The 55,507-nt window shown below is 64.7% G+C and carries 61 protein-coding genes (2 of these 61 cut by a window edge); 27 read left to right on the plus strand and 34 right to left on the minus strand.

Features of this window, described 5'->3' with window-relative positions; translation table 11 throughout:
• The 13 genes from D1012_RS02730 to D1012_RS02795 all read left to right on the plus strand — a co-directional run.
• Positions 1–1,360, plus strand: partial view of a hypothetical protein gene (locus D1012_RS02730; RefSeq protein WP_118149770.1) — the 3' portion only. The gene continues 833 nt to the left of window position 1, outside the view; 1,360 of the gene's 2,193 nt are visible here — the last part of the coding sequence; its start codon lies beyond the left edge, outside the window; it ends in the stop codon at positions 1,358–1,360.
• Entirely contained in the window at positions 1,299–2,024 is a 726-nt protein-coding gene (locus D1012_RS02735) for a hypothetical protein (protein WP_118149771.1), read from the plus strand. Before D1012_RS02730 ends, D1012_RS02735 begins: the two co-directional genes overlap by 62 nt.
• Before the next feature lie 202 nt (positions 2,025–2,226).
• Positions 2,227–2,595, plus strand: a complete 369-nt coding sequence (locus D1012_RS02745) for a tail fiber assembly protein (protein ID WP_118149773.1) — start codon at positions 2,227–2,229, stop codon at positions 2,593–2,595.
• Position 2,596: 1 nt separating this feature from the next.
• A complete protein-coding gene (locus D1012_RS02750; protein ID WP_118149774.1) occupies positions 2,597–3,307 on the plus strand; it encodes a hypothetical protein in 711 nt (236 codons plus the stop codon).
• Positions 3,255–3,749 (plus strand): hypothetical protein, encoded by a 495-nt coding sequence (locus D1012_RS02755; protein ID WP_147335615.1) that lies wholly within the window; start codon positions 3,255–3,257, stop codon positions 3,747–3,749. The genes D1012_RS02750 and D1012_RS02755 overlap by 53 nt, the downstream gene beginning before the upstream one ends.
• A 17-nt stretch (positions 3,750–3,766) precedes the next feature.
• Positions 3,767–4,093: a hypothetical protein gene (locus D1012_RS02760; RefSeq protein ID WP_118150044.1), complete on the plus strand. Its 327-nt coding sequence runs from the start codon at positions 3,767–3,769 to the stop codon at positions 4,091–4,093.
• A 302-nt stretch (positions 4,094–4,395) separates the two neighbouring features.
• Positions 4,396–4,842, plus strand: a complete 447-nt coding sequence (locus D1012_RS02765; RefSeq protein WP_118149776.1) for a hypothetical protein — start codon at positions 4,396–4,398, stop codon at positions 4,840–4,842.
• Positions 4,843–4,916: 74 nt separating this feature from the next.
• Positions 4,917–5,777, plus strand: a complete 861-nt coding sequence (locus D1012_RS02770) for a hypothetical protein (protein ID WP_118149777.1) — start codon at positions 4,917–4,919, stop codon at positions 5,775–5,777.
• A gap of 295 nt (positions 5,778–6,072) precedes the next feature.
• The gene (locus D1012_RS02775) at positions 6,073–6,576 is read left to right on the plus strand and encodes a type III secretion system chaperone family protein (RefSeq protein ID WP_118149778.1); all 504 of its coding nucleotides are present in this window, start codon (positions 6,073–6,075) and stop codon (positions 6,574–6,576) included.
• Positions 6,577–6,603: 27 nt separating this feature from the next.
• Positions 6,604–7,425 carry a pyrroline-5-carboxylate reductase gene (proC, locus tag D1012_RS02780; protein WP_118149779.1) on the plus strand — a complete coding sequence of 274 codons (822 nt, stop codon included), beginning with the start codon at positions 6,604–6,606 and terminating at the stop codon, positions 7,423–7,425.
• Positions 7,422–7,754 carry a tRNA-binding protein gene (locus D1012_RS02785; RefSeq protein WP_118149780.1) on the plus strand — a complete coding sequence of 111 codons (333 nt, stop codon included), beginning with the start codon at positions 7,422–7,424 and terminating at the stop codon, positions 7,752–7,754. The genes proC and D1012_RS02785 overlap by 4 nt, the downstream gene beginning before the upstream one ends.
• Entirely contained in the window at positions 7,754–8,701 is a 948-nt protein-coding gene (locus tag D1012_RS02790) for a 2-hydroxyacid dehydrogenase (protein ID WP_118149781.1), read from the plus strand. Before D1012_RS02785 ends, D1012_RS02790 begins: the two co-directional genes overlap by 1 nt.
• 274 nt (positions 8,702–8,975) lie before the next feature.
• Complete coding sequence (locus D1012_RS02795) at positions 8,976–9,596, plus strand: Hint domain-containing protein (RefSeq protein ID WP_158569173.1); 621 nt, start codon at positions 8,976–8,978, stop codon at positions 9,594–9,596.
• Here the strand turns inward: D1012_RS02795 and D1012_RS02800 are convergent.
• The 8 genes from D1012_RS02800 to D1012_RS02835 all read right to left on the minus strand — a co-directional run bounded on the left by D1012_RS02800 (position 9,593) and on the right by D1012_RS02835 (position 17,439).
• Entirely contained in the window at positions 9,593–11,779 is a 2,187-nt protein-coding gene (locus tag D1012_RS02800) for a 3-hydroxyacyl-CoA dehydrogenase NAD-binding domain-containing protein (protein WP_118149783.1), read from the minus strand. The genes D1012_RS02795 and D1012_RS02800 overlap by 4 nt on opposite strands.
• Complete coding sequence (locus tag D1012_RS02805; protein ID WP_147335616.1) at positions 11,776–12,225, minus strand: hypothetical protein; 450 nt, start codon at positions 12,223–12,225, stop codon at positions 11,776–11,778. Before D1012_RS02805 ends, D1012_RS02800 begins: the two co-directional genes overlap by 4 nt.
• Before the next feature lie 2 nt (positions 12,226–12,227).
• The gene (locus D1012_RS02810) at positions 12,228–13,439 is read right to left on the minus strand and encodes an acetyl-CoA C-acetyltransferase (RefSeq protein ID WP_118149785.1); all 1,212 of its coding nucleotides are present in this window, start codon (positions 13,437–13,439) and stop codon (positions 12,228–12,230) included.
• Between the two features lie 12 nt (positions 13,440–13,451).
• A complete protein-coding gene (locus D1012_RS02815; RefSeq protein WP_118150045.1) occupies positions 13,452–14,081 on the minus strand; it encodes a glutathione S-transferase family protein in 630 nt (209 codons plus the stop codon).
• Positions 14,082–14,449: 368 nt separating this feature from the next.
• On the minus strand, positions 14,450–14,662 hold the full coding sequence (locus D1012_RS02820) for a hypothetical protein (RefSeq protein ID WP_118149786.1): 213 nt from the start codon (positions 14,660–14,662) through the stop codon (positions 14,450–14,452).
• A gap of 71 nt (positions 14,663–14,733) precedes the next feature.
• Entirely contained in the window at positions 14,734–16,509 is a 1,776-nt protein-coding gene (locus D1012_RS02825; RefSeq protein ID WP_118149787.1) for an acyl-CoA dehydrogenase C-terminal domain-containing protein, read from the minus strand.
• 31 nt (positions 16,510–16,540) lie between these two features.
• On the minus strand, positions 16,541–16,933 hold the full coding sequence (locus D1012_RS02830; protein ID WP_118149788.1) for a MerR family transcriptional regulator: 393 nt from the start codon (positions 16,931–16,933) through the stop codon (positions 16,541–16,543).
• Between the two features lie 125 nt (positions 16,934–17,058).
• A complete protein-coding gene (locus tag D1012_RS02835) occupies positions 17,059–17,439 on the minus strand; it encodes a MerR family transcriptional regulator (protein WP_118149789.1) in 381 nt (126 codons plus the stop codon).
• 117 nt (positions 17,440–17,556) lie between these two features.
• On the opposite strand from D1012_RS02835, the gene D1012_RS02840 reads away from it, so the two are divergent.
• Together D1012_RS02840 and D1012_RS02845 are read left to right on the plus strand one after the other, a co-directional pair.
• A complete protein-coding gene (locus D1012_RS02840; RefSeq protein WP_118149790.1) occupies positions 17,557–17,991 on the plus strand; it encodes a PaaI family thioesterase in 435 nt (144 codons plus the stop codon).
• Positions 17,988–18,503 carry a PaaI family thioesterase gene (locus D1012_RS02845; protein ID WP_118149791.1) on the plus strand — a complete coding sequence of 172 codons (516 nt, stop codon included), beginning with the start codon at positions 17,988–17,990 and terminating at the stop codon, positions 18,501–18,503. The genes D1012_RS02840 and D1012_RS02845 overlap by 4 nt, the downstream gene beginning before the upstream one ends.
• Positions 18,504–18,510: 7 nt before the next feature.
• Here the strand turns inward: D1012_RS02845 and D1012_RS02850 are convergent, their stop codons facing one another.
• From D1012_RS02850 to trpS, 16 genes are all read right to left on the minus strand, one after another.
• Positions 18,511–19,269, minus strand: coding sequence for a TIGR02186 family protein (locus tag D1012_RS02850; protein ID WP_118149792.1), 759 nt, complete (start codon positions 19,267–19,269; stop codon positions 18,511–18,513).
• Entirely contained in the window at positions 19,266–20,186 is a 921-nt protein-coding gene (locus D1012_RS02855; RefSeq protein ID WP_118149793.1) for a sulfite exporter TauE/SafE family protein, read from the minus strand. Before D1012_RS02855 ends, D1012_RS02850 begins: the two co-directional genes overlap by 4 nt.
• 79 nt (positions 20,187–20,265) lie before the next feature.
• A complete protein-coding gene (locus D1012_RS02860) occupies positions 20,266–21,069 on the minus strand; it encodes a purine-nucleoside phosphorylase (protein ID WP_118149794.1) in 804 nt (267 codons plus the stop codon).
• 161 nt (positions 21,070–21,230) lie between these two features.
• The gene (locus D1012_RS02865) at positions 21,231–22,199 is read right to left on the minus strand and encodes an ABC transporter permease (protein ID WP_118149795.1); all 969 of its coding nucleotides are present in this window, start codon (positions 22,197–22,199) and stop codon (positions 21,231–21,233) included.
• Positions 22,199–23,302 (minus strand): ABC transporter permease, encoded by a 1,104-nt coding sequence (locus D1012_RS02870; RefSeq protein WP_118149796.1) that lies wholly within the window; start codon positions 23,300–23,302, stop codon positions 22,199–22,201. Before D1012_RS02870 ends, D1012_RS02865 begins: the two co-directional genes overlap by 1 nt.
• A complete protein-coding gene (locus D1012_RS02875) occupies positions 23,302–24,885 on the minus strand; it encodes an ABC transporter ATP-binding protein (protein ID WP_118149797.1) in 1,584 nt (527 codons plus the stop codon). Before D1012_RS02875 ends, D1012_RS02870 begins: the two co-directional genes overlap by 1 nt.
• The gene (locus tag D1012_RS02880) at positions 24,885–25,889 is read right to left on the minus strand and encodes a BMP family lipoprotein (protein ID WP_118149798.1); all 1,005 of its coding nucleotides are present in this window, start codon (positions 25,887–25,889) and stop codon (positions 24,885–24,887) included. Before D1012_RS02880 ends, D1012_RS02875 begins: the two co-directional genes overlap by 1 nt.
• Positions 25,890–26,080: 191 nt before the next feature.
• Complete coding sequence (locus tag D1012_RS02885) at positions 26,081–26,494, minus strand: GNAT family N-acetyltransferase (RefSeq protein ID WP_118149799.1); 414 nt, start codon at positions 26,492–26,494, stop codon at positions 26,081–26,083.
• On the minus strand, positions 26,487–27,116 hold the full coding sequence (gene tsaB, locus D1012_RS02890; RefSeq protein WP_118149800.1) for a tRNA (adenosine(37)-N6)-threonylcarbamoyltransferase complex dimerization subunit type 1 TsaB: 630 nt from the start codon (positions 27,114–27,116) through the stop codon (positions 26,487–26,489). The genes D1012_RS02885 and tsaB overlap by 8 nt, the downstream gene beginning before the upstream one ends.
• Positions 27,106–27,669 (minus strand): NifU family protein, encoded by a 564-nt coding sequence (locus tag D1012_RS02895; RefSeq protein WP_118149801.1) that lies wholly within the window; start codon positions 27,667–27,669, stop codon positions 27,106–27,108. Before D1012_RS02895 ends, tsaB begins: the two co-directional genes overlap by 11 nt.
• Positions 27,670–27,756: 87 nt before the next feature.
• Positions 27,757–27,948, minus strand: coding sequence for a hypothetical protein (locus D1012_RS02900; RefSeq protein ID WP_118149802.1), 192 nt, complete (start codon positions 27,946–27,948; stop codon positions 27,757–27,759).
• A gap of 104 nt (positions 27,949–28,052) precedes the next feature.
• Entirely contained in the window at positions 28,053–28,508 is a 456-nt protein-coding gene (locus D1012_RS02905; protein ID WP_118149803.1) for a universal stress protein, read from the minus strand.
• Between the two features lie 85 nt (positions 28,509–28,593).
• Positions 28,594–29,850, minus strand: a complete 1,257-nt coding sequence (locus D1012_RS02910) for an Hsp70 family protein (protein ID WP_118149804.1) — start codon at positions 29,848–29,850, stop codon at positions 28,594–28,596.
• A gap of 170 nt (positions 29,851–30,020) precedes the next feature.
• Positions 30,021–30,503, minus strand: coding sequence for a VOC family protein (locus D1012_RS02915; RefSeq protein WP_118149805.1), 483 nt, complete (start codon positions 30,501–30,503; stop codon positions 30,021–30,023).
• A 229-nt stretch (positions 30,504–30,732) separates the two neighbouring features.
• The gene (locus D1012_RS02920) at positions 30,733–31,791 is read right to left on the minus strand and encodes a hypothetical protein (protein ID WP_118149806.1); all 1,059 of its coding nucleotides are present in this window, start codon (positions 31,789–31,791) and stop codon (positions 30,733–30,735) included.
• Between the two features lie 96 nt (positions 31,792–31,887).
• Positions 31,888–32,934, minus strand: coding sequence for a tryptophan--tRNA ligase (gene trpS / locus D1012_RS02925; RefSeq protein WP_118150046.1), 1,047 nt, complete (start codon positions 32,932–32,934; stop codon positions 31,888–31,890).
• A gap of 87 nt (positions 32,935–33,021) precedes the next feature.
• Here trpS and D1012_RS02930 point away from each other — a divergent pair, with 87 nt between their 5' ends.
• Entirely contained in the window at positions 33,022–33,708 is a 687-nt protein-coding gene (locus tag D1012_RS02930) for a rhomboid family intramembrane serine protease (RefSeq protein WP_118150047.1), read from the plus strand.
• Positions 33,709–33,980: 272 nt separating this feature from the next.
• On the opposite strand, the gene murJ is transcribed toward D1012_RS02930, so the two are convergent.
• Genes murJ through D1012_RS02945 form a run of 3 tightly spaced genes read right to left on the minus strand, consistent with a single transcriptional unit; the run spans position 33,981 to position 39,526 of the window.
• Positions 33,981–35,528, minus strand: coding sequence for a murein biosynthesis integral membrane protein MurJ (gene murJ / locus D1012_RS02935; RefSeq protein ID WP_118149807.1), 1,548 nt, complete (start codon positions 35,526–35,528; stop codon positions 33,981–33,983).
• Positions 35,525–38,338: a [protein-PII] uridylyltransferase gene (locus D1012_RS02940; RefSeq protein ID WP_435530893.1), complete on the minus strand. Its 2,814-nt coding sequence runs from the start codon at positions 38,336–38,338 to the stop codon at positions 35,525–35,527. The genes murJ and D1012_RS02940 overlap by 4 nt, the downstream gene beginning before the upstream one ends.
• Positions 38,339–38,347: 9 nt before the next feature.
• Positions 38,348–39,526, minus strand: a complete 1,179-nt coding sequence (locus D1012_RS02945; RefSeq protein WP_118149808.1) for a penicillin-binding protein activator — start codon at positions 39,524–39,526, stop codon at positions 38,348–38,350.
• Between the two features lie 86 nt (positions 39,527–39,612).
• On the opposite strand from D1012_RS02945, the gene rsmI reads away from it, so the two are divergent.
• The 3 genes from rsmI to gshB are packed head-to-tail and all read left to right on the plus strand — an operon-like array spanning position 39,613 to position 41,880.
• A complete protein-coding gene (rsmI, locus tag D1012_RS02950) occupies positions 39,613–40,506 on the plus strand; it encodes a 16S rRNA (cytidine(1402)-2'-O)-methyltransferase (RefSeq protein ID WP_118149809.1) in 894 nt (297 codons plus the stop codon).
• An 18-nt stretch (positions 40,507–40,524) separates the two neighbouring features.
• The gene (locus D1012_RS02955; protein ID WP_118149810.1) at positions 40,525–40,878 is read left to right on the plus strand and encodes a YraN family protein; all 354 of its coding nucleotides are present in this window, start codon (positions 40,525–40,527) and stop codon (positions 40,876–40,878) included.
• Positions 40,879–40,935: 57 nt separating this feature from the next.
• Positions 40,936–41,880, plus strand: coding sequence for a glutathione synthase (gshB, locus tag D1012_RS02960; RefSeq protein WP_118149811.1), 945 nt, complete (start codon positions 40,936–40,938; stop codon positions 41,878–41,880).
• Positions 41,881–41,983: 103 nt separating this feature from the next.
• Here the strand turns inward: gshB and D1012_RS02965 are convergent, their stop codons facing one another.
• The 4 genes from D1012_RS02965 to cobU form a co-directional block, all read right to left on the minus strand.
• Positions 41,984–43,498, minus strand: coding sequence for a YifB family Mg chelatase-like AAA ATPase (locus tag D1012_RS02965; protein WP_118150049.1), 1,515 nt, complete (start codon positions 43,496–43,498; stop codon positions 41,984–41,986).
• 79 nt (positions 43,499–43,577) lie between these two features.
• Entirely contained in the window at positions 43,578–44,441 is an 864-nt protein-coding gene (locus tag D1012_RS02970; RefSeq protein ID WP_118150050.1) for a glutathione S-transferase, read from the minus strand.
• 87 nt (positions 44,442–44,528) lie between these two features.
• Positions 44,529–45,095, minus strand: a complete 567-nt coding sequence (locus D1012_RS02975; protein WP_118149812.1) for a histidine phosphatase family protein — start codon at positions 45,093–45,095, stop codon at positions 44,529–44,531.
• On the minus strand, positions 45,092–45,661 hold the full coding sequence (gene cobU / locus D1012_RS02980) for a bifunctional adenosylcobinamide kinase/adenosylcobinamide-phosphate guanylyltransferase (protein WP_118149813.1): 570 nt from the start codon (positions 45,659–45,661) through the stop codon (positions 45,092–45,094). The genes D1012_RS02975 and cobU overlap by 4 nt, the downstream gene beginning before the upstream one ends.
• A gap of 93 nt (positions 45,662–45,754) precedes the next feature.
• Between cobU and D1012_RS02985 the strand changes: the two genes are divergently transcribed.
• The 6 genes from D1012_RS02985 to D1012_RS03010 all read left to right on the plus strand — a co-directional run bounded on the left by D1012_RS02985 (position 45,755) and on the right by D1012_RS03010 (position 50,922).
• Positions 45,755–46,633 carry an RNA polymerase factor sigma-32 gene (locus tag D1012_RS02985; protein WP_118149814.1) on the plus strand — a complete coding sequence of 293 codons (879 nt, stop codon included), beginning with the start codon at positions 45,755–45,757 and terminating at the stop codon, positions 46,631–46,633.
• On the plus strand, positions 46,630–47,445 hold the full coding sequence (locus D1012_RS02990) for a ChaN family lipoprotein (protein ID WP_118149815.1): 816 nt from the start codon (positions 46,630–46,632) through the stop codon (positions 47,443–47,445). The genes D1012_RS02985 and D1012_RS02990 overlap by 4 nt, the downstream gene beginning before the upstream one ends.
• An 82-nt stretch (positions 47,446–47,527) precedes the next feature.
• On the plus strand, positions 47,528–48,136 hold the full coding sequence (locus D1012_RS02995) for a DJ-1/PfpI family protein (protein ID WP_118149816.1): 609 nt from the start codon (positions 47,528–47,530) through the stop codon (positions 48,134–48,136).
• 86 nt (positions 48,137–48,222) lie between these two features.
• The gene (coaBC, locus tag D1012_RS03000; RefSeq protein WP_118149817.1) at positions 48,223–49,416 is read left to right on the plus strand and encodes a bifunctional phosphopantothenoylcysteine decarboxylase/phosphopantothenate--cysteine ligase CoaBC; all 1,194 of its coding nucleotides are present in this window, start codon (positions 48,223–48,225) and stop codon (positions 49,414–49,416) included.
• The gene (gene dut, locus D1012_RS03005) at positions 49,413–49,880 is read left to right on the plus strand and encodes a dUTP diphosphatase (RefSeq protein WP_118149818.1); all 468 of its coding nucleotides are present in this window, start codon (positions 49,413–49,415) and stop codon (positions 49,878–49,880) included. The genes coaBC and dut overlap by 4 nt, the downstream gene beginning before the upstream one ends.
• A gap of 13 nt (positions 49,881–49,893) precedes the next feature.
• Positions 49,894–50,922 carry a HesA/MoeB/ThiF family protein gene (locus D1012_RS03010; RefSeq protein ID WP_118149819.1) on the plus strand — a complete coding sequence of 343 codons (1,029 nt, stop codon included), beginning with the start codon at positions 49,894–49,896 and terminating at the stop codon, positions 50,920–50,922.
• Positions 50,923–50,945: 23 nt separating this feature from the next.
• On the opposite strand, the gene D1012_RS03015 is transcribed toward D1012_RS03010, so the two are convergent.
• From D1012_RS03015 to D1012_RS03025, 3 genes are all read right to left on the minus strand, one after another.
• Entirely contained in the window at positions 50,946–51,431 is a 486-nt protein-coding gene (locus D1012_RS03015; protein WP_199489428.1) for a GNAT family N-acetyltransferase, read from the minus strand.
• 239 nt (positions 51,432–51,670) lie between these two features.
• Positions 51,671–52,666, minus strand: coding sequence for a YcjF family protein (locus D1012_RS03020; RefSeq protein ID WP_118149821.1), 996 nt, complete (start codon positions 52,664–52,666; stop codon positions 51,671–51,673).
• On the minus strand, positions 52,663–54,072 hold the full coding sequence (locus D1012_RS03025) for a YcjX family GTP-binding protein (RefSeq protein WP_199489429.1): 1,410 nt from the start codon (positions 54,070–54,072) through the stop codon (positions 52,663–52,665). The genes D1012_RS03020 and D1012_RS03025 overlap by 4 nt, the downstream gene beginning before the upstream one ends.
• Positions 54,073–54,259: 187 nt before the next feature.
• Here D1012_RS03025 and truA point away from each other — a divergent pair, with 187 nt between their 5' ends.
• Both truA and D1012_RS03035 read left to right on the plus strand, forming a co-directional pair.
• Complete coding sequence (gene truA, locus D1012_RS03030; RefSeq protein WP_118149823.1) at positions 54,260–55,030, plus strand: tRNA pseudouridine(38-40) synthase TruA; 771 nt, start codon at positions 54,260–54,262, stop codon at positions 55,028–55,030.
• Between the two features lie 48 nt (positions 55,031–55,078).
• Positions 55,079–55,507, plus strand: partial view of a 2-hydroxyacid dehydrogenase gene (locus D1012_RS03035; protein ID WP_118149824.1) — the beginning only. It continues 534 nt past the right edge of the window; the window shows 429 of its 963 coding nt (coding positions 1–429); its start codon is at positions 55,079–55,081; its stop codon lies beyond the right edge, outside the window.

Consider the following 55,507-nt stretch of genomic DNA (forward strand, 5'->3'; position numbering starts at 1 on the left):
CCGCGACCGGCAGGTGGCGCAGGCCGATGTGGCCTCTGCCCGTCAGGATCTGACCGCGCTGGTGACCGAGGACCGCGAGGCGATTGCCACGCTGCGCACCGATCTGGGGGCTGCGGTGGCTGGCTCGGCCGCATTGGTCACCGCCGAGCGAAGCGCCCGCGCGACCGAGACCGGCGCTCTGGCGCAGGCGATTGACGATGTGTCGGTCAGCGTGTCGGGCCTGTCTGGGGCGATCACCGAGATCAACCGGATTGAGGCCGACAGTGCCAGCGCCGCCGCCCGCGCCCTGCGCCAGCTGCAGCTGGATCTGGGGCTGGTCAGCGATGACATTGCGGCGCAGGCCGGAGTGGTCACCGCGCTGACAGGCCGGGTCGAGGACACCGAAGACGGGCTGGAGGCCGAGGTACGCGACAGCTCGGTCATGCGGGTTGCCATCGGCGAAGCCGAGGACGAACAGGCCTCGGGCGATCTGCGCGCACTGCTGGCCGACATCGACGGGCGCGGTGCCCTGAACCGGGGTCTGGCCGATTTGCGCACCGATGCCTGGGTGCTGATCGAAGAGGGGCGCCAGGCGGTGGCCGGGGTGCGGCAGGAGATCACCGTCGCCCTCGGCAGTGCCACAGCCCTGATCGACGCCGAGCGGGTGGCGCGGACGGCGGCAGATCAGGCCGAGGCCGCAGACCGGCTGGCCCTGCGCGCCGATCTCGGCACAACGGCGGCGGCACTGGTGGCCGAGCAGCTGGTGCGGGCCGGGGCAGATGAGGCGCTGGCCACGCGCGCCGCCTCACTGGAAACGGCGGTCAATGACCCGGATACGGGATTGGCCGCGACGCTGGCCAAGGCCAACATTGTGGAAGAGGCGATCACCACGCCGACCACAGGCCTTGCTGCGCGGACGACCACGCTGGAAACGGCGGTTAATGATCCGGCGACGGGACTGGCTGCAACGCTGGCCAAGGCAAACACTGCCGAAGAAGCGATCGTCACGCCGACCACAGGCCTTGCCGCGCGGACGACCACGCTGGAGACGGCGGTCAATGATCCGGAAACGGGATTGGCCGCAACGCAGGCCACGGCCAGCACTGTTGAACTGGCCTTGACGCACCCGACCACCGGGCTTGCCGCGACGCAGACCAAGGTATCCAATGTCGAGCAGGCGATCACGAACCCGACCACGGGGCTTGCGACTCGCACCAACACGTTGGAAGCGACCGTCAATTACCCGGAGACGGGACTGGCCGCAACGCAGACCAAGGCCAGCACTGTGGAAGAGGCGATCACCACGCCGGGGACCGGGCTTGCCGCGCGCACCAACCGGCCTTGCGGCGCGCACCACCACGCTGGAAACGGCGGTCAATGATCCGGCGACCGGGCTGGCTGCAACGCTGGCCAAGGCATCCACCGTCGAAGAGGCGATCACCACGCCGACCACAGGTCTCGCTGCCCGGACGACCACGCTGGAAACAGCTGTGAGGAATCCGGCAACCGGTCTGGCGGCAACCCTTGCCGCTATCGAGGCAGAGGCCGTGACGCGGTCTGACGCGGTCGGTGCTCTGGCTGGTCAGATCGAAACTGTAAGCACTTCGGTTGGCGATCTGTCTGCGGACGTGTCGACGCAGGCGACAGCGATTGCCACCATTGACGGGCGGCGGGCCGCAACCCTTGCGTGGCGCGCCCGTGCCGGTGGCGCTGTTGGCGAGATCGAGCTTGTCGCGGCAGACAATCCGGGCGGTGATGCGGCATCGGAGACCATTGTCCGCTCGGACAGGCTCAAGTTTCTGGGCAACTTCGCCCAGTTCTTTTCTGATGTGACGATCAATGGCGATCTGATCGTCACCGGCTCTGTCACCACGCCGCGTCTGGCTGGCAATGCAGTGTCCGTCTTCCGGGGTGTATCCGGTGGCGGGGCATCACCGCCTACGGGTTCCGTACCGGGGTCAGGCCCGTTGGTGACAGTCTTTGCGCTTACCTTTGAACCCGCCGACCCAAACGGGATGCTGATGATCCTGATGGGGGGGGCATAGCCGCGCACTCATCTTTCAGCCGCATGCGCATCAAGTGGCGCGGCGTTTTGCTCGCAGAGTATGGCTTGCCAGCAGGCGGGAACTTTCCCGTGACGGCTATTCTCACAAGTCTGGCTGGCGCAGGGGTCGGCACCCTGATTGTCGAGGTTGAGTTCGGGATGAGCCTTGGTGGGGCCACGATGCTTGTCGGGGAGTTCAAGCGATGATCGAGGCTACAATCTACAACCCGGAAACGGGCCGGATCCTGCGCACGATCACGGTGCTGGATCTGAATGAGCTCGTGCTGAATGTCAGCGAGGGAGAGGCAGCTTTGCCAGGCCGCGCTGACGTGGAGCGTCAGATGGTGGTGGATGGCGCATTTGTGCCCCGCCCGCCTGACCCGGAGGCCGTCTGGGCCGCGCTGCGGGCCGAGCGTGACCGGCGTTTGGCCGCCTGTGACTGGACCCAGCTGCCCGACGCCACCGTCAACCGCGAAGCATGGGCCGCATACCGCGCCGCGCTGCGCGACCTGCCATCCCTCACAACCGACCCGCTGTCGCCGATCTGGCCAGCGCCGCCACAGGAGATCTGACATGCAGTATTCAACGGGCACTCTCACCCTGACCAATGGCTCTGCCGCCGTCACCGGCACCGGCACCGCATGGGTGGGCGGGCTGCGGGCGGGGTGGATCCTCCTGATCCCCGGCGAAGGGCCGCTGCTGATCCAGAGCGTGGCTTCTGACACCGCCCTGACGCTGGCGCGACCCTATCAGGGCAGCACCCGGTCAGGCGCGGTCTATAACGCGCTGGCCACCCGTGGCGAGATGACCACGTTCCTGACCCAGCTGCAGACCGTTCTGACCGCCATGCAGGGCACCATCGACGGGGCCGGGGCGGGCAAGTTTGCCGATGGCACGGTGGCCATTCCGGGGCTGCGGTTTGCCTCTGATGAAGACACCGGCATGCGGCGCTCGGCGGCCAATGCGCTGGCACTGGTCACAGGCGGGGCCGACCGGCTGGTGGTCACCAATTCCGGGGCCGCCCTGACCGGCCTGCTGACCGGCACAGCCGTGACCCAGAGCGTCACCGATGCCACGGCGGGGCGGCTCATGAAGGTGGCGGATTTTGGTCTGGGCGGAACCGGGGCCTCTCCTGCCATCACCCTCAACAGCGCCACGGCGCAGGGCTTGTTTCCAATACTCGGGCACCGATCCGAACTCGCCCTCGGGTGCGAATGGCGGCGTTGTGTTGGTGCAGCGTCATGCCACCACCTTCATCATCCAGACCGCACACCGGGCGAATGATTTCCAGGAGTTCGCCCGGTTCTCGCAGGACAATGGCGCAACCTGGTCGGCATGGTCGCGGACGGTCAGCCAGCGCAGCCTGCTCGGCACCGTCAGCCAGTCATCGGGGGTGCCGACAGGTGCTGTGATCGAGCGCGGCAGCAACGCCAATGGCGAATATGTGCGCTTCGCCGATGGCCATCAGGTCTGCCGCACGGTTGCACAAACCATTGATATAGCCACTGCCGTGGGTTCGGTTTTCCGGGGTCTGGGGAGTGGCGTCAGCTGGCCTGCCGCCTTCTCGGCGGTGCCGTTCGTCGTGCATATGCCGACCGACTCCGCGAACCTGTGGGGCGGCAATCAGCTGTCCAGCAGCGCCACCAATGCCGTTTTGCGCCTGATGGCCCCGACCTCTGTGACCGGCGTACAGGGCTGGTCGCTCGGCATTGGCCGCTGGTTCTGATTTTCAAGGAGATGACCATGAAGCTTATCCTGTCCCCCGTCCGCATGGACACCGCCCTGACCGCCTCGGTGGCGGGCACCACGCTCACCCTCAACGGTGATGCCCTGGACTTCGGCCCGCTGCCCAACGGGGCGGTCCTGCCCCGCGAGGCCATCGACAGCCCATGGATCGCAGGCGATGTCAGCCGCGATATGGCGGGCATCCTGACCGTGCCGCTGATCCTGCCGCATGGGGCCAATGCGCCGGAGGAAACGCTGTTCCCCGAGCCGCTGACCGTCACCAGCGGCCCGGTGGCCCTGCCGCCCTATCAGGCCCCAGAAGAGGAGATCGCCGATGCAGAGTGACCGCACTGATTATCTTCCAGATGTCAGTACAACGCCCCCCATACCGCAACCCGAACTCAGCGCGATTCTAGGCCGCATTCAAGCTGCAGACGATCCGTGGACGGAGCTCATGCTATGGCTGAGGGAGCGCGCGGCCTTCAATCAAAGCCTTGGAGGCGATGACGAGACACTGGTCAACCTTATCGTTGTCTGGGTGACACAGCTCAGTCTGCCGGTGATGCAAGGAGGTCGTAATCAGGCACCGGCTGGGGCTGGTAACGCTCGCGGGTGCTGCCACCGTAACACTCTTCAGGAGAGCGCCAATGCCCAAGATTGATTTTGCCCAAGCCGTGACTGCACAGACCCGCGCGGCCTCGGCGCTGGCCGCTGCACAGGCGCAGGCGCATGCCCGCGTCATCACCCTGATCGAGGCCGCAACCGCCACCATCACCGGCCCGGTGCCTTTGGCGGAGATGCTGTCATGGACGTCAAAAGAGGAAGCGGCGCGACGGCTGCTGACCTTGCCCGCCGGGGAAACGGATCCGGGGATCGAGGCTATCCTCGGTGGCGAAGCGGCGCAGACTGGCGAGACGCTCGACGTGCTGGCTGAAAAGATCATCGCTAACGCTGATGCCTACCGCAGCATCATCGCCGTGCTGGCTGGCCTGCGCCGGATGACCTGTACCGCCATCGACACCGCAGCGACCCCGGAGGCGGTGCAGACTGCAATGGACGCGCTGGCGGCCGAGCTGGCGCAGGTGGTGGTGTGAGAGAATGGCGGGAGCCAGCGTCGCGACAACGCGGGAACCAAGCTGGTATCGAATCGCCCGAAAGGACCATAACGATGTGGCACCCGAACCAGATCGTGAGCTTAAAGAAAATGCTGCAGCTTCCGCCCGATACCATCCACGCGCTGGGTTTCATTTCGGGCTGCCGTGCGGAGTGGAGATTATGGGTGCAGTTGCTTCAGGGCCGGGCAAATCTGCAGATTGCGCCACTAGTCATACCCAAGCAAACCTGCGCTCACTTTCTTAAAAGTTGCGAGGTTTTGGAAAAGGCGGCAAAGGTTCTGCGTTTGAAGGCGAGCGAGGCCGCCGCGCGTCGTGCCTTTGATGAGAGTTTAGACTTGCTAGCTCTGCCAATCGGATACGACGCGCATCGGCTTTCCAGAGTGGTCAATCTCGCGGAGCAGCTGCTTCAGGTTTTCAGCGATGAGATCCTGGGCGGGCATCTGTTGTCACTCGATTCCCGACACGCGGCGTTCTTTGATATGGCCGCGCCATTTGGCCAGTCGGTCGAGGATTCGTTCCCGTCGGCAGAGTTCGATATCTCAGAGGCCGCGAAATGCCGTGCGGTCGGACGGTGGACAGCCTGCGTGATGCATCTGATGCGGGTGCTGGAGGTGGGCTTGGCGGCACTTGCGCGTCATTACGACGTTGCTGTGGACAGCAACTGGAACAAAACCCTCAACGAGATCGAGACCAGAACTCGCGAAGTCGGCAAGCGGAGCCATGGAGCAGAGGCAGAACAATGGGCGGCTGAAGCTGCAACCCACCTGCGGTTCATAAAGAACGCATGGCGGAATCAGGCGATGCACCCGCGTCAGACATATGACGAGGAACGGGCCGTCGCGATTTTCGAGAGTGCTCGTTCCTTCATGCAGCACCTGTCAGAGAAACTCAGTGAGGATGATCTGCTGGTCTGATGCGATCTGTCTTCACGACCTTGACGCACCGTTCAATCCCCCCTTTAAGCCCCGTGCAACCAAAAGGGCTCTGCTGCAGGTTATGAAGTAAAACTCTGCAAACTACGGCGTCGCGCTACAGAGCCACAACAACCACAGTTGTCCACAGAAGATTTGCCAAGAAATCGCTTTACAGGGTTTCGCTTCTGCAACACCATATCTAGTATGGGCGTTGTCGGGCATACGCAGCGCCTTGCCAGACACCCAGCATTTCGTGGGTCACGCCTCGCGAAAGGCATCATGAAGAGGCCGGGCAATGTCACTATCTGAAGATTTCCTGTCAAACGACGATATGCACCCTATCGACATCGTCGAAACCCTGGCCGAGCACCGTGAGTGGGAGTTTGACCGGGTCACTGATGATCAGATCGCCATGGCGGTCGAAGGGCAGTGGCGCACCTATTCGCTGACCCTCGCCTGGTCGGCGCAGGATGAAACCCTGCGGCTGATCTGCACCTTCGAGATGGAGCCGCCCGAGGGCAAGCTGCCGGGGCTGCTTGATGTGCTCAACCGCTGCAATGATATGGTCTGGACCGGCGCGTTCACCTATTGGGCCGAGCAAAAGCTGATGGTCTGGCGTTACGGGCTGGTGCTGGCGGGCGGGCAGGTGGCCGGGCCGGAGCAGATCGACCGGCTGATTTCCAGCGCGGTGATGGCGGCGGAGCGGTTCTATCCGGCGTTTCAGCTGGTGGGTTGGGGCGACAAGACCCCTGCCGACGCGATGAAGGTTGCCATTGCCGAGGCCTACGGTCGCGCCTAACCTTGCCCCGTCAAGACGGGGAATGCGATGAACTTGGATATGATCAACCGCAGGGGCCTTGTGCTGCTGGGATGCGGAAAAATGGGATCGGCCATGCTGGAAGGCTGGTTGGGGCAGGGGCTGCGGCCCGAGGCGACATGGGTGATTGACCCGCACCCTTCGGACTGGCTGAAGGGAGTGGCCGCAAACGGCCTGACTCTGAATGACGGCATGCCGGACGCGCCGGCCGTTGTGCTGATCGCGGTCAAACCGCAGATGATGGGGGCCGCCCTGCCGCAGATCGCCGGATTTGGCGGCGGCGACACGCTGATCGTGACCGTGGCGGCCGGGACGACGATTGCCACCTATGAGGCGGCGTTTGGCGCGGGCACGCATATCGTGCGCGCCATGCCCAACACCCCCGCCGCCGTCGGGCGCGGGATCACCGCCATCACCGGCAATGCCGTGACCACGCCCGCCGATCTGGATCTTGCCGAGGCGCTGCTGTCGGCGGTGGGGCAGGTGGTGCGGCTGGAGGGCGAGCATCAGATGGATGCGGTCACTGCCGTTTCCGGCTCTGGCCCGGCCTATGTGTTTCACCTGATCGAAGCCTTGGCGGCGGCGGGCGAGGCCGAGGGGCTGCCTGCGGAACTGGCGATGCAACTTGCCCGCGCCACCGTGACCGGGGCAGGGGAGCTGGCGCACCGCGCGCCGGAAACTGCGGAACAGTTGCGCATCAACGTGACCTCTCCCGGCGGCACCACGGCGGCGGCGTTGTCGGTGCTGATGGAGCCGGACACCGGCTTTCCGGCCTTGCTGCGCCGGGCGGTCAAGGCGGCGGCGGACCGTGGGCGGAGCTTGGGCAAATGATCAGCTATGACGATTTCCAGCGGGTCGATATCCGCGTCGGGCGCATCACCCGCGCCGAACCCTTCCCCGAAGCGCGCAAGCCTGCGATCAAACTCTGGGTGGATTTTGGCGGCGAGATTGGCGAAAAGCGCTCCAGCGCGCAGTTGACCCGGCACTACACGCCCGAAACCCTGATCGGGCGGCAGGTGATGGCGGTGGTCAACTTTCCGCCGCGCCAGATCGGCAAGGTCTTGTCCGAAGTGCTGGTGCTGGGCGTGCCGGATGATGAGGGTGAGGTGGTGCTGCTGTCGCCCGACCAAAACGTGCCTTTAGGCGGAAGGATGTTCTGATGAAACTGCTGATCACACGACCCTTGCCAACCGAAGTGACTGAGGCTGCCAGCGCCCGCTTCGACGTAACCCAGCGTGAAAGCACGCTGCCATTGACCGGGGATGAGCTGCGCGCCAGCTTGCGTGACTTTGACCTGATCCTGCCGACGCTGGGCGACCGCTATCAGGCCGATGTCTTTGCCGATGTGCCAGAGCCGCGCGCGCGGATGCTGGCGAATTTCGGTGTGGGTTACAATCACATCGACGTTGCCGCCGCGCGTGCTGCCGGTCTGGTGGTCTCCAACACCCCCGGCGCGGTGACCGATGCCACCGCCGATATCGCCCTGACGCTGATGCTGATGACCGCGCGCCGCGCTGGTGAGGGCGAGCGGATGGTGCGTGCCGGTCGGTGGGAGGGCTGGCACCCGACCCAGATGCTGGGGATGCACGTGTCTGGCAAGCACATCGGCATCATCGGCATGGGCCGGATCGGCAAGGCGATAGCCCGTCGCGCTCAGGCTGGTTTTGGCATGGAGGTGGTGTTCTTCAACCGCTCCCCCGTCGCCGAAGTGGGCGTGCCCGCGCGGCAGGTCAGCCTGTCCGAGGCGATGGCCGCCGATGTCGTCGTGCTGGCCGTGCCGGGTGGCAAGGACACCCATCACCTGATCAACGCCGAAACGCTGGACCATATGCGGCCCCATGCGATTCTGGTGAACATCAGCCGGGGCGATGTTGTGGATGAGTCCGCCCTTGCGGCGGCTCTGGTTGGTGGTCGTCTGGCCGGGGCGGGTCTGGATGTCTACGAGTTCGAGCCGCAGATCAATCCGGCGCTGATGGCGCTGGAGAATGTCACCCTGCTGCCGCACCTGGGCACCGCCGCGCTGGAGGTGCGCGAGAGCATGGGGATGATGGCGGTCGACAACCTGATCGCCTTTGCCGAAGGGCGCGCGCTGCCCAACGCGGTGTAACGGCCCCGGCTTTCACCTTGCCCAAACCTCCCCGCGGAGCGACCGGCGGCTGGCGTCGGTCGCTCCGCGGGGAGTATTTGGAAAGCAGCAATGAACAAGCTGGGTCTGTTTTTCAAATCTTGCGTGCGTTGCGCGGTCTGTCCGATTTGTGGACATTCGCTGGATCTGCCTTGGTTTTGCCGGTGGCTTGCCATGCGCAGGCCCTGTCTTTGGGGCAGGGCTGGAGTGATAGTCCTGACCCTTCCGGGCCATGGGCGCGGAAGAGGAGCGGGGAATGGTCTGGCCGGAGCCGGAACAGGCGGAACAGGGCGGACCGTCGGTGGTGGCCGAGGGGATCTTTGCCACGACCCCGATTGCCACGCCCGGCGGCTGGCGCGCGGCAGGCGAGCTGACGCCCGGCGCGCAGGTCATGACCTTTGATGCGGGCTGTCAGCCGGTGATGCGGGCGCTGGTTCTGGCCTTTGAGAATGCACCGCGCGGGCTCTGGCCCCTTTTGGTGCCAGCCTGGGCGATGGACAATCGGGAAGAGCTGGTGCTGCTGCCCGAGCAGAAGGTGTTGATCGAGGCGGATGTCGCCGAAGATCTGTACGGCGACCCGTTTGCGCTGATCCCGGCACGGGCCCTGGAGGGGCTGCGTGGCATTGCGCGGTGCAGGCCGCCACCGCTGGCGGTGGCGGTTCAGCTGCAGTTTGCGCAGCATCAGGTGATCTATGCCAGTCGGGGGGTGTTGTTGTCGTGTGGCGGTGACCCGCTGGCCGATGCCGGGTGGCGCGCCCGTGCCTACAGCAGTTATTCGCTGGCTCAGGCGCAGCATCTGATTGCCTGCCTGATGGCGGAAGAGACCGGTGTTGCCCTGCGCATGGCAGAGCAGCACCGGCCGGGATCGCGGGCCTAGGCCGCCTTGCGGGCGGTCTTGCCGTAAAAGGTGGCGCCCGATGCCGCCATGTCGCGCAACAGGTCTGGCACGGCAAAGCGCACGCCTTCGCTGGCGGTCAGCGCCTCGCAGATCTCCACCGCGCGGGCCGCGCCGATGATGTCGAGCCAGCCGAACGGGCCGCCCGACCATGGCGCAAAACCCCAGCCGAGGATCGCGCCGACATCGCCTTCGCGGATGTCGGTCAGCACGCCGTCTTCCAGCGCGCGCACCGCTTCCAGCACCTGCGCCATCAGCAGGCGGTGCTGCACCTGTGTCAGCTCCGGCTGGTCATCGGCGACCGGATACTGCGCCGCCAACCCCTCCCACAACCCGCCGCGTTTGCCTGCGTCGTCATAGGTGTAAAAGCCCGCATTGGCCTTTTTGCCGATGCGGCCCTGATCCACCATCCCGAACAAGACCTCATCGACCGCACTGTCAGGATAGGCCTCGCCCATGGCCAGCTTTGTCGCTTTGGCGATCTTTACGCCCAGATCAAGCGAGGTTTCGTCCACCAGTTGCAATGGCCCCAGTGGCATGCCGACCAGTTTGGCGGCATTTTCGACCAGAGCCGGTTCCACCCCCTCGGCCACCATGCGGATGCCTTCGTTGATGTATGGAATGATGCAGCGGTTGGCGTAAAAGAACCGCGCGTCATTGACCACGATCGGCGTCTTGCGGATCTGGCGCGCGAAATCCAATGCCTTGGCCACCGCCACATCGCCGGTCTGTTTGCCGCGGATGATCTCCACCAGCATCATCTTGTCGACCGGCGAGAAGAAATGGATGCCGATGAACTGCTCTGGCCGTTGGCTAGCCTTGGCCAGATCGGAAATCGGCAGGGTCGAGGTGTTGGTGGCAAAGATGCAGTCCGCACCAACCACCGCCTCGACCTTTGCGGTCACATCGGCCTTTACCTTCATATCCTCGAACACCGCCTCGACGATCAGATCGCAGCCGGACAGGGCGGCATAATCGGTGGTGGCGGTGATGCGGGCCAGCACCTCGGCCTTTTTCTCCGCCGTTACTTTCCGGCGCTGGATGCCTTTGTCGAGGATGCCTTCGGAATAGGCCTTGCCACGATCCGCCGCATCCTGTGCGGCGTCGATCAGCACAACCTCGATCCCCGCATTGGCAGAGACATAGGCGATGCCCGCGCCCATCATGCCCGCGCCGATGATGCCGACCTTTTTCACGGTCTGATCCGGGGCGTCTGGCCGGTTTGCGCCTTTTTCCAGCGCTTCTTTGTTGATGAACAGGCTGCGGATCATCGCCGACGAAGACGGGTTCATCAGAACGCCGGTAAAGTTGCGCGCCTCAATCTTCAGGGCGGTGTCAAATGGCACCATTGCGCCCTCGTACACCGCGCTCAGCAGCGCCTTGGCGGCTGGGTAGACGCCCATGGTTTTGCCATGCACCATGGCAGAGGCGCCGACAAAGGTCATGAAACCCGCCGGGTGATAGGGCGCGCCGCCGGGCATCTTGTAGCCCTTGGCATCCCAGGGCTTGACCAGATCCGCCTCTTTCGCCGACAGCACCCAGTCCTTGGCGCGCGCGAGAAGGTCTTCGGGTGCGACCACCTCGTCAATCAGGCCGCCCGCCTTTGCGCCCTTGGGGTCAGACAGTTTGCCCTCCAGCAGATAGGGCGCGGCCATCATCGCGCCCATTTTGCGCACCAGCCGGGTGGTGCCGCCCGCACCGGGGAAGATTCCGACCATGATCTCGGGCAGGCCGATCTTTGCCTTCGGGTTGTCTGCCGCGATGATGCGGTGGCAGGCCAGCGGCACCTCCAGCCCGATGCCAAGCGCTGTGCCCGGCAGCGCGGCCACAATCGGCTTGCCGCCCTTGAGCGTCTTCGGGTCCATCCCGGCGCGTTCGATCTTGCGCAGGATGGCATGCATTTCCATCACACCATCGAAGATCCCCCCGGCCCCGCCCTCGTCGCGCATCTTGGCGATCACGTTCAGATCCATCCCGCCGGCAAAATCCTTTTTGCAAGAGGTGATGATGACGCCCTTGACCGCAGGATCGGCAAGCGCAGAGTCAATATGGCCGTTCAGTTCCGCAAATCCGGCCAGTGACATCACATTCATCGACTTGCCCGGCACATCCCAGGTCAGTGTGGCGACGCCCTCGGCGTCAACGACATAGGTAAAATCGCTCATTCTTCCGGTCCTTTCTGAAGGTCGGGTTTGGCAGGGCTGGCCCCCAGAAGCGGCCAGCGGGCTTTGGCAACAGCGTTGGAGATCGAGGCCGCTTTCCAGCGGTCCTCAATCCGGCGCAGCGTGGTCTGCGACGGAAACGGATCAAACACCCGCATGCCACCCGAGATGATATGGGAGATGTAGCGCCCGGTGATCAGGTTGGGGTCCAGCGCCTGCGCGCTTTCGACAAGACGAATATAATCCGTCACCCGTTGCGATCTGAGCATTGCGCAAAAGCTTTCAAAGCCCTCGCGCAAGTCATCATCCGTGGTGAATGTCAGGTTTTCGGTATGGGTCACCAGATGGAACGGCAGCACCACCCCGGCCCGATAGGCCGCAAAATCGCCTGTCATGACAGCAACAGAGATTTCGTCCAGATAGGCTTGGAGGATGGCGGCGGCGGGCACCACTATACCCGTTCGATGATGGTGGCGGCCCCCATGCCCGAGGCGATGCACAGTGTGGCCAGACCCACGCTCTTGCCGGTCCGTTCCAACTCATCCAGCAGGGTGCCGATGATGATGGCCCCGGTCGCGCCCAGCGGATGGCCCATGGCGATGGAGCCGCCATTCGGGTTCACGCGGGCAGGGTCGACATCAAACGCCTGCATGAAACGCAGAACCACGCTGGCAAAGGCCTCGTTCACCTCGAACAGGTCAATGTCGCTGATGCTCATGCCTGCATCGCGCAGGATCTTTTCGGTCACCGGAACCGGGCCAGTCAGCATGATGGTGGGGTCGGTGCCGATTTTGGCGGTCGCCCGGATGCGCGCGCGGGGTTTCAGCCCATGGGCGCGACCGAATTCGGCATTGCCGATCAGCACAGCCGCTGCCCCATCCACGATGCCTGACGAATTGCCCGCGTGGTGAATGTGGTTGATCCGCTCCAGATGCGGGTATTTCATCAGGGCGATCTTGTCGAAGCCCGGCATCACCTCGCCCATATCCTTGAAGGCGGGTTTCAGCGCGCCAAGCGCCTGCATGTCGGTGCCGGGGCGCATGTATTCGTCATGATCCAGGATCGGCAGACCGTTCTGGTCGCGGATGGTGACGACCGACTTTGCAAACCGCTTGTCCTGCCACGCCGCCGCCGCCCGGCGCTGCGACTCCATCGCCAAGGCATCGGCCATGTCGCGGGTAAAGCCGTATTCTGTGGCGATGATATCGGCGGAAATCCCCTGCGGCACGAAATAGGTCTTCATCGCCAGTGACGGATCGACGGCAATCGCCGCCCCGTCACTGCCCATGGCCACCCGGCCCATCATCTCGACCCCGCCGGCAATATAGGCCTGACCCGCGCCACCCTTGACCTGATTGGCGGCAAGGTTCACCGCCTCCATACCAGAGGCGCAAAAGCGGTTGATGGCCAGACCGGGGATGCTCTCATCCAGATCCGACAGCAGCACGGCCGAGCGCGCCAGACAGCCGCCCTGCTCGCCCACCTGGGTCACGTTGCCCCAGATCACATCCTCGACCGCATGGCCTTCCAGCCCGTTGCGCTCTTTGACCGCATTCAGGATTTTGGCCGACAGGGCGACCGAGGTCAGTTCGTGCAGGCTGCCATCGGGGCGGCCCTTGCCGCGCGGACTGCGAACAGCATCATAGATAAAGGCGTCTGACATATGGTCCTCTCCTTATGCCCGGTCTGATGGGTTGCCGGGCATCAAATCATAGGGATGTTTCCAGCCCGGCAGCGCCGCGATACGGTCAAGCCAGGCGTCGATATGGGGCCAGTCCTTGCGGTCAAATCCGAAGGGTTCGGGGTAATAAAGATAGCCGCAACAGGACAGATCGGCGATGGTCACGCCATCCCCCACCATCCAGTCGCGCCGCGCCAGATGCGCGTCAAGCACGGCATAGGATGCTTTCAGCCGGCCTTGCAGAAACGGCACAACACCTTCGGGCCGCTTGTCCACGGGCGCAAAATTCATCAGGAACCGCACCGTGCCGATCTGGGTCGACAACTTGTGATTGTCCCACAGCAGCCAGCGCACCACCTCATTCCTGGCTTTGAGCGTGGCCCCGCCCAAAGCCCCGGTCCTTGCCGCGATATGCAGCAAGATCGCACCCGATTGCGTCAGCACGGCCTCACCATCGACCAGCACAGGCACTTCGCCCATTTCGTTGACTTCGCGAAACTCCGCCGTGCGGGTCTCGCCGTTGAAGAAATCCACATAGCGGGGCAGCCAAGGCGTTCCGGTCAGGGCGAGGGCAAGCGCGCATTTATAGGCATTGACGCTTTCGCCAAAACAATACAGCTCCATCATCGCCGCCGCGTCCTGATCCGTCGTCACATCTTCCATCGCCATCGGCCCTCCCAGACCTGCCGGAGCAACCGGGGGTTTTCCCCCGGCGCGGTGGTTCCCCGGACCAATGGCGACACCACTGGCAACCCGTGGAGTGGTTTTGCCAAGATGAAGCAAGGAATGGTTAACCTTGTCATCCTAACCTCGTCAGCGCGGGACAGGCTGGAGAGCCGATGACCGCCCAAGGTGAAGCCCCGTCCCGAAGCCCCGGCCCGAAGCCCCGGATAGCCAAAACGGACAGTCGGGGCGGGGTGGGCCCAGGCCTTTTCATCTTGGCCCAAATACTCCCCCGCCGGAGGCGTCCGCCGCATCAGATCGCGCACCAGTCAGTGTTTCCGCGCCTCCAGTTCCGAATTGAACAGCCGCAGTCGGTGGGTCAGATTGTCCTTGTTGGTGACGCTGTCGAAATGCTCGAACAGAAACGACAGCGCCTCGCCCTCGTCCAGCCCGGCCTCGGTGGCAAAGCGCTTCAACCGTCGATAGCCATCTTCGGTCATGGCAACGGGAAAGCGGCGGGTCAGGCGGAAGCGTTTCGGCATCGGGTCTCTCCGGCTTGGGGCGGGGGGATTTTTCGCAGAAAAATCGTGATCCCCCCGACGTTTTGCGCAGCTTAGAATGCCTCGGCCGACAAGGCCATCACCGTGTCCGCCCCGGTTTCGATCCGGGCCAGGTGCATGGTGCAGGCGGGCAGCTGGCGGGCCATGTAGAACCGTCCGGTGGCGATCTTGGCCTCCAGATAATCGCGGTCGGCGTGGCCCGCATCCAGCGCCTCATAGGCGGCTTTTGCCATCCGGGTCCACATCAGGCCCAGGCAGACATGGCCCATCAGGTGCATGAAGTCATACGACCCGGCCAGCGCGGCATTCGGGTTCTTCATGCCCGCTTGCATGAAGAACATGCCCGCTTGCTGCAGCTGCTTGGACGCCACCTTCAGCGGTTCGGCAAAGCCCTTCATCCGGTCATCGCCGTCGTGTGCTTTGCACTCATCTTTGACCATCTCGAAAAACGCCATCACGTGCTTGCCGCCATCCTGCGCCAGCTTGCGGCCCACCAGATCCAGCGCCTGCACGCCGTTGGCACCTTCATAGATCATGGCGATCCGGGCATCGCGGGCGAACTGGCTCATGCCCCATTCTTCGATATAGCCATGCCCGCCAAACACCTGCTGGGCCTGCACCGCCATGTCAAAGCCCTTGTCGGTCTGGAACCCCTTGATCACCGGGATCATCAGGCTGACCAGCCCCTCGGCCGCGGCATCCCCTTGCCGCACCGAGCGGTCGATCAGATGTGCCGCCCAGAACGTCAGGGCGCGCGCACCTTCGACGAAAGACTTCTGCTCCATCAGATTGCGGCGGATGTCGGGGTGCACGATCAGCGGATCGGCGGGGCCGGAGGGGTTTTCTGCCCCGGTCACGGCGCGGCCCTGCAGGCGGTCCTTTGCATAGGCCAGCGCATTTTCATAGGCCGCCGCAGCCTGGGCATAGCCTTGCAGGCCAACACCCAGCCGCGCCTCGTTCATCATGGTGAACATCGCCCGCATGCCCTTGTGCAGGTCGCCCAGCAGCCAGCCCTTTGCCCCGTCATAGTTCATGACGCAGGTGGCATTGCCGTGGATGCCCATTTTCTCTTCGATCTTGCCGCAGGACAGGGCGTTGCGCTCGCCGAGCGAGCCATCCTCCTTCACCAGAACCTTCGGCACGATGAACAGCGAAATCCCCTTGGTGCCGTCGCCGCCGCCGGGGGCTTTGGCCAGCACCAGATGGATGATGTTTTCGCCCAGATCATGCTCGCCCGCCGAGATGAAGATCTTTTGTCCGGTGATCAGATAGCTGCCATCATCCTGCGGTTCGGCCTTGGTGCGCATCAACCCCAGATCGGTGCCGCAATGCGGTTCGGTCAGGTTCATGGTGCCGGTCCAGTCGCAGGACACCAGCTTTGGCAGATAGGTCGCTTTCTGGGCGGCGGTGCCATGGGTGTGGATCGCGGAATAGGCCCCATGCGTCAGGCCCTGATACATGTTGAAGGCCATATTGGCCGACACGAAAATCTCACCCACCGCAGAGCCCATGAGGTAAGGCAGACCCTGACCGCCATACTCCGGGTCGCAATCCAGCGCAGTCCAGCCGCCGTCTTTCATCGCCTTGAACGCGGCGTCAAAGCCCTTGGGCGTGCGCACCACGCCGTTTTCCAGCACACAGCCTTCGCGGTCGCCTACCGCATTCAGCGGAGCCAGCAGGTCGGACGCCACCTTGCCCGCCTCTTCCAACACCGCACCAGTGAACCCTTCGTCCAAATCGGCATAGCCGGGGGTGTCGGCGGCGGTGACCTTGAGGACATTGTGCAGCAGGAACTGCATGTCCTTTACAGGGGCGGTATAGGTTGGCATCGGTGCTCTCTCCCTTAGACGGTCTTTGCGTTTATTCTGCCGCGCGGCGCAGGCCGGCGATCATTGCGCCGCCCGCGTCAAGTTCGGCTTTCAACTCGGTAATCGCCACGTCCAGTTCGGCGCGCTGCGCCTCCATCTGGGCGAGTCGGTGCTGGGCCAGTTCATAGGTCCGGATGGTCTGGGCGTGGTTGGACCCGTCACGATCGTACAGATCCAGAATCTGGCGGATATCTTCCAGGCTGAATCCAAACCGTTTGCCGCGCAAAATCAGCTTCAACCGGGCACGGTCGTGCCGGGTGAACAGGCGACGGGTGCCGTCGCGCTGTGGAAACAGCAGTTCTTTCGCCTCATAAAACCGCAGGGTGCGGGGGGTGACGTCAAAAGCGTCACACATCTGGCGAATGGTCATCAGGTCATTTGTCATTGTCATGCACTCACGAACACATACATCTGACCAGCAGATGTGTGCTTTGCGATAACCATACTAGAGTGCTTGACGTTAACGTAAATGTAACGTCACGTCAGAAAACAAGGTGACGTGATGTCAGGTCAGTCCAGCTTCGACAGCGCGTCCACCGTCGTTGCCCGTAGGGCGCGCAGATCGTCTATTGTGGCATCCAGTTCGGCCTTTTGGCGTTCCAACTCGCCCAGCTGGCGGTCGGCGAGGCCAAGAAAGGTTTCATACTGCGGGCGCGTGCCCTGCTGGACATACATCAGCAGCCATTGCCGGATCTCTTCAAGACTGAAGCCAAACCGCCGCCCACGCAGGATCAGCGTCATCCGCGCCAGCTCGCGCGGGCCGTAAAACCGGGCGCGGCCCTCTTTTTCGGGGGACAGCAATTCGATGTATTCATAATAGCGCAGGGTGCGCGGGGTGACATCGAACCGGGCGCACATTTCCTTGAAGCTGAGGCGGCTGGTATCGGTCATCGCGGTCCTCCGTTTCCTCAACCTATGCGGGGATGAGGGCGCGTGCAATGTCCGCGCGTGCAATTCGCGTCTTGCAGCGGGGCGTGAAGCCGGGATTATAGAGGGCAAGGAGCGCCCATGACCGATATCATCCGCATTGCGCGACAGTTCATCGAAGCCATTCCGCATGCCCGCGCGCTGGGGATGGCGTTTGACAGTCTCGGCGATGGCAAGGCTGTGATTTCCATGCCTTACGACCCGCGCTTTGTCGGCGACCCGGCGACCGGGGTGATCCATGGCGGCGCTGTGTCGGCGTTGATGGACACCGCATCAGGGGCTGCGGTGATGTGTCATCCCACTGGGCCCGCGTCCACGGCGACGCTGGATTTGCGGATCGACTACTTCCGCGCGGCGACGCCGGGGCAAAAGATCACGGCGCGGGCCGAGTGTTACCATGTGACCCGTTCGGTCGCCTTTGTCCGCGTGACTGCGACGGATGAGGATGAAAGCCGCCCGGTTGCCGCCGCCACCGGGGCTTTCACGCTGGATCGCCCGAAAGGAGCCGCGCCATGACATCATCTCGTCCCGAACCCGTGCAGGTGATCAAGCAGCGCCGGGATGCGGCCTTGGGCGGCCTTTTGTCGGGCGTGCCCTATATCGCGTATCTCGGCATCCAGTTCGACCGTAGAGGCGACGAGCTGACCGCGATCCTGCCGTTTGACGAAAAGCTGATCGGCAACCCGGCTTTGCCCGCCCTGCACGGCGGGGTCACGGCGGCGTTTCTGGAGGTGGCGGCGATCATCGAACTCGCCTGGGGCAGCCTGTGGGAAGAGATGGAGGCGGGGCGGGTGGACCCCACCGCCGAGATGCCGCCGGTGCGCCTGCCAAAGACGATTGATTTCACCGTCGATTATCTGCGAACCGGCCTGCCGCGCGATGCCTATGCCCGCGCGCGGATCAACCGCTCCGGGCGGCGCTATGCGAGCGTCCATGTCGAGGCCTGGCAAGACAACCGCGCACGGCTGTTTGCGCAAGGCACCGGGCATTTCCTGATGCCACCCCCGCCGGGTGCGCCGACGGAATGACCGCCGCTTACCGTTTCAACAGCCGAAACGCCGCCGAAGCACCATAGCCCGCCACCACCGCAATCAGCAGCGACAAAAGCCCATAGATCAGCGGCTGATCGCGCGACAGGTTGAACAGGAAGCGTTCCAACCCCTCTTTGCGCACGTTGATCTGGCGCTCGATCCGGTCCACCACCTGACCGTCACGGGTCAGAAATATCCGCACGACATACAGTCCTTCGGTCAGATTGGCGGGCAAGACCACATCCGAACGGAACAGCGTGCCTTGGGTGAACTGCACTGACCGTTCGTTGAGCCGGTAGCTGCCGTCAGAGGCGCGCACGCGGATCAGAGCCTCCAGAAACTCCGGCGCATTGCGGGCCTGTTGTGAAATCCCCACCGCACGGATCGCGCGCGGAATGGTGATCTGGTGGCGCAGATTTTCGGTTTCGGTCAGAATGTCCTTCAGGTGGCCGGTGGTCGAGATTGCATAGAATGATGGCGCACTGGCGATCTGCACCGACTCGCGGTTGATCCAGATACCGGCGGTGCGCTCTTTCTTGCGCACGGTGATCGGGGTCGATGGCCCCTCGACCGTGATGATCACATGCAGCGCGCCGGGCGGGGCAGGGGCAGTCCGCCGCACCGCCCCATAGATCAGGATCTCGGACCCTTCAAAATCCGCCGTGATCGAGACCCGGTTCTGGCTGAGACCTGCAACGATATCTTCGCTCGCCGCGAGAGCGGGCAGGGCAGACAGCAGCCAGAGCAATGCCGCTCGGATCATGGCAGCAACCCCGGCGTGATGGTGTACAGCTCGGACGGGCGCAGCAGCAGGTCCAGCGCGATCTTGGCCGCCACCCCCAGCACCAGAAGCGACAGCAGGATGCGTAACTGCTCGGCCTTCAGCCGCCCGCTGACCTGTGCGCCAAACTGCGCCCCGACCACCCCGCCGATGATCAGCAGCACCGCCAGCATCATATCCACCGTATTGGCGGTGACGGCATGCATCACCGTGGTAAAGGCGGTGACAAAGATGATCTGGAACAGCGAGGTGCCGATCACCACCTTGGTTGGCATCCCCAGCAGATAGATCATCGCGGGAACCATGATGAACCCGCCTCCGACCCCCATGATCGCCGCCAGAAACCCGACCAGCGCCCCGACCGCCAGTGGCGGCAGGACCGAGATATACAGGCCAGAGGCGCGAAACTTCATCTTGAACGGCAGGCCATGCACCCAGTTGTGCGTGTGTGACCGCCGGATCGGCCCACCGGGCCGGTTCGCGCGCCGCAACGCGACCACCGATTCCCAGAACATGGTCAGACCGATCAGCCCCAGAAACAGCACGTAAGACAGCTGCACGAACAGATCGACCTGCCCCGCCGCCGTCAGCCGGGCAAAGAACCAGACGCCGCCCGCCGATCCGACCAGACCGCCCGCCAGCAGCACAAAGCCCATCGGGAAATCCACCGCCTTGCGCTTGACCTGCGCCAGAACGCCGGAAACCGACGAGGCCACCACCTGATTGGCCCCGGTCGCCACCGCGATGGCGGGGGGAATGCCTATGAAAAACAGCAGGGGCGTGATCAGAAACCCGCCGCCCACGCCGAACAGCCCCGACAAAAACCCCACGACTCCGCCGATTCCCAGAAGCAGGAAAAGGTTGACCGAAATATCGGCGATAGGGAGAAAGATCTGCATGTCAGGCCCCGGCAGGCGAAAGGGCGGTCAGTCCAAAGGGTTGCGCACCTTTGGCCGCGAAGTCAAATCCCGATCCGTCTTATCGGAGCGTTGACAGAAAATGCCTGAGGATGCGTTCCAGTTTTGCCGCACCCATGGGGGCCATCGCTTTGGTATGCTCATGGCTGATCTGCTCATCCGACATTCCTGCCGCCATATTGGTGACGGTGGAAATCGCCGCACAGCGCAGACCCAGAAAACGGCCCAGAATGATCTCGGGCACGGTCGACATGCCAACGGCATCGGCGCCCAGCAGCTTCAGCATCCGGATTTCCGCCGGAGTCTCGAAGGAGGGGCCGGAGTACCAGGCGTAAACCCCGTCCTTGATGTCGATGCCTTCCGCCTGCGCGCTGGCGCGCAGCGCCGCCCGCAGCTCGGGGTTGTGGGCATCGGTCATCGGCACGAAGCGCGCATCCGTCGGCTCGCCGATCAGCGGGTTCAACCCGTTGTAATTGATGTGATCCGAGAGCAGCATCAGATCGCCCGGCGGAATGTCCGGCCGCATCGACCCGGCGGCATTGGTCAGGATCAGGCTGTCTGCCCCCAGTTCCTTCAGCACCTCCAGCGCCAGACGCATGGCGGCCGGGTTGCCCTTTTCATAGTAATGCTCGCGCGCGCCGAACACCGCCACCCGCACGCCTTCCAGCGTGCCGATGTGCAGGTTCGGATTGTGCCCCGACACTGCCGCATGCGGAAAGCCCGGCAGCTCGGCATAGGGAATGGCAACCCCATCAACCGCATGCGCCAGATGACCCAGGCCCGAGCCCAGGATCAGCCCCAGTTTGACCGGCGCGTCGCCGGCCTGGTCCCGGATCAGGCGCAGGGCCTCGGATGTGTTGCTCATATGTCTTGCCTTTTGTCTTGTGGAGCCCCCGGGGGCGCTTCGCCCCCCGGACCCCCCGAGGATATTTTTAGACAGAAAATAGAAGCAGTACCGCGTCTTATTTTCTGTCCTTTGTTTTCCGGGGAGATACCCCCCCCGGAGGCGCGTCTCAGATGAGCCGCTCAGCGTTCCTTGACATAGGGTTGTCCCCCGGCGCGCGGCGGGATGGCCTTGCCAACAAAGCCCGCCAGCACCAGCACGGTCAGGATATAGGGCAGGGCGTCCAGTACCGGCACTGGCACCCGGACCTGCACCACCGCCTGCACCACATCGGGGCGCAAAGCGAGAGCCTGAAAGAAACCGAACAGCAGACAAGCCCACATCGCTGCCACTGGCCGCCATTTGGCAAAGATCAGTGCAGCAAGGGCTATATAGCCGCGCCCGGCCGTCATCTCGCGGCCAAACCCGGCTTGCAGCGCGGTCGCCATATAGGCCCCGGCGACACCGCACAGAACGCCGGTGATTGCCACCGCCGCAAAGCGCAGGCCAACGACCGATACGCCCGCCGTATCCACCGCCGCCGGGTTTTCGCCCACGGCGCGCAGGCGCAGACCGAACCGGGTGCGGAACAGCACCCACCAGGTCAGCGGCACGATCAGAAATGCCATGTAGACCAGCACGGAATGGCCCGAGATTACCTCATAATAAAGCGGCCCGATCAGCGGCACCTCGCGCAACGCCTCGGCCCCCGGCAGGGTGACGGGGTTGAAACGGGCATTGCCGGACAGGGGCGGGGTGCGCCCGCCCTGCCGGAACAGCGCCTGTGCAATCAGCACGGTCAGGCCCGAGGCCAGAAAGTTCAGCGCCACGCCGGAAATCAGCTGATTGCCGCGAAAGGTGATCGCGGCGATGCCATGCAGGGCGGCAAACAGCAGCGATGCGCCGATCCCCGCCAAGAGCCCGGCCCAGGCCGAGCCGGTCAGCGCGGCCACCGCGCCTGCCGACATCGCGGCGGCCAGCATCTTGCCCTCCAGCCCGATGTCGAAAATCCCCGCACGTTCGGAGTACAACCCGGCAAGACAGGCCAGCAGCAGCGGTGTCGCCAATCGGATGGTGGTGTCGAGGACTTGCAGAAGTGTCGCGTAATCCATCAGGCCGCCCTCATCGCTTTGGCCGAACGGACCAGACCAAAGGCCCGCTCAAGGATCATCCGCACCATCATGTCCAGCGCGCCGGTGAACAGGATCACCAACCCTTGCACCACGATCCGCATCTCGATCGGGATGCTGGTCCACAGGCCCAGCTCTGCCCCGCCCTGATAGAGAAAGCCAAACAGCAGCGCCGCCAGCACTACGCCAAACGGGTGGTTGCGCCCCATCAGGGCCACGGCGATGCCGATGAATCCGGCGCCTTCGGACGAGTTCTGGAGCAGCCGCTCCGCCTCGCCCATCACGTTGTTGATGCTCATCATTCCGGCAAGACCGCCAGAGATCAGCATCGCGATAATGGTGATACGCACCGGGTTGATGCCCGCATATTTCGCCGCCGCCTCGGATTTGCCAAAGGCGCGGATCTGATAGCCCAGCCGGGTGCGCCACAACAGCGCCCAGACCACAACCGCCATCGCAAGCGCGATCAGCAGGGTCACGTTTGCCGGGACCGGGCGCTCAAAGATCAGGTTGAAACCGGGGATGTCATTCAGCGCCGGCAGTTGCGCGCCCACAGGGAACCGGGCCGAGGCCGGATCGGCCTGACCAACGGGCTTGAGCACATCGACCAGCATATAGACCAGGAGCGCCGCCGCGATATAGTTGAACATGATCGTTGTGATCACGATATGGCTGCCGCGCTTGGCCTGCAGATAGGCAGGAATCGCAGCCCAGGCCGCGCCAAACAGCGCCGCCCCGGCGGTTGCCGCGATCAGCGCGACGGTCCAGTGTGGCCACGGCAGCGACAGACAGACCAGAGCGACCCCCAGACCGCCCAGCTGCGCCTGACCCTCGCCGCCGATGTTGAACAACCCGGCGTGAAAGGCCACGGTCACCGCCAAGCCGGTAAAGATGAAGCTGGTGGCATAATACAGCGTATAGCCCCAGCCATAGGGCGAGCCGAGCGCGCCATCGACCATGACCTTGAACGCCTCGACCGGGCTTTGGCCGATCACCAGCAGCACCAGTGCCGAAATAACGGCGGCAAACAGCAGGCTGACCAGCGGCACCAGCGTGAGGTCGGCCCATCTTGGCAAACGGTCCATCAGGCGGCCTCCCCGGTGTTTTTGCCGTTCATGCCTGCCATCAACATCCCCAATTCTCGCTCATCCGTGGTCTCGGGGTCGCGCATGCCCATGATCTGGCCGTCAAACATCACCGCGATCCGGTCGGACAGCGACATGATCTCGTCCAGCTCCACGCTGACCAGCAAGATCGCCTTGCCGGCATCGCGCAGCGCGACGATCTGTTTGTGGATGAACTCAATGGCGCCGATGTCGACGCCACGGGTCGGCTGGCCGATCAGGAGCAGATCGGGGTTCTGTTCGACCTCGCGGGCGACCACGATCTTTTGCTGGTTGCCGCCAGAGAAGTTCTTGGCCTCCAGCGTGGGGATCGGCGGGCGCACGTCATAGGCGGTCATCTTTTTCTCGGTATCGGCGCGCAGGGCGTCATTGTCCATGAACAGCGCCGATTTCTGGTACTTGGGGTCGTTGTGATAGCCAAAGGCCACGTTTTCCCAGGCGGTGAAATCAAGGATCAGCCCGTGATGATGCCGGTCTTCGGGCACATGGGCAATGCCCGCCTCCCGCCGGCTTTGCCCGTCTGATCCTGCGCCCGACAGCGGAAGGTCCACCCCGTTCAGCGTGATCTTGCCGCTGGCATTGGTCATCCCGCCCAGAGCCGCCAGCAGGTCGGACTGACCATTGCCCGCGACCCCGGCAATGCCCAGAATTTCGCCCGCACGAATCTCCAGACTGATGCCTTTGAGCCGCTCCACCCCATGCTCATCGCGCACGTGCAGGTTTTCGACCGACAGCACCACCTTACCCGGCACGGCGGGGGTCTTTTCCACTTCCAGCAGCACCTTGCGGCCAACCATCAGCTCGGCCAGCTGTTCGGGGCTGGTCTCGGCCGTCTTGACCGTGGCGACCATGGTGCCGCGGCGCATGACGCTGACGTTATCTGTTGCCTCCATGATTTCGCGCAGCTTGTGGGTGATCAGGATCACGGTTTTGCCCTGATCCTTCAGGCCCTTGAGGATGCGGAACAGATGGTCGGCCTCATCCGGGGTCAGCACCCCGGTCGGCTCGTCCAGGATCAGGATATCGGCCTGCCGGTACAGCGCCTTGAGGATTTCCACCCGCTGCTGATGGCCGACCGACAGGTCTTCGACCAGCGTATCGGGGTCCACGTCCAGCCCGTATTCCTGCGCCAGCTCCTTGAGCACCCGCCGCGCCTTGCCCAGCGAGGTGTTCAACAGCGCGCCATCCTCGGCCCCGAGCACGATGTTTTCCAACACCGTGAAATTCTGCACCAGCTTGAAATGCTGGAAAACCATCCCGATGCCGGCGCGGATGGCGCTCTGGCTGTCGGGGATCGGGGTCAGATTGCCACTGATGAAGATCTGACCGGAATCGGCTTTGTAAAATCCGTAGAGGATCGACATCAACGTCGATTTTCCGGCACCATTCTCACCGATGATGCCGTGGATCGTGCCTTTTGGCACAGCGATGTTGATGTCCTTGTTTGCCTGAACCGGGCCAAAGGCTTTGGAGATGCCCTTCAACTCGATGGCAAAGGGGGCGGCAGTCTCCTGCCGCCCCAAGGTGTCAGCCGCTGCGGCCATCAGAACGTCGCAGCCGGGCAGGTGTCGTCGGTGCGGTAGTCATGCACAACCAGCTCGCCCGATTTGATCTTTTCGGCAGCCGCGTCCACCGCAGCCTGCATCTCTGCCGTCACCAGCTCGGCGTTGTTCTCATCCATCGCGTAGCCGACACCATCCGACGCAAGGTTCAGCGCCTGCATCGTGGTGTCCAGCTCCGCGCCTTGGGTCATCGAATTGTAGACAGCCACATCGACGCGCTTGAGCATCGAGGTCAGCACCGAGCCGGGGTGCAGGTGGTTCTGGTTGCTGTCCACGCCGATCGACAGGATGCCCTCATCCGCCGCCGCCTGCAGAACACCCAGACCGGTGCCGCCCGCCGCCGCAAAGATCACGTCAGAGCCTTGCGATTTCTGCGCCTTGGCCAGCTCGGATCCTTTTACCGGGTCATTCCAGGCGGCCGGGGTGGTGCCGGTCATGTTCGAGATGAACTTGATGTCGGGATTGGCCGCAACCGCGCCCTGCGCATAGCCGCAGGCAAAGTTGCGGATCAGGGGAATATCCATGCCGCCGACAAAGCTGACCGTGCCGGTCTTGGACGCCAAAGCGGCCATCATGCCCACCAGATACGATCCTTCATGCTCGGCAAAGCCGATGGTCAGCACGTTCGGATGCTCGGCCGGATCGACCCAGCCGTCGATGGTGACGAATTTGGTGTCAGGAAAGTCCTTGGACACGGTGGCAATCGGGTCGGACATGCCGAATCCGGTGGTGACAATCGGGTTCGACCCGGCTTCGGCCAGACGACGCAGGGCCTGCTCACGCTGGGCCTCGTTCTGCATCTCGATTTCCTTGTACGACCCGCCGGTTTCCTTGGCCCAGCGTTCCGCGCCATTGTAGGCCGCTTCGTTAAAGGATTTGTCGAATTTGCCGCCCAGATCGTAGATCAGCGCCGGTTCCGCACTGGCAACGCCAGCCGTGAGGGCCAGCGCACCGGCTGCGCCCAAAAGGTGCTTCATCATGGTCATGGAAAGTCTCCCGGTTGTCGTTACGACGATTACGTTTTTTGGTGCCCAGAGACCGCTATGACAGCCGCCCCGGATCGTTGTCAATTTAGGGCAGGCTCGTGACAAAGGGTCAAGTGCCATTTGGAACCCGTTGCGGGAGTTTTGATCTTTTGATCAAAATCAAGGCGTTCCCACGTGGGGGTAACGCAGCGTCAGACGGGGCGTGACAGAACCAGCGCATCGTCGCTGTGACCATCCGCGCCTGTGTAATAGCCCTTTCTGCGACCCACCTGAGCGAATCCGGCGCTTTCATACAAGGCAAGGGCGGCGGTGTTTCCGGCTGCCACCTCCAGAAAGGCCTGCGCGGATTGGCGCGTGCGCGCCTCGGCCAGAAACGCCTGCACCAGCCGTGCGCCGATTCCCTGGCGTCGGGCGGCAGGCAAGACCGCCAATGTCAGCAATTCCGCCTCTCCGGCAACGGCGCGGCCCATCAGGAAACCATCCGATTCGCCAAGCAGAAAGACATGCGGGCTTTCCAGCAATGCCTTGATTTCAAAGGCAGTCCAAGGGCGCGGCAAGGAAAAGCAGGCCGCGTGGATCATCGCCAGCCCCGCCGCATCAGGCATCCAGAATCACCGGCGGCGGGTCACTGGGCGGGGCAGCATCGGCGCCGCGCAAGTAAAACGGGGCAGGGCGGGGCTGCGGAGTGCCGAGCCGGGTGGTGGCGATTCGGGCGATGGCTTGGATCAGCGGCATCGCAGGCTGCAGAGGTTCAGCGCCCAGAGCCGCCGCCGCAGAGCCCGTTACCGGGCCTGTGACTGTCAGCCCGGCAAGGGGGTGCAACCCCGCAGCATCCGGTCCGTCGGCACCAAAATGCTGTAGATAGACTTCCTCGCGCCGCGCATCTTCCACCACCGTCAGCGGGCGGGGTAGGCCATGCGCCAAAGCCTCCAGCCGGGTCACGCCGATGGCGGCCACGCCCAGCGACAGCGCCAACCCGCGCGCCGCCGCGACCGAGATGCGGACGCCGGTAAAGTTGCCCGGCCCCGTTCCCACCCCAATGCCCGCCAGATCGTTCCAGCCGATTCCAGCCTCGGCCAGCAGCTCTTCCAGCAGCGGGATCAGGCGTTCGGCCTGACCCTTGGCCATGTCCTCGACCCGGATCAGGCAGCGGCCATCGGGCAAAAGCAAAGCGGCGGCGCAATGCGCCGCCGATGTGTCGAATGCCAGAAGGGTCTCAGGCGGCAACCGGGCGCACCTCGGTCACTTCCGGGATATAGTGGCGCAGCAGGTTCTCGATCCCCATTTTCAGGGTCAGCGTCGACGACGGGCAGCCGGCGCAGGCGCCTTGCATGTGCAGATAGACCACGCCACGCTCGAACCCGTGAAAGGTGATGTCGCCACCATCCTGCGCCACGGCCGGGCGCACGCGGGTATCCAGCAATTCCTTGATCTGGCGCACGATGTCGCCATCTTCGCCGGTATGCTCGGCATGGCCACCGGCAGCCTTGGCCTCACCCTCCATCACCGGGGCACCCGACTGGTAATGCTCCATGATGGCGCCAAGGATGGCTGGCTTGATATGCTGCCAATCGGTCTCGTCCGATTTGGTCACGGTGACGAAATCGGTGCCAAAGAACACGCCCGTCACGCCAGCCGCCGCAAAGATGCGCTTTGCCAGCGGCGATTTATCCGCCGCTTCGGCATTCGGGAAATCGGCGGTGCCAAGCTCCAGCACGGTCTGGCCGGGCAGGAATTTCAGCGTTGCGGGGTTCGGGGTCGACTCGGTCTGGATGAACATGGCTATCTCCGACGGTTCCTCTCGGATATGGGGCTTTGCCGCGCACAAGTCAACAAGTGGCCCCGGAACCCTGCCGTCAATCGGCGGTCAGGCGGCGGCTTCGTCCGACCCGAAATAGGCATACATCGCCTCCAGCGGGGTCAGATCGCGCAGCTTGGTATGCGCCAGATCCTTGGCGGCGACAGAGCAATACTCAACGGTGGCGCTTTTGGCGCGTTCCAGTGCGGTGACGGTCACCGCATGGCGGTAGTAGGTGTCTGGTGATGTGAGAGCGGTCATGGCGTAAGCCCCTTTATGCTCTCCTCCCTGCGCTGAACCTAAGCCTTGCCGCACCGCAGCGAAAGGCCGGAACGTGCAAGCCCGGCCTGCGCCCGGCGCATGGGTCAGGTGATGCGCTCCAGCCGTTCCTTTGACATCTCACCCGGAACGATGGTGATGGGGATTGGCAGACCCCCGGCATTCTTCGACATTTGTGTGACCAGGGGGCCAGGGCCGGATTTGTCGCTGCCCGCGCCCAGAACCAGCACCCCGATTTCCGGCGTTTCGTTCACAAGCTTCAGGATCTCGGTCACCGGGTCGCCTTCGCGGATCACCAGATCAGGGTTGACCCCCTGTTTGTCGCGCATCCATTTGGCGAACACTTCGAAATGCGCCTCGATCCGCTCGCGCGCTTCGGCCCGCATCAGATCGGCGACGCCCATCCAGTGCTGGAACTCTTCGGGCGGGATCACCGACAGAATGGTGACCCCCGCGCCGGTGTGGGCCGCCCGCAACGCGGCAAAGCGCATCGCGTTCAGGCATTCCCGGCTGTCGTCCAGAACGACAAGAAACTTCCGCATACATGATCTCCCCAAGCGGGCGCATCATGGCGGATCGCCGGGGGGGCTGGCAAGCCCCGGCGCGCAGGGCGTAAAACCGATCCTGTCAGGCAAAGCGCCGGGCGGCATCCAGTGCCAGCCCGGTGCCGACGCTGCCGAACATGTCGCCGGTCGCAATCGGGGTGCCGGGCAGGCAGCGGCTCACCGCCTCGCGCAGAACCGGCAGGCTGGCCGAGCCGCCGGTCATGAACACGGTGCCGATGTCGCGCGGGGCGACGCCCGCCTGCCGCAACACCTCGGCCAGACCAGAGGTCAGGCGCAGGACAGGCTGGGCGACGGTCTCTTCAAACCCGGTGCGCGACAGCGCCTTGTCGCGCCCCCCGGTCAGCGCCGCGATCAGGATCTGCGTCACGTTGCGGTCTGACAGGTCGATCTTTGCCGCCTCTGCCGCCATGGCCAGCGCGTGGCCGTGACGCTGATCCAGCACCGCCAGCAGCCGGTCCAGCAGATCGGGCCGCACCGCCCGCTGGCGCAATTCCCTTATCTCGCGCGCCACGCCGGGCGCATACATCGCGTTGATCCGGTGCCAGCTGGCCAGAGCAAGGTAATAGTGCTGTGGCATCGGGGCCTTGCCGCCATGCACCAAAGACCCCAGCCCCAGATCGGGCATGATATGGTCAAGGCTCAGCAGCCGGTCCAGATCGGTGCCGCCCAGCCGCAAGCCGTGATTGGCCAGAATATCGCCCGAGCGGTCGGCCCGCGTGGCCCCTTCGGGCGAGACACGGATCACCGAAAAGTCGGTGGTGCCGCCGCCGATGTCGACGATCAGCACCAGTTCTTCGGCGGTGATGCGGCTTTCATAATCCAGCGCGGCTGCAATCGGCTCATACTGGAACCCGACCTCGGTGAAACCCTGCTCGCGCGCAATCGCCTCCAGCACATCCTGCGCCGCCTGATCGCCCGCCGCATCGTCATCGACGAAATGCACCGGACGACCCAGCACCACATGATCGGTGCCGGGCTGTGCCGCCTCCAGCTTCGCGCGCAGGTGGGCAAAGAACCGGCCGATGATCTGGGTAAAGGCAATCGCCCGGTTGCCGACACGGGTTTTCTCGTGAATCAGGTCCGACCCCAGCGCGCTTTTCAAGCCCCGCATCAGCCGCCCGTCATCGCCCTCGACATAGGCTGCCATCGCCGCACGGCCAAACTGTGGCGGCGCGCCGTCGGCATCCCAGAACACCGCCGAGGGCAGGGTGACGCTATCCCCTTCCAGTGCAATCAACCGCGCGCCGTTTCCGGCAGGAACCGAGACGGTGGAGTTCGACGTGCCGAAATCCACCCCGCAAACGCGCGCCTGTGCCATGATGCCCCCTGAATCCAAGGCGGCGGGGGTAAGCGGTTTGCGGGGCGCTGTAAAGACCTGGAGACTATCGCGTTTGATTAGAGGCAGAAATTCCCTCTGACCGCCGAGGCAGCGTTTGCCCTTGGAAACGCGTTCGGGGGACAGAGGGAATGCAATTGAACGCGATGGGCTTAGTCCGCTTCGGCCAGCAGCGCTGCCAGATCAAACCGCTTGTTGACCATCGCCAGCGTGCCGTTGGCATCGCGCGGCCACTCTGCCTCGGGCCGGTCGACATACAGCTCCACGCCGTTGCCATCGGGATCGGTCAGATAAATCGCCTCGCTCACGCCATGGTCTGCCGCGCCGTCAATCGGCCAGCGTGTCTCGACCAGCCGTTTGAACACCTGCGCCAGCGCCTTGCGGTCGGGGAACAGAAAGGCGGTGTGATACAGCCCGGTATGGCCGGGCGGCGGCGGCGTGCCGCCGGCACTTTCCCAGGTGTTCAGCCCGATATGGTGGTGATAGCCCCCGGCCGACAGAAACGCCGCCTGCGGTCCATAGCGCTGGGTCACGCCAAAGCCCAGAAGGCCCGAATAAAACCCGATGGCCCGGTCCAGATCGGCCACCTTCAGGTGGACATGTCCGACACGGGTGCCGGGGTGAATGCTGCTCATCTTGCCCTCCTCTGGGCCAACTCTGTGACCACAGGAACATAGCCTGCCTGTCGCCTGCGACATAGGCGCAAGACTGCACAGAGGCTGTGGAAAAAGACCCCCGGTCCAGGGGGACTGAACCGGGGGCAACATGGGCGGGGCTGCGTGGGGCCGGGGACGGACCCAAGTGGCAGCAAAGAGGGGGACAGGCCCGCCCGTCACCCTCAGCGTTAGCGCGACTTGGAATCAGTCATGTGACACGCGCCGCGCGGCGCAGGGCGCGCAGCACCATCGTCTGCACCACCCCCGCCAGCATCAGCGCCAATGAGATCAGCGCGCCCACCAGCCCGGCGATCAGCCCGATGGCGGTGTCGCCATAGCGGATCGTCGCCCGCAGCAGCCGCGACTTGCCCAGCACCTCGGCGCGTGACACGGTCTTTGCCCCCAACGCCTCGGAGGCGCGGGCCAGCCGCCGGGCGTCCACCGCATCATCGACCAGCGGCAGCAGATGCAGCGCCGGCACCGGGCCGGTGGCATCGGCAACCCGGCCAAGGTCGGTGACGGTCTCGGCCAGCGGGCGCAGGGTGTCGGTGCGCAGGAGTGCCACCGCATCATCGGCGCCGCGCACCTTTGGCAGATCGGCCCAGCGAATGCCGTCGGTCACTGCCGCTGTCATCCGGGTGGTCAGGCGCGGCGACAGCCGCCCCATGCCCCGCGCCAGCCGGATCGTTGCCGTCCCGGCCTTGACCGTGGCCGAGGTGCCGCCGGTCGCCACAAAGGCCGCTGTTGCCCCCAGCCCCACCACCGACAACCCAAGGTCCAGCTGATCCACCGGCTGGCCCATGGTGTAATCGGCCCCCGCCTTGACCACCCCGCGCAGATCCTCCACCGGGGTCAGCAGGATCGGGGCCTTGCAGATCAGCGCGGTCGACAGTGAACAGGTGCTGATATCCCACATGCAGGCAAGGCAATCGCCCGACATCGCCAGCAGGCCCGAGTCCTGCTCCCATGCCTCCGCATAGGCGGTGGGCAGGGCGTGACCCTGTTCTGCCGCAACCTCGGCCAGCGCCTGCAGCGCCACCCAGTTGCGCGGCTCTTCGGCCAGCCGGTTGGTGATCAGCTCTGCCAGCCGCTCGGGCGTGGCCTCGCGCGCCATCATCCGGTCGGTCAGCGCCGCGATCTCGTCGGCGGTGCGGTCGATCATGGGGGAAAGGGCGGGGTTCTCTGCAATACGGATGCCAGAACGCAGCGTCATCGCCAGCGACCCGATGAACAGGAAAAGCAACAGGGTCCGCGCCAGACGTTTCATTGCGGGCACCTTACCAAAGCCGGGCCGCCGGGCACAGTCCCTTCGCTGAGGGCCCTTCGCCGCGCGGAAAAGGGCGGCGCACGGCCGCCCCTGTGCTCAGCGCCGTGACCGGATCATACCAGTGATGTCATAGACCTGATCCAGAATGGGCCGCGCAATCGCCTCGGCCCGGTCAGCGCCCGCGCCAAGAATGCGGTCAATCTCGGCAGGGTCTTGCATCAACCTGTTCATCTCGGTGGTGATCGGGGACATCACCGATACGGCCAGATCTGCCAGCTTGGGTTTGAATGTGCCAAACTGCGCGCCCGCGTTCTGCGCGATCACCTCGGCCGCCGTCATCCCGGCAAGGGCGGCGTAGATGTTCACCAGATTGCGCGCTTCGGGCCGGTCTTTCAGCCCGTCGAGGGTGTCGGGCAGCGGCTCCGGGTCGGTCTTGGCCTTGCGGATCTTGGCGGCGATGGCATCGGCATCGTCGGTCAGGTTGATCCGGCTCTGGTCCGACGGGTCGGATTTCGACATCTTCTTTGTACCGTCGCGCAAGCTCATGACGCGGGTGGCCGCCCCTTCGATCAGCGGCTCGACGATGGGAAAGAACTCCACCCCATAATCATGGTTGAACTTGGCCGCGATGTCGCGGGTCAGTTCCAGATGCTGCTTCTGATCCTCGCCCACCGGAACATGGGTCGCGTGATAGGCCATGATATCGGCCGCCATCAGCGCGGGGTATGCGTACAGGCCCAGCGACGCGGCTTCGGCATTCTTGCCGGCTTTGTCCTTGAACTGGGTCATCCGGTTCATCCAGCCCAGACGGGCGACGCAGTTAAAGATCCACGCCAGTTCCGCATGGGCGCTGACCTGGCTTTGGTTGAACAGGATCGACCGCGCCGGATCCACACCCGAGGCGATAAAGGCCGCAGCCCCCTCACGCGTCTGCTGGCGCAGCTTGGCCGGGTCTTGCCAGACGGTGATGGCGTGCATGTCGACCAGACAATAGATCGTCTCGATCCCCTCATCCTGCTTCTCGGCAAACCGTTTCAGGGCGCCGAGGTAATTGCCAAGGGTCAACCCGCCCGAAGGCTGGATGCCCGAGAAAATCCGTGGCGAAAAGGCTTGCGGCGTTTGGACCGCCGAAGGCTCTGACATGGTCGTCTCCATCTGGATAAAGTGCTGTGGCTGGCGTAATCCATGGGCAAGGGGGCGTCAATCGGGACGGCCCGACAGGAGTTTGCCATGCAGGACATGAATGCTGCCCCGCTGAACCCGTTGCCGCTGGTGGTCTGGGTGCTGGCCTTGCCGATGATCGCGATGGAACTGGTGCTGAGTGCTGCCGGGGCCGGGTTGATTGGCGGGGCGGAGGGGATCGGCTGGCGGCTGCAGGCGCTGGAGCGGTTTGCCTTTTCCCCTGACCTGATGCGCTATTTGCTGGAGACCGGGCAATATCCGCTGGACGGGTGGCACCGGCTGGTCAGCTATCCGTTTGTGCATGGCAATGTGACCCATGTGGTCTTTGTCGTCGTCATCCTGCTGGCACTGGGCAAGATGGTGGGGGAGGTGTTCCGCTGGTGGGCGGTTCTGCTGATCTTCTTTGCCTCGGCGATTGTCGGGGCGCTGGTCTATACGCTGGTGTTGCCGGGGGTCCGCGCGCCGGTGATCGGGGGGTATCCGCCAGTCTATGGGTTGATCGGGGGGTTCACCTTTCTGCTCTGGGTCAATCTGGCGGCGGTGAGGGCGAACAAGTACCGGGCCTTTACGCTGATCGGGTTCCTGTTGGGGATTCAGCTGGTGTTTGGGCTGCTGTTTGGCGGCGGCTATGAATGGGTGGCCGACCTGACCGGGTTTGTGACCGGGTTTGTCCTGTCCTTCGTCGTCAGCCCCGGTGGCTGGGGCCGGGTGCTGGAGAAGGTGCGGCAGCGCTAGCTGCCCACTGTGTTACATGCCTTTGGATGCAAAGAAATCAAGGGTTTGTCTTTTGATTTTAACGCGGTCTTAACATTTGGGATGCGGTCCTGCACCTGATCCGGGGGGGGGCGACAGCTTTGGCACCGCGCGCGGGTGGTGAGGCCGGTTCGCCTCCGGCGGGAGTATTTCAGAAAGCAGCAAACCCCATGAGATCCTTTGCATTGCTGCTTTTCAAATACTCCCCGCGGAGCGTTCCACCGCAGTCCCGCGCGACCACGGCCCGCCGGATGTCAGTCTTGTTTGCGGCGCAGGGCAGAGCGGAAATCTGACAGCCGGAACGCGCCGATCAGCGCCCCGGTGGCGAAATAGCTGAAGATGCCTGCCCCGATCAGCAGCGCCAGACCGGCATAGCGCAGGCCGGGGGTGCCGAGCATCGGGCCAAGCACCGTCATCGCGCCGAACAGCACGGCCCCCATGGCAAGGGAGGCCACCAGAATCCGCCACGCGCGGGCGCGGAAGCGGTCGTCAAACTGCGCCGCCTCGCCCATGCCGCGACTGCCGCGCCAGAGTTGCCAGACCATGACCCAGGCCGACAGCGTGGTCGCCAGCGCTGCCGCGACAAAGCCGATCACCGGCATCAGCCCGATGGCGATCAGCGCATTCACCACCATGCAGACCAAGGCATAGCGGAACGGGCGGCGGGTGTCTTCACGGGCGTAATACAGCGGTTGCAGCATCTTTTGCAGCATGAAGGCGGGCAGACCCAGCCCGTAGGCAGCCAGCGCCATGGCGGTATTGGCGGTGTCATCCGCGCCAAATTCGCCACGCTGATACAGCACGGCGCAGAGCGGCATGGCAATGACCACCAGTGCCACCGCCGCCGGAAGGGTCAGCGCCATCGCAAATTCGCTGCCCCGGTTGAAACTGTCGCGCCCGCCCTGCGCGTCGCCTGCGCGCAGGCGGCGCGACAGGTCGGGCAACAGCACGGTGCCGATGGCAATCCCGACCACGCCCAAGGGCAGCTGATACAGCCGGTCGGCATAGGACAGCCACGCAACAGCGCCTTCGGTAAAGCTGGCGACCTGACGGCCCACCAGCAGGTTGATCTGAATGACCCCCCCCGCCAGCACCGCAGGCGCTGCGATGATGAACAGGCGTTTCAGCTCTGGCGTCATTCTGGGCCATGCAGGCTTGAGCGCAAAGCCCACGCGCGCGGCGGACCACCATGTAAAGGCGAACTGCGCGACCCCGGTGACCGGCACGGTCCATGCGAGTGTCAGCCCCATATCCCAGCCGAACCGGGCCGCCAGCAGCATGGCGGCGATGAACATCAGGTTCATCAGCACCGGCACGAAAGACGCTTCGGTAAAGCGGCCAAAGGCGTTGAGCACGCCCGACAGCAGCGCAACAAGGCTGATGAAGAGGATGTAGGAAAACCCGATCCGGCCATAAAGCACCGCCAGATCAAAGCGTTCGTCGCCGACAAAGCCGGATGCCATGGCCCAGACCAGCCATGGCATCGCCAGCGTGCCCAGCAGGGAAAACACGATCAATATGCCCGCCAGCCCGGAAAAGGCATCGCGGGCAAAGCCCTTTGCATCCTCGCCGCCTTCGAGCTTTTTGGCGAACATCGGCACGAAGGCCATGTTGAACGCGCCTTCGGCAAAGAAGCGGCGGAACATGTTGGGCAGGGAAAACGCGATCAGGAACGCCTCGGCCACCGGGCCCGCGCCCAGATAGGCGGCCATCATGATGTCGCGGGCAAAGCCTGCGCCGCGTGACAGCAGCGTCCAGCCGCCGACCACCATGATCGAGCGGATCAGCCGGATCGGTTTCATGTGGCGGCCCGCTCCCGGCCTTCGGTGATGGCTTGGCGCAGCTTTTTCTCCAGCGCGTCCTGTTTGGGTTTGGCGTGGAGTTTCAGACCGAACATGTCCTTGACGTAAAAGCTGTCCACCACCTGCGCGCCATAGGTCGCGATCACGGCAGAGGCGATGTAGATGTTGTTGTTCGCCAGCGTCCGGGTCAGGTCATACAGCAGGCCGGGGCGGTCGCGGGTATCGACCTCGATGATGGTGTAGATGTCGGAGCCTTCGTTATCGAACATGATATGGGTCGGAAACCGGAACTCGCTGTCGCGCTTTTTCACCTTGTCGCGGTCTTTGAGCGCGTCGCGCGCGACCACCTGACCGCGCAGGGTCTTTTCGATCATGGCGCGCAGGCGGGGCAGGCGGGCCTCGTCATAGGGTTTGCCTTCGGCGTCCTGCACCCAGAATACCGCCGTGGCATAACCGTCTTTCGACGTATAGGTGCGGGCATCGACCACATTGGCCCCGACAAGGGCAAGTGCCCCCGCGAGGCGTGAGAAGATGCCCGGATGATCGGCCAGCGCAAAGGCGGCGCGGGTGGCGTCGCGGTCGGGTTCAGGGTGCAGGTCGATGCGGATCTCGTCATCGGCCAGACCGCGCAGCAGGCGGGCGAACACGGCCTGCGTTTCGGTCGGCAGGCCCTGCCAGTAGGGGGCGTAGTGGCGGGCCAGTTCGGCACGGATGTCGGCCAGCGGCCAGTCGGACAGGGCGGTGCGCAGGGCTTTTTTGCCCTCATCCTCGCGCTTGGTGCGGTTGACGTTTTCCAGCCCGTTTTCCAGCGCTTCGGCGGTCTCGCTGTAGAGACGGCGCAGCAGCATGGCTTTCCAGTTGTTCCAGGTGCCGGGGCCAACGCCGCGGATGTCGCAGACGGTCAGCACGGTCAGCAGATCCAGCCGTTTGCGGGTCTTCACCGCCTTGGCAAAGTCGCGCAGCGTGCGCGGATCGCCGATGTCACGCTTTTGCGCCATGTCGGACATCAGCAGGTGATAGCGTACCAGCCATTCGACGGTTTCCACCTCATCCGCCGTCAGGCCAAGGCGCGGCGCAATGCGGCGGGCCATCTGTGCGCCGATGATCGAATGATCTTCGGGCCGGCCCTTGCCGATGTCATGCAGCAAAAGGGCGATGTAGATCACCTTGCGGTTGATCCCGGCCTTGAGGATGCCGGAGGCGACGGGCAGCTCTTCGACCAGTTCGCCGCGTTCGATCTGGGCGAGGACGCTGACGCACTGGATGATGTGTTCGTCTACGGTGTAGTGATGGTAGACGTTGAACTGCATCATGGCGACGATGCGTTCGAATTCCGGGATAAAGGCTCCGAGCACGCCGATCTCGTTCATCCGGCGCAGGGCGCGTTCGGGGTTGCCGTGTTTCAGCAGCATATCGGTGAACAGGCGCACTGCCTCGGGGTCGTCGCGCATGTCATCGTCGATCAGGTCGAGGTTGGCGGCAATCAGGCGCAGGGCGTTGGGGTGGACCAGATAGCCGGTGCGCAGCGCCTCTTCGAACACCCGCAAGAGGTTGAGCTTGTCGGCAAGGAAGCTGGCCTCATTCGCGACATTGATGCGGCCCTGCACCAGCACATAGCCGTCGCGCACGCGTTTCTTGCGCTTGAAGATGCCCAGCAGGCTGGCTTCGGGCTTGGCGTGGCGGGCTTCGAGTTCGGTGAGGAAGATGCGGGTCAGCTCGCCCACGCGGGTGGCGTGGCGGAAGTAGTCCTGCATGAAGATTTCCACTGCACGGCGGCCGTTTGCGTCGCGGTAGCCCATGCGGTCTGCCACCTCTACCTGCAGGTCAAAGGTCAGCTGATCCATGGCGCGACCCGCGATGTAATGCAGGTGGCAGCGCACGGCCCAGAGGAATTCCTCGGCGGTGCGGAAGGTGACGTATTCTTCGGGGCGGAACAGGCCGATGGCGACCAGCTCCCGCGCGGCGGGAACGCGGTGCAGGTATTTGCCGATCCAGTACAGGGTTTGCAGGTCGCGCAAACCGCCCTTGCCCTCTTTGACATTGGGTTCCAGCACATAGCGCTGACCGCCCTGACGCTTGTGCCGCTCCGCCCGTTCGGAGAGTTTCGCCTCGATGAACTCGGGGCCGGAATTGCGGAACAGCTCTGTCCAGAGCCGGTCGCCGAGGTCGGTGGCCAGCGGCTCGTACCCGGCGATGAAGCGGTGTTCCAGCAGGGCGGTGCGGATGGTGATATCCTCACGGCCCAGACGGATGCAGTCTTTGACGGTGCGGGTGGCGTGGCCGACTTTGAGCTTCAGATCCCACAGGATGTAGAGCATGGATTCGACCACGCTTTCGGCCCAGGGCGTGGTTTTCCACGGCGTCAGGAACAACAGGTCAACATCAGAGGCCGGGGCCATTTCGGCGCGCCCGTAGCCGCCGACCGCCAGCACGGCGATGCGTTCTGATTCGGTGGGGTTGGAGAGCGGGTGCAGCCAGCGGCACGATACGTCCAGTGCCACGCGCACCAGACCGTCGGTCAGGACTGATTGCCCCAGCACCAATGCGCGGGCGTCACGGGGGCGCAGGCGAAAGGCTTCGGCGAGTGCGGCATTGCCACGGGCGCGGGCCTCGGCCAGATGGCGGACCGCGATGCTGCGCAACGCGCGGCTGTCGGGGGCTTCGTCGCGTTCCTGCGCGATGGCGGCCAGACAGGCGGCGGTGTCAAAGATCTGCGCGGGGGGCAGCAGCATGTCTGGCGCAGCCGCCAGGGCGGCTGCATCAGGCGCAGGGTCGGAAACCGGCGTCCGGGGGGTGGCGGCACGCGCCATGGGCCTGCCTTATGACCCGAAGCCGCCAAAGCTGCGCGGGGCCGGGTCGATGATCACCACCTGATTGTTGCGGATCTGGGCGACGGCCAGACCGCGTTCGTTCTGACCATCAGAGCGCAGGCGGAAGATGCCGTTGACCCCGACAAAGCCCGCCGACTGGGTCAGTGCCTGCCCGGTCAGCGCATTGGAGCGGCCCTGTTTCAGCAGCGCGCCGATGGCGGCAATACCGTCATAGGCCAGTCCCGAGATCGGGTGCGGCGGCTCGCCAAAGGCGGTCTGATAACGCGACTGGTATTGTTGATAAAGCGCCGGATCAGGCAGGGCAAACCAGCCCCCCTGCACACCGGGCAGGGCCAGCGTGCCTTGCGGAATATCCCAACGGGTCAGGCCGATGAACTGGGTGACTGCCGGGCCAAGGCCGTTTTCGGACAGAAGCTGGCTGACCAGCGGCAATGCGCCTGCGGTATCGGCGGTCAGGAACACGGCATCGGCATTGTTGTCACGCGCCGCTGCGGCCAGACGCGGAGCGGCGGCAACCACGCCGTTTTGCGAGAACTCATACGAGCCGACCCCGACGACAGAGCCACCGGCGCGGGCGACGCCCTGCTCGATCGCGGCGCGGCCCAGCTGGCCTGCCGTGTTCTGTTCATGCACCACCATGATCCGGCGTTTGCCATTGCGCACGGCATAGCCGGCCAGACGGGTGGCGGTGTTGCCGAAGGTGGGGCCGAGGATGAAGACATTGCCCCCGGCAATATCCGGGTTGTTCGAGAAGGCCAGCACATTGATGCCGCGCGCGGCTGCGGCGCGGCCTGCGGCATTTGCCTCTTGCGCGAAGACCGGGCCGAGGATGATCTTGGCCCCGTCGTCGATGGCCTTTGTCGCCATGGCCTGCGCGGTGCCGGGCTGGCCTGCGGTGTTATAGACACGCAGGTCGATCCGGCTGTTGCCCAGATCGGAAATCGCCAGACGGGCGGCATTCTGCAAGGACCGCGCCAGCAGCTCGTCGCTGGCCTGACCAGAACCGGAGGGCACCAGCAGGGCCACGATGACCGGGGCGGACGAATCGACCGAAGGGCCGCCGGCTCCGGGGCCGGTGGCAGGTTGGCAGGCGGCAAGTGCAACGGCAGCCAAGGCGAAGGCCGCACGACCCAGCGACTTGCGGGCCCGGCTTATAACAGACAACATATGAACTTCCTCTTCCCGGACTGCGCAGCTCTGATGGCTGAACTTACGGGCTATGGCAGACGAAGTAAACTTGTCAGGACCCCCCGATGACAGCCGACAGACCAGATTCCCCTTCTGCCACCGCGCATATCGCAGCGCCGCGCGAGATTCCGCCGGGGCTGCATTTTGTGGCAACCCCGATCGGAGCGGCCCGTGATATCACCCTGCGGGCGCTGGACCTGCTGGCCGGGGCCGATGTGCTGGCCGCCGAAGACACCCGCAGCCTGCGGCATCTGATGGAAATTCATGGGGTTGCGCTGAAAGACCGGGCGCTGGTGCCCTATCATGAGCACAATGAGGCGCAGGCGTTGCCCCGGCTGATGCGGGCGCTGAGCGAAGGCAAATCGGTGGTCTATGCGTCAGAGGCCGGAACGCCGCTGATCTCTGACCCCGGATTCGGACTGGCCCGGGCGGCGATTGCCGAAGGCATGGCCGTTCTGGCCGCCCCCGGCGCCTCGGCCGTGCTCTGCGCGCTGACCGTGTCGGGTCTGCCCTCGGACCGGTTTTTGTTCGCGGGGTTCCCTCCGTCGGCCAAAACAGCAAGGCGCACATTTCTGAGCGAACTGGTGCGGGTCGGGGCGACGCTGATCCTGTATGAAAGCCCGAAACGCATTGGTGAAACATTAATGAATTGCGTGGAATACTTCGGTGAAGAGAGACAGGCGGTGGTATGCCGGGAATTGACCAAACGGTTTGAAGAGGTCACCCGCGGAACGCTGGCAGAACTGGCAGCAGCCTTTGACGGGCGTGAGGTTAAGGGTGAGATCGTCTTGCTGATCGACCGTGGGGCTGCAGTGCAGGCCGATGCGGAAACGGTAGAGGCAGCGCTGGACCGCGCGCTGGAAAGCATGTCGGTCAAGGATGCGGCAGCGGCGATTGCCGATGCTTATGGCCTGCCGCGGCGCGACGTGTATCAGCTTGCCCTGGCGCGGGGGCGATGAAGTTCGGAAGGACGTGGGATGAGCGGACGCAGAAGCTATTATGCAGGCATGGCGGCAGAGGAACAGGTGGCGCGGCTTTATGACCGCTCCGGGCGGTCGGTCATTGCACGCCGCTGGCGCGGACCGGGCGGTGAGATTGACCTGATTGCGCGCGACGGGGCGGAGGTGATTTTCATCGAGGTCAAGCAGGCGCGCAGCCACGCAGTGGCGTCAGAACGACTGACCGTGCGGCAGATGGAGCGGATCTATGCTTCGGCTGCGTGTTTTATCGGCGGGGAGCCGGCGGGTCAGAATACGCCGGTGCGGTTCGATGTGGCTTTGGTGGACGGGACGGGCCGGATCGAGGTGCTGGAGAACGCCTTCGCCGCCTGACGGTTTGCATCTTTCCCGGCTTTGCGCCAATGCTGGCGCGATCACGGAGGATTGCCCATGCCGCTTAAAGTTGCCCTGCAGATGGACCCGATCGGGTCGGTCAATATAAATGCCGACAGCACGTTCCGGATTGCGCTGGAAGCGCAGGCGCGTGGGCATGCGTTGTTTTATTACACGCCGGACCGCTTGGCCTTTGTCGAAGGCCGGGTGATGGCGCGGGGGTTCTGGATCGAGCTGCGGCGTGAGATCGGGAATCATGTGAGTTACGGGCCGGAGGTCGAGGTCGATCTGTCGGAGATGGATGTGGTCTGGCTGCGGCAGGACCCGCCGTTTGACATGGGCTATATCACGACAACGCATCTGCTGGAGATGATCCATCCGAAGACGCTGGTGGTGAATGATCCGTTCTGGGTGCGGAATTTTCCGGAAAAGTTGCTGGTGTTGCGGTTTCCCGATCTGACGCCTCCGACGGCAATTGCGCGGGATTTGCAGACGATCCGGGCGTTCAAGGCGCGGCATGGCGATATCATTCTGAAGCCTTTGTACGGCAATGGCGGGGCCGGGGTGTTCCGGCTGGACCCGAATGACCGCAATCTGGCCAGTCTGCATGAAATGTTCACCGGGATGAACCGGGAGCCGCTGATCGTGCAGAAATTCCTGCCGGCGGTTTCGGCCGGGGACAAACGGGTGATTCTGGTCGACGGGGAGCCGGTGGGGGCGATCAACCGGGTGCCGCAGGATGGTGAAACGCGGTCGAACATGCATGCCGGGGGGCGGCCGGAAAAGGTCGGGCTGACCGCGCGGGATCTGGAGATTTGCGCCCGGATCGGGCCGGTGTTGCGCGACAAAGGCCAGGTATTTGTGGGCATAGACGTGATCGGCGACTGGCTGACTGAAATCAATGTGACCTCGCCTACCGGGATTCAGGAGCTGGAGCGGTTTGACGGGACCAACGCAGCGGCGCGGATCTGGGAGGTTATCGAGGTCAAACGGGCGGGGTGATTGACTCGGCGGGGCGAATTTTCTGCGAAAATTCTGGGATCAGGTGACACATCGGTCGGCAGGGCGACGTAAATTTTCGCAGAAAATTTGTGCTGCGACGGGGCTATGATTTTGAGCCGACCGCAAAGCGGTAGCTGACCGCCTCCGCCACATGGGGGTGGCGCACGGCCGGTGAGGTGTCCAGATCGGCGATGGTGCGGGCAACGCGCAGCACCCGGTGATAGCCGCGCGCGGTCAGGCCCATGCGTTCGGCGACTCGCGCGATCAGGGCGCGGCCTTCGGCATCCGGGGTGGCGACCTCTTCCAGACGTCTGCCTTCCAGATCCGCGTTGACGCGGAGGCCTTCGTCCTGAGCGTAGCGCGTGGTTTGCAGCGCGCGGGCGCGGGACACGCGGGCGGCGATGCTGGCGGAGCTTTCCCCGGTCGCGGGAAGGTCAAGGTCGGCGTAGGCGACGGGGGGCACGTCGACGCGCAGATCGAACCGGTCCATCAGTGGCCCAGAGATCCGGCCCAGATAGTCGTCGCCGCACAAGGGCGCCTTGCCGCAGGCGCGGGCCGGGTCGGACAGATAGCCGCAGCGGCAGGGGTTGGCGGCGGCGAGCAGCAAAAACCGGCAGGGATAGCGGATATGGGCATTGGCGCGGGCCACCATCACCTCGCCGGTTTCGATCGGCTGGCGCAGGGTTTCCAGCACCTGCCGGGGGAATTCCGGAAACTCGTCCAGAAACAGCACCCCATTGTGCGCAAGGCTGATTTCGCCCGGCTTCGCGCCCTTTCCCCCGCCGACGATGGCGGCCATTGATGCTGTGTGATGCGGTTCGCGGAACGGGCGCTCGCGGGAGATGCCGCCTTCGGTCAACAGCCCGGCCAGCGAGTGAATCATCGAGGTTTCCAGCGCCTCGACCGCCGACAGCGGGGGCAGGATGCCGGGCAGCCGTGCCGCCAGCATGGATTTACCAGAGCCGGGCGTGCCCACCATCAGCATGTGATGGCGGCCTGCGGCGGCGATTTCCAGCGCGCGCTTGGCACGTTCCTGACCCTTGACCTCGGCGAGGTCACGGCCCCCCGTCCGGGGCAGCACCTCGCCTGCCTCGGCGGGCGGCAGCGGGCATTGGCCGGTATAGTGGCGCACCACCTCATCCAGTGAGGCGGCGGCGAGCACCTCTGTCGCGCCGACCCATGCGGCCTCGGCGCCGCAGGCGCGGGGACACAGCAGGGAGCGGTCGCTTTCGGCGGCGGCCATGGCGGCGGGCAGCGCGCCGATCACGGCGATCAGGCGGCCATCCAACGACAGCTCGCCCAGGGCGACGGTCGCCTCCACCTCGTCCTTGGGGATGATGTCGATGGCGGCGAGCAGCGCCAGTGCGATGGGCAGGTCAAAATGCGACCCCTCTTTCGGCAGGTCGGCGGGGGAGAGGTTGACGGTGATCTTCTTGGTCGGCAGCGCGATCGACATCGAACTCAGCGCCGCGCGCACCCGTTCCTTGGCCTCGGACACCGCTTTGTCCGGCAGGCCGACGATGGAAAAGCCGGGCATGCCGGGCGAGACGGCGCATTGCACTTCGACCAGACGCGCCTCCACCCCTTCAAACGCGACTGTATAGGCTTTGGCGACCATCATTCACCCCGATCCCGTAGCAAAGGGTTAACGGGACGGGGTTAGCGAATGGTTAACGCCGTCTGTCCCGCGATGCGGGCTAAAGCAGGGCCATGAACTTTGGCCATGCCTCGGCGTCAGCCACGGTCTTGTCGCGGCAGAACGCGTTGCAAAAGCCGAAGCGGCGGCCGCGAAGCTCCAGCACATGGGTGACGGGCTTGCCGGAATAGGGGCAGGCGCTGTTTTCCGAGGCGGTGCCGTCGACCGCGCGGGCGGGCAGGGGCGTGGGGCCGGGCCAGGACCGTGTCGGGTAATCACGGCGGTAAAAATCCTGATCTGCGCCGTCGACCAGCCCCATCGCACGCCATTGGCGGAAGCTGGGATGCGCGAGCTGGGCCTGCACGTACTGCATCGCACGCGGGCTGACCGGCAGGTTATAGGTGGCGATTCGGCTGGCGACGGGGGCAAAGAACACATCGGCGGCGGAATATTCACCGCAGAGCCAATGGGGTGATCCGGTCTGGTCCCATGCCCAATCCCAGATCGTTTCCAGCCGTTTCAGGTCATCCAGCACGGCTTGCGGCGGGTTGCAATCGGTATAGCTGAGCCGCAGGTTCATCGGGCAATGGCTGCGCAGCGCGGTGAAGCCTGCGTGCATTTCTGCCGCCAGCACACGGGCGATGGCGCGGGGCTTTGGATCGGTCGGCCAGATCCCGGCATCGGGGTGGCGGGAGGCGAGTTCTTCGGCAATCGCCAGACTTTCCGGCATCACCACGCCGTCGGGCGTGCGGATGGTGGGGGCAGTGCGGGCGGGGTGGAATTGCTTGAGCAGCGTGGGCAGCTCATCGGTGTAAAGCCGCGCCTTGTGCAATTTGTACGGGATGCCGAAGGCGTCGAACAAGAGCCAGCCGCGCAGGCTCCAGCTGGAATAGGCGCGGTCGCCGATCACGAGGTCATAGGGGATGGTCATCTGGCGGCTCCTCGGCTCTGGTTTGCGCCAGCTAAGGCCAGAGCACAGGTCATGGAAAGTGATGATTTTTGCGGGTGGTCATCACGGAATGTGATTGATGCGCAGGGCCTGCCAGCCCGTAGAGGTTTTGTGCAATTCGGTGACCGACAGGTTGTCGATCTTGTGCTGAAATACATCCTGCGCGGTGAGGCCAAGGCGGCATTGCAGTGCTGCAAGGATCGCGCCGAAGTGGCAGACCACGATGGTCTCACCGGGCAGCCGGTCGAGGGCGGCGGTGATGCGGGCGGTGATATCGTGCCAGCCCTCGCCGCCGGGGGCGCGGATCGTGCCCGGCGTTTCCCAGAAGGCGCGGATATGGGCGGGATCTGCCGCCTCGGCCTGCGCGAAGGTCTGCATTTCCCACGTGCCGAAGTGCAACTCGCGCAAGGACGCATCATGCGGCAGGCGGGTGCGGGAGGGCAGGGTGAGCGCGTCGGCGGTGGTGACGGCGCGAGACAGGTCGGAGGAGATCAGGGCGGCATTCTGCGGCAAATGGGCGGAAAGCCGGGTGATGGCGGCGGTGTCGGACAGATCGGCGGGCAGATCGGTCCAGCCGACCATGACCTTGGCATGGGTCGGGCCGTGGCGGACGAGGTGCAGGCGGGTCATAGTGCGCCCTCGGGCAAGGTGCCCTTGAGCGCGAAGGGCAGGCCGGCCATGACGCCGATGACCAGCCCGGCACGGGCGGCGACCATCTGGTTCAGCCGGCCCTGCGCGTCCCGGAATTGCCGGGCGAGCGCATTTTCGGGAACAATACCCCAGCCCACCTCGTTGGAGACAACAACGACAGGCGCGGGGCTGGTGGCGAGCGTGTCCACAAGGTCTTCGCTGGCGCGGCGCAGGTCGTGTCCTGCCAGCAGCATGTTGGACAGCCAGAGTGTTGCGCAATCGAGCAGGATCGCCCCGGCGGGGTCGCAGGCTTTGAGCGCGGTGGCGATGTCGGTGGGGGCCTCGATCGTGGTCCAGTCCGGGCCACGGTCTGTCAGGTGCTGGGCAATCCGGGCGCGCATCTCGGCGTCAAAGGCTTGGGCGGTGGCGATGTAGGTGCGGGGGCGGTGGGCGGCGGTGACCAGCCTCTCGGCCAGCCGCGATTTGCCGGAACGCGCGCCGCCGACCACGAGCGTTAGCGCGGGAAGCGAAAAAGTCGATGGGGAAAGTGATCCGGTCGCGGTCACGCTGCGTAGAACCTTTCAAAAGCGACTGTCTTTCCGAACGATTGTTGCGGTTCGGCTGGCGGGCGCTGGTGGCGAAAAACTGGGGGTACAAAGATGGCACTGGACGGATATAGCGACCAAACCATGTCCCGCCAAGCAATGCGGGCCGAATTGCTGGATGCCGAGACCGAGCTGAAGCTGGCCTATGCCTGGCGCGACCAACGCGACGAGAAGGCCCTGCACCGGCTGATCACGGCCTATATGCGGCTGGCGATTTCGATGGCGTCAAAGTTCCGCCGCTATGGCGCACCGATGCCGGACCTGATTCAAGAGGCATCGCTGGGCTTGATGAAGGCGGCGGACAAGTTTGACCCGGATCGTGGCGTGCGGTTTTCGACCTATGCGGTGTGGTGGATCAAGGCCAGCATTCAGGATTACGTGATGCGCAACTGGTCGATGGTGCGCACGGGGTCGACCTCCAGCCAGAAGGCGCTGTTTTTCAACCTGCGCCGGGTCCAGGCCAAGCTGGAGCGCGAGGCGTCGCAGCGCGGCGAAAAGCTGGACCAGTTCCAGCTGCGCCAGATGGTGGCAACCGAGGTGGGGGTGCCGCTGGCCGATGTCGAGATGATGGAGGGGCGGCTGTCGGGATCGGATTTCTCGCTTAACGCCACGCAGTCGAGTGACGAGGACGGGCGCGAATGGATTGACGCGCTGGAAGACGACACTGCGGGCGCGGCAGAGCAGGTGGAACTGTCGCATGACGCCGAGTGCCTGCGCGGCTGGCTGGTGACGGCGATGCAGGCGCTGAACCCACGCGAGCGGTTCATCGTGGCCGAGCGCAAGCTGCGCGACGAGCCGCGCACTCTGGAATCGCTGGGCGAAGAGCTGGGGCTGAGCAAGGAGCGGGTGCGGCAGCTGGAGGCGGCGGCCTTTGGCAAGATGCGGCGCAACCTTGAAACCCAGTCGCGGGAAGTGCATCACTTTCTTTTATGAGAAACCTGATCCTGACCATGAGCCTTGCCGGCGCCTTCGTGATGGGGGCCGCCGGTTTTGGTGCTGCAATGGCCGCGCAGATCGCGGCAGAGGGGCTGGACAGCTTGCCGCCCGCCGATGTGGTGGTGCTGGGCGAGGTGCATGACAACCCCGCGCACCACTTCAATCAGGCGCGGGCGGTGTTTGCGCTGACCCCGAAGGCGGTGGTCTGGGAGCAGCTGTCTGCGGACGCGGCGGCGCGTGTGCCGGTGGATCTGGGCGATATGGCGGCGGTGGCGCGGGCGCTGGGCTGGGACCAGAGCGGCTGGCCTGATTTTGAGATGTACTATCCGATCTTTGTCGCCGCCCGCGACGCGCGCCATTACGGGGCCGAGGTGCCGCGTGATCTGGCGCGGCGGTCGGTTTCCGAAGGCGCTTTGGCGGTGATGCCGGATGGCCCCGGTCTGGCACGGGCGCTGCCGGAGTCAGAGCAGGCCGCGCGCGAGGCGGAACAGAGGACGGCGCATTGCGATGCGCTGCCTGCGGACCTGCTGCCGGGCATGGTGCAGGCGCAGCGCCTGCGCGACGCCTATCTGGCGCAGGCCGTGTTGCAGGCGCTGGACGAGGTGGGGCCGCCGGTGGCGGTGATCACCGGATCGGGCCATGCCCGCACTGACTGGGGCGTGCCAGCGGTGCTGGCCGATGCAGCACCCGGCCTGTCGGTGCTGTCGGTCGGGCAGATGGAGGGCGAGGCCCCGGCAGAGGCGCCGTTTGATCTGTGGCTGGTGACGGAAGCGGTGGAACGTGAAGACCCCTGTGCGGTGTTTCGCTGAGCACTGCAAGGCGGCGATACCGAATTTACAGACGACTATGTCGCGGATAGCCTGACCCCCTTCTCCCACAGAGGAAATTGTCATGCGCAGCATCGGTGCCTTGGTCTTTCCCGGCTTTGAACTGCTAGACCTGTTCGGACCGATGGAGATGTTCGGGTTGTTGGACAGTGAATTTTCTCTGTCACTGGTGTCCGAGACGGGTGGCGCCGTGGCAAGTGGGCAGGGGCCTTCTGCCTTTGCTGACCGGACGTTGGATGAGGGCATCGAGTATGACATTTTGTTTGTGCCGGGTGGACGTGGAACGCGACGCGAGATTGGCAATGCGCGTCTGCTGGACTGGATTGCACAAAGCTCGGCGCGGGCGGAGTATACGCTGAGCGTCTGCACCGGCAGTGCCTTGCTTGCAAAGGCGGGGGTGCTGGACGGGCGGTCTGCCACGACCAACAAGGCCGCCTTTGGCTGGGTTGCGCAGCAAGGACCGGGGGTGAACTGGGTGCGCGAGGCAAGGTGGGTTGAGGATGGCCGGTTCATCACCTCCTCCGGTGTATCAGCGGGGATGGATATGGCGCTGGGCGCGATTGCGCTGATGCATGGGGTGGAGACGGCCGAAAAGGTCGCGGGCTGGGGCGAGTATTTTTGGAACAAGGATCGCAGCCATTACCCGTTTGCCAAAGCGCGTGGGCTGGTGTGACCGTACCGGCACCTTCCATGGCTGACGGGGTGTTGCCTTTGGCAGGCGTTGCGCCCTAACGTCCGGGGACAAACAGGGGGCGTGACATGCTGGCCGGAAAACGGGTGCTGTTGATCATTGGCGGCGGAATTGCGGCCTATAAGTCGTTGGAACTGATCCGGCTTTTGCAAAAGGCGGGCGCCTCGGTGGTGCCGGTGCTGACGCGGGCCGGGGCCGAGTTTGTGACACCGCTGAGCGTGTCGGCGCTGTCCGGCCACAAGGTTTATCAGGAGTTGTTCGATCTGACCGATGAGGCAGAGATGGGGCATATCCAGCTGTCCCGCGCCGCTGACCTGTTGGTGGTGGCCCCGGCAACGGCGGATCTGATGGCGAAAATGGCGGGCGGGCGGGCCGATGATCTGGCCTCGACCCTGCTGCTTGCGACCGACAAGCGGGTGCTGGTGGCCCCGGCGATGAATGTGCGGATGTGGGGGCACCCGGCCACGCAGCGCAATCTGGCGCAGTTGCGCAGTGACGGGGTGCTGATGGTCGGCCCGAATGAGGGCGAGATGGCCTGCGGCGAGTATGGTCCGGGGCGGATGGCCGAGCCGGTGGAGATTGTGGCGGCTATTGGTGCGGCGCTGGGCGGTGGGCCGCTGGCGGGGCGGCATGTGTTGGTGACCTCCGGCCCGACGCATGAGCCGATTGATCCGGTGCGCTATATCGCCAACCGCTCGTCGGGCGCGCAGGGCACGGCGATTGCGGCGGCCTTGCGCGATCTGGGCGCACGGGTGACGTTTGTGACCGGGCCAGCCTCGGTGCCCGTGCCGTGCGGCGTGGAAGTGGTGCGGGTCGAGACGGCGGCGCAGATGCTGGCGGCGGTGCAGGCAGCCTTGCCCGCCGATGCGGCGGTGATGGCGGCGGCGGTGGCCGATTGGCGGGTGGCCAATGCGGGCGCGCAGAAGATGAAGAAGGACGGCGCGGGACAGGCCCCGCGACTGGAGTTTGCCGAGAACGCCGATATTCTGGCAACCGTCTCGCAGGGGGCGATGCGCCCGCGTCTGGTGGTGGGTTTTGCCGCCGAGACGGAATCCGTGGTCGAGCATGCAACCGCCAAGCGGCTGCGCAAAGGTTGTGATTGGATCGTTGCCAATGATGTCTCGCCCGGCACCGGCATCATGGGCGGGGCCGAGAATGCGGTGACGGTGATCTCTGATGCCGGGGCCGAGGTCTGGCCGCGCATGACCAAGGAGGCTGTGGCGCGGCGGTTGGCGGAAAAGATTGCGGAGGCGTTGCAATGACCCCAGTGGTGAAGATCGTGTTTGAAGACTGGGCGGACCGGGATTTGCCCTTGCCCGCCTATGAAACAGCGGGCGCTGCGGGGGCCGACATCCGCGCCAATCTGCCGCCGGAGATGCGGGCGACGGGGTTCACGCTTGCGCCGATGCAGCGGGCGATCTGCCCGACCGGCATAAGGGTGGAGATTCCGCTGGGGTTCGAGATGCAGGTCCGGCCGCGCTCGGGGTTGGCCACAAAATCGGGGATCACCCTGCCCAACACGCCGGGCACGATTGACAGCGATTATCGCGGGCCGCTGGGGGTGGCGCTGATCAACCTGTCGGATCAGCCCTATACGATCCAGCATGGCGACCGCGTGGCACAGATGATCGTGGCCCCGGTGGTGCAGGCCGCGTTTGCGGTGGTCGAGGCTTTGGGCGACACCAAACGCGGCGCGGGTGGGTTCGGCTCGACCGGGCGGTCATGATCGGACAATTGGCATGATCGGCATATTGGGCTTTGTGGCGGTGTTTGCGGGCGGGCGCTGGCTGGGCTGGGCTGCGCGATGGGTCTGGCTGCTGGCATGGGGCTGGCTTTTGGTGCTGCTGCTGGCGCATGCGCCCTACATGCCGCCGGAGCTGGGCGCGTTTGTCGGCGGCGAGTTTCGCGGCTGGTTCGTGCTGGGGGTGCTGGCGGCGCTGGCGCTGGCCTATCGCACAGGCTTGCGTCGGCTGCAGGGCCGGGTGGCGCCCGTGGTGGCGGAGGCCAGGCCGGGGGCGTTCTCGGCGGTGGAGCTGGACCGCTACGCCCGCCACATCCTGCTGCGCGAGATCGGCGGGCCGGGGCAAAAGCGCCTGAAGGCGGCAAAGGTGCTGGTGGTGGGGGCAGGCGGGCTTGGCTCGCCTGCGCTGTTGTATCTGGCGGCGAGTGGCGTGGGCGTGATCGGGGTGATTGACGGTGACGCGGTCGAGGGATCCAACCTGCAACGCCAGATCATCCATACCGATGCGCGGATCGGGATGCCCAAGGTGTTTTCGGCAGACGTGGCCATGAAGGCGCTGAACCCGTTCATCGAGGTGCGGCCCTATCACCGGCAGCTGGAAGAGGGGTTCGCGGCAGAGCTGGTGGCAGAGTATGATCTGGTGCTGGATGGCACCGACAATTTCGACACCCGCTATCTGGTGAACCGGGTCTGTGCGGCGGCAGGCAAACCACTGATTTCGGCCGCCATCACCCAATGGGAGGGCCAGATCAGCCTGTATGATCCCACGCACGGCGGCCCCTGTTTCGAATGCGTCTTTCCGGTGCGCCCGGCGCCGGGGATGGTGCCGACCTGCGCCGAGGCCGGGGTGGCCGCGCCCTTGCCCGGCGTGATCGGCGCGATGATGGCGATGGAGGCGGTCAAGCACCTGACCGGCGCAGGGCAGGGTCTGCGCGGGCGGCTGATGATCCACGACGCGCTTTATGCCGAAACACGGGTGATCGGGGTGAAGCGGCGCGCGGGCTGCGCGGCCTGCGGCGGGGGGTAGCAGAGCGCAGCCAAGCGTGTGGTCTACGGCCTCAGCAGCATCGGAAGGATCAGACCCCACCGGGTTTCCTGAGCGGGCCCAGAGGGTTCGAAACCCAGTTTCTTATAGGCTGCAATCGCCTGTGCGTTGTCTGGATGCGGATCGGTCGCGATCACCGGCGCGCCCGCATCGAACAGAGCCTGCAGCCTTGTGCGGATAAATGCTGGTCCGTGGCCAACACCGATCATGTCCGGGTCACCGATAAATTGGTCAATTCCCCGCGCACCCTTGGGCAGATGGGCGAAATGGTGGTTTTCCCAGCCATGCACGCTGTAGTCCTGCATGAAGCCAAAGGGGCGTGCGTCATAGGAGACGATCCAGCGTGCCACGCGGGGATCGGCCAGATCCGCCGCAGTATAAGGCTCCTGTGCCCCCCACCATTTTTGGACATGCGGGCTTGATTGCCATGCCATCAGCAGATCAAGGTCACCCAGCGCCACCTTGCGAAAGCTGTATGGATTGGCTGTCATCATGCAAAAAGGTTAGCAGATCGGCCAAAGGTTGGAAGATGCGCTTGACGCCTGACTGCCGCCTTTGTCCTCGCGGGTCTTCCCGGTGCGCGCAGCAGGCTGCGCTTTGTGGCTTTGAGTATTTGGAAAGCAGCAAAGCCCGTGTGCGCGCGTAAACCTTTGCGCGGGCGCTGTGCATTGCACCTTTCTGAAATTACTCCCCGCGCGGCGCGCGTCCGACCTTTGGTGAGCGTGCCACTTCAGGCCTTGCGCGGCATCAATCCGGCCAAGGCCCGGCTGACGGTGCCGGAGGTCGAGGGGCGCTCGACCGCGACAAAGGGCATCGGGCGGCACAGGTCGATGGCGGCGAGACCGACGCGGGCGGTGAGTGCGCCATTGACCACGCCCTCGCCAAAGCGGCGCGAGAGTTTTGACAGAACGCCGCCCCCGGCGACCGAGCCGATCAGGTCATCGGTCAATGCCAGCGCCCCCGCCGCCAGCAGCGAGGCGAACACCCGGCGCAACAGGCCCCATGACCCCAGCGCGCCGGAGCGACCGCCGTAGATTTCGGCGATGCGGCGGATCATGCGCAGGTTGGCGACAAGGGCGGTGGCCACATCGGCCAGCGCCAGCGGCACCAGTGCCGTGACCATGGCGACCTGCCGCGCCGCCGCCTCGACCTCGGCCCGGGCGCGGGCGTCGAGCGGGGGGAGCAGTTCGGCCTCGGCCAGCGACAGCAGCGCGTCGGCGTCGAGCACTTCGGCCTCGCGCTCGGCCAGCCGGGCGCGGCCCCAGGCGGTATCAGGGCGGGCGGCGTAGAGGCTGACCAGCGATGCCACGGTGCGGCGGGCGGATTTGAGATCAGCAGTCTGGCGCGCGGTGATGGCGTCGCGGCGCAGGTGGTCAAGCCGCATGAGCCGCATATAGGCCGACCATTCGCGGCCCGCCAGCAGTACGGCGGCCAGCAAGGCGAGCACCAGAAGCACGCCCGCGACCCAGCCCAGCAGCGCATTGCGGGCAAACAGGCCGGTCACAAAATCATAACCCGCGACCGAGAGCGCAAAGGTGAAGAACGCGCTAAACGCCCAGAGCGCAAAGCGCGCCAGCTTTGATCGTGGCGCACGGATGCGGGCGGCCAGCTGCATCGCCTGACCTTGCGGCAGGTCATCCGGCACCGGCGCGGCGCTGGAGGGGTCAACCTCATCTTCAAGTTCGAGGATCAGCGGCTTGCGGGGCGGCGGGGGCAGGTCGGTCACAGCCGGTCTCCGATCAGGAATTCGGCGGCCCGGTCCAGCCGGATATGCGGCGGCCCCTCGCCGGGTTTGAGGGTCATGCGGGCGGGGGCAAAGCCCATCAGCGAGAAATCGGCATCCAGCCAGCGCTCCGCGCCTTCGCGGGCGGGGGCGAGGATGCGCGCGGGGTCGGTCGGCAGATCGCCCGCATACATCGCGGCCTGTTTGCCGGTGGAGATCAGCCGCCCGCGCACCAGATCCAGTGGCGCACCATCGCGCTGCACGGAGTCTTCGACCGTGGCGCGCAAGCTGGCCAGCGACAGCGCCATGGTGCGCGCGCCGGAAAAATCGGCGCGGCGGCGGGCGTCTGACAGCAACGCCTCGGTGATCGCTGTCAGGGCCGGGTGCTGGTGGTGGTGCAGGTGGTCGGCCTTGGTCGCGGCGAACAGAATCTTTTCCACCCGCTTGCCACCCAGAATGCGGCTGAGCCAGCCGTTCGCGCCGGGGCGGAAGGCGGTGAGGATCTCGGCCATGGTGCGGCGCAGGTCTTCGACCGCACGCGGACCGGCATGAACCGCGCCCAGCACATCCATCAACACCACCTGCCGGTCGATGCGCGAGAAATGATCGCGGAAGAAGGGTTTGACCACCTTGGCCTTATAGGCCTCATACCGCCGTTCCATTTCACGCCACAGGCTGCCGCGCGGGGTGCTGGCGGGTTGGGGCAGGGGGGCAAAGGTCAGGACGGGAGAGCCGGCCAGCTCACCCGGCAGCAGGAACCGCCCCGGCGTCAGGTCAGACCAGCCCTTGCCGCGCGCGGCCTGCAGATAGGCGGTGAAGGCGGCGGCGAGCCCTTGGGCGCGCGGCTCGTCCAGCGCAAGCGACCCATCTTCGGCGCGGGCCTGCGCCATGAAATCGGCCGCCTCGGGCCGTTTGGCGATGCGGGTCAGCGTCTCTTCGGCCCAGCGGCTATAGTCTTTGTCGAGCAGTGACAGATCCAGCAGCCATTCGCCGGGGTAATCCACAATATCAAGGTGCAGCCGGGTGTTGCCGGTCAGCCCCAGAAAGCCCGAGGGCCGCAGCCGGAACGAGAGCCGCAGCTCCGACACCGCGCGGGTCGATTGCGGCCAGCGAGGATCGCTGCCCATCAGGTCGGTCAGGTGGGACTCAAAGTCAAAGCGCGGCAGGGTCAGGTCGGGTTGGGGTTGCAGCAGAACGGTCTCGATCCGGCCCTGACTGTGCGCCACCAGTTGCGGCATCCGGCCCCGGTCCAGCAGATTGGCGACCAGCGCGGTGATAAACACGGTCTTGCCCGCCCCCGACAGGCCGGTGACGCCGAGTCGCAGGGGCGGGTCAAACAGATCGGTCACCGAACCCGCGAGGCCATCGAGGCTGCGGGAGATGCCATGAGTCAGGGAGGACAGAACCAATTGAGCAATTCCTTGTGCATGGCCCAACATAGGCATGCACATCCGCGCTGGGTAGGGGGAAACCCCGGACAAGACACGCAAGCCCTGATGGCTTGCACCTTTCTGAAATACTCCCGCGCGGAGCGCTTCCGCAGTCGGCCGCCTGCGCCGGGCTTGCAGTGGGGGGCAAATCGGGTAAGGAACAGCCATGCCACGTTTTGCGCTGAAAATCGACTATGACGGTGGCCCGTTTCAGGGCTGGCAACGGCAGGCCGCCGGGCAGCCTTCGGTGCAGGCCGCGGTGGAGGCGGCGCTGTCGCGATTGCAGCCGGGGCCGCATACGATTGCCGCCGCCGGGCGCACGGATGCGGGCGTGCATGGCACCGGGCAGGTGGCGACGGTGGATCTGGTGCGTGAGTGGGAGCCGTTCCGGCTGTCCGAGGCGCTGAACTGGCATCTGAAGCCGGCGCCGGTGGCGATCATTGACGCCGCTCGCGTACCGGACGATTTCCACGCGCGGTTTTCGGCGACCGAGCGGCGCTATCTGTTCCGGCTGGTGGCGCGGCGCGCGCCGGTCACGCATGACCGGGGCCGGGTCTGGCAGGTGCTGAACCCGGTGGATACGGCGGCGATGCGGGCGGGGGCGGCGCATCTGATCGGGCATCACGATTTCACCACCTTCCGGTCCTCGATCTGTCAGGCCCATTCGCCGATGAAGACTCTGGATGAGATTTCCATTTCCGAGCATGCTTATGCCGGGGGCGTGGAGTATCGCTTTTCCCTGCGCGCCCGCAGTTTCCTGCACAATCAGGTGCGGTCGATCGTCGGCACGCTGGAACGGGTCGGGGCGGGGACGTGGGCACCGGAGGATGTAAAGACGGCGCTGGAGGCGCGCAACCGCGCCGCCTGTGGCCCGGTCTGTCCGCCGCAGGGGCTGTATCTGACCGGGGTGGGCTATCCGGTGGATCCCTTTGCTTGAACCTGTCGCCTGACGGGTTAGGGTCTGCCCCAAAGCTGGGAGGCAGAGATGACAAAACCAAAGCTGTTTATCGCGCGCAAACTGCGCGACGTGGTCGAGGCGCGGGCGGCGCGGGATTACGCGGTGATTCTGAACCCCGAGGACCGGCTGTTTTCGCCCGCCGAGCTGATTGCGATGTGCCGGGAGGTGGATGCGGTGCTGCCCTGCCATTCGGAGCGGTTCAGTGCCGATGTGATTGCCGCGCTGGGGCCAAGGCTGAAGATCATCGCCAATCATTCGGTGGGCACCGATCACGTCGATCTGGCGGCGGCAAAGGCGGCGGGGATCGTGGTGACCAACACGCCGGATGTGCTGTCGGATGCCACGGCCGAGATTGCCATGCTGTGCATGCTGAGGGCCGCACGGCGCGGGGCCGAGGGCGATGCGATGATCCGGGCGGGCAAGTGGGATTTCTGGTCGCCTGCGTTCATGGTCGGG

The sequence above is a fragment of the Pseudotabrizicola alkalilacus genome (genome assembly GCF_003443995.1).
In the GTDB taxonomy this organism is placed as follows: Bacteria; Pseudomonadota; Alphaproteobacteria; order Rhodobacterales; family Rhodobacteraceae; genus Pseudotabrizicola; species Pseudotabrizicola alkalilacus.

Coding starts and splice junctions, on each gene's coding strand:
- D1012_RS02875 (WP_118149797.1), bottom strand. CDS start 24,885: ATGGCCGCAGCGGCTGACACCTTGGGGCGGCAGGAGACTGCCGCCCCC.
- coaBC (WP_118149817.1), top strand. CDS start 48,223: ATGCTGGCCGGAAAACGGGTGCTGTTGATCATTGGCGGCGGAATTGCG.
- gshB (WP_118149811.1), top strand. CDS start 40,936: ATGCCGCTTAAAGTTGCCCTGCAGATGGACCCGATCGGGTCGGTCAAT.
- D1012_RS02795 (WP_158569173.1), top strand. CDS start 8,976: ATGGTCTGGCCGGAGCCGGAACAGGCGGAACAGGGCGGACCGTCGGTG.
- D1012_RS02895 (WP_118149801.1), bottom strand. CDS start 27,669: ATGTTCATCCAGACCGAGTCGACCCCGAACCCCGCAACGCTGAAATTC.
- D1012_RS02840 (WP_118149790.1), top strand. CDS start 17,557: ATGACCGATATCATCCGCATTGCGCGACAGTTCATCGAAGCCATTCCG.
- D1012_RS02765 (WP_118149776.1), top strand. CDS start 4,396: ATGCCCAAGATTGATTTTGCCCAAGCCGTGACTGCACAGACCCGCGCG.
- D1012_RS02760 (WP_118150044.1), top strand. CDS start 3,767: ATGAAGCTTATCCTGTCCCCCGTCCGCATGGACACCGCCCTGACCGCC.
- D1012_RS02860 (WP_118149794.1), bottom strand. CDS start 21,069: ATGAGCAACACATCCGAGGCCCTGCGCCTGATCCGGGACCAGGCCGGC.
- D1012_RS02815 (WP_118150045.1), bottom strand. CDS start 14,081: ATGGAGCTGTATTGTTTTGGCGAAAGCGTCAATGCCTATAAATGCGCG.
- D1012_RS02820 (WP_118149786.1), bottom strand. CDS start 14,662: ATGCCGAAACGCTTCCGCCTGACCCGCCGCTTTCCCGTTGCCATGACC.
- D1012_RS02975 (WP_118149812.1), bottom strand. CDS start 45,095: ATGACCCGCCTGCACCTCGTCCGCCACGGCCCGACCCATGCCAAGGTC.
- D1012_RS02830 (WP_118149788.1), bottom strand. CDS start 16,933: ATGACAAATGACCTGATGACCATTCGCCAGATGTGTGACGCTTTTGAC.
- D1012_RS02910 (WP_118149804.1), bottom strand. CDS start 29,850: ATGGCACAGGCGCGCGTTTGCGGGGTGGATTTCGGCACGTCGAACTCC.
- D1012_RS02835 (WP_118149789.1), bottom strand. CDS start 17,439: ATGACCGATACCAGCCGCCTCAGCTTCAAGGAAATGTGCGCCCGGTTC.
- D1012_RS02845 (WP_118149791.1), top strand. CDS start 17,988: ATGACATCATCTCGTCCCGAACCCGTGCAGGTGATCAAGCAGCGCCGG.
- D1012_RS03010 (WP_118149819.1), top strand. CDS start 49,894: ATGATCGGCATATTGGGCTTTGTGGCGGTGTTTGCGGGCGGGCGCTGG.
- D1012_RS02985 (WP_118149814.1), top strand. CDS start 45,755: ATGGCACTGGACGGATATAGCGACCAAACCATGTCCCGCCAAGCAATG.
- dut (WP_118149818.1), top strand. CDS start 49,413: ATGACCCCAGTGGTGAAGATCGTGTTTGAAGACTGGGCGGACCGGGAT.
- D1012_RS02905 (WP_118149803.1), bottom strand. CDS start 28,508: ATGCGGAAGTTTCTTGTCGTTCTGGACGACAGCCGGGAATGCCTGAAC.
- truA (WP_118149823.1), top strand. CDS start 54,260: ATGCCACGTTTTGCGCTGAAAATCGACTATGACGGTGGCCCGTTTCAG.
- rsmI (WP_118149809.1), top strand. CDS start 39,613: ATGACAGCCGACAGACCAGATTCCCCTTCTGCCACCGCGCATATCGCA.
- D1012_RS02880 (WP_118149798.1), bottom strand. CDS start 25,889: ATGACCATGATGAAGCACCTTTTGGGCGCAGCCGGTGCGCTGGCCCTC.
- D1012_RS02900 (WP_118149802.1), bottom strand. CDS start 27,948: ATGACCGCTCTCACATCACCAGACACCTACTACCGCCATGCGGTGACC.
- murJ (WP_118149807.1), bottom strand. CDS start 35,528: ATGAAACCGATCCGGCTGATCCGCTCGATCATGGTGGTCGGCGGCTGG.
- D1012_RS02885 (WP_118149799.1), bottom strand. CDS start 26,494: ATGCCTGATGCGGCGGGGCTGGCGATGATCCACGCGGCCTGCTTTTCC.
- D1012_RS02965 (WP_118150049.1), bottom strand. CDS start 43,498: ATGGTCGCCAAAGCCTATACAGTCGCGTTTGAAGGGGTGGAGGCGCGT.
- proC (WP_118149779.1), top strand. CDS start 6,604: ATGAACTTGGATATGATCAACCGCAGGGGCCTTGTGCTGCTGGGATGC.
- D1012_RS02770 (WP_118149777.1), top strand. CDS start 4,917: ATGTGGCACCCGAACCAGATCGTGAGCTTAAAGAAAATGCTGCAGCTT.
- D1012_RS02855 (WP_118149793.1), bottom strand. CDS start 20,186: ATGCAGATCTTTCTCCCTATCGCCGATATTTCGGTCAACCTTTTCCTG.
- D1012_RS02945 (WP_118149808.1), bottom strand. CDS start 39,526: ATGTTGTCTGTTATAAGCCGGGCCCGCAAGTCGCTGGGTCGTGCGGCC.
- D1012_RS02745 (WP_118149773.1), top strand. CDS start 2,227: ATGATCGAGGCTACAATCTACAACCCGGAAACGGGCCGGATCCTGCGC.
- D1012_RS02990 (WP_118149815.1), top strand. CDS start 46,630: ATGAGAAACCTGATCCTGACCATGAGCCTTGCCGGCGCCTTCGTGATG.
- D1012_RS02810 (WP_118149785.1), bottom strand. CDS start 13,439: ATGTCAGACGCCTTTATCTATGATGCTGTTCGCAGTCCGCGCGGCAAG.
- D1012_RS02920 (WP_118149806.1), bottom strand. CDS start 31,791: ATGAAACGTCTGGCGCGGACCCTGTTGCTTTTCCTGTTCATCGGGTCG.
- D1012_RS02800 (WP_118149783.1), bottom strand. CDS start 11,779: ATGAGCGATTTTACCTATGTCGTTGACGCCGAGGGCGTCGCCACACTG.
- D1012_RS02865 (WP_118149795.1), bottom strand. CDS start 22,199: ATGGATTACGCGACACTTCTGCAAGTCCTCGACACCACCATCCGATTG.
- D1012_RS02790 (WP_118149781.1), top strand. CDS start 7,754: ATGAAACTGCTGATCACACGACCCTTGCCAACCGAAGTGACTGAGGCT.
- D1012_RS03015 (WP_199489428.1), bottom strand. CDS start 51,431: ATGACAGCCAATCCATACAGCTTTCGCAAGGTGGCGCTGGGTGACCTT.
- D1012_RS02850 (WP_118149792.1), bottom strand. CDS start 19,269: ATGATCCGAGCGGCATTGCTCTGGCTGCTGTCTGCCCTGCCCGCTCTC.
- D1012_RS02785 (WP_118149780.1), top strand. CDS start 7,422: ATGATCAGCTATGACGATTTCCAGCGGGTCGATATCCGCGTCGGGCGC.
- D1012_RS02995 (WP_118149816.1), top strand. CDS start 47,528: ATGCGCAGCATCGGTGCCTTGGTCTTTCCCGGCTTTGAACTGCTAGAC.
- D1012_RS02940 (WP_435530893.1), bottom strand. CDS start 38,338: ATGGCGCGTGCCGCCACCCCCCGGACGCCGGTTTCCGACCCTGCGCCT.
- D1012_RS02825 (WP_118149787.1), bottom strand. CDS start 16,509: ATGCCAACCTATACCGCCCCTGTAAAGGACATGCAGTTCCTGCTGCAC.
- D1012_RS02955 (WP_118149810.1), top strand. CDS start 40,525: ATGAGCGGACGCAGAAGCTATTATGCAGGCATGGCGGCAGAGGAACAG.
- D1012_RS02915 (WP_118149805.1), bottom strand. CDS start 30,503: ATGAGCAGCATTCACCCCGGCACCCGTGTCGGACATGTCCACCTGAAG.
- D1012_RS02870 (WP_118149796.1), bottom strand. CDS start 23,302: ATGGACCGTTTGCCAAGATGGGCCGACCTCACGCTGGTGCCGCTGGTC.
- trpS (WP_118150046.1), bottom strand. CDS start 32,934: ATGTCAGAGCCTTCGGCGGTCCAAACGCCGCAAGCCTTTTCGCCACGG.
- D1012_RS02775 (WP_118149778.1), top strand. CDS start 6,073: ATGTCACTATCTGAAGATTTCCTGTCAAACGACGATATGCACCCTATC.
- D1012_RS02930 (WP_118150047.1), top strand. CDS start 33,022: ATGCAGGACATGAATGCTGCCCCGCTGAACCCGTTGCCGCTGGTGGTC.
- D1012_RS02750 (WP_118149774.1), top strand. CDS start 2,597: ATGCAGTATTCAACGGGCACTCTCACCCTGACCAATGGCTCTGCCGCC.